56 protein-coding genes and 3 tRNA genes (1 of these 59 running past the window's edge) are annotated in these 57,671 nt (G+C 51.2%); 22 read left to right on the forward strand and 37 right to left on the reverse strand.

The window, feature by feature from the left end:
- Positions 1-192: 192 nt before the first annotated feature.
- Positions 193-759: a D-glycero-beta-D-manno-heptose 1,7-bisphosphate 7-phosphatase gene (gene gmhB / locus CWS43_RS21605; RefSeq protein ID WP_101079189.1), complete on the reverse strand. Its 567-nt coding sequence runs from the start codon at positions 757-759 to the stop codon at positions 193-195.
- 180 nt (positions 760-939) lie between these two features.
- Here gmhB and metN point away from each other — a divergent pair, with 180 nt between their 5' ends.
- From metN to proS, 6 genes are all read left to right on the forward strand, one after another.
- Positions 940-1,971, forward strand: a complete 1,032-nt coding sequence (metN, locus tag CWS43_RS21610; RefSeq protein WP_101079190.1) for a methionine ABC transporter ATP-binding protein MetN — start codon at positions 940-942, stop codon at positions 1,969-1,971.
- A complete protein-coding gene (locus tag CWS43_RS21615; protein WP_101079191.1) occupies positions 1,964-2,617 on the forward strand; it encodes a methionine ABC transporter permease MetI in 654 nt (217 codons plus the stop codon). The genes metN and CWS43_RS21615 overlap by 8 nt, the downstream gene beginning before the upstream one ends.
- Positions 2,618-2,680: 63 nt before the next feature.
- Positions 2,681-3,496 carry a MetQ/NlpA family lipoprotein gene (locus CWS43_RS21620; protein ID WP_101079192.1) on the forward strand — a complete coding sequence of 272 codons (816 nt, stop codon included), beginning with the start codon at positions 2,681-2,683 and terminating at the stop codon, positions 3,494-3,496.
- Between the two features lie 170 nt (positions 3,497-3,666).
- On the forward strand, positions 3,667-4,074 hold the full coding sequence (rcsF, locus tag CWS43_RS21625) for an Rcs stress response system protein RcsF (protein WP_101079193.1): 408 nt from the start codon (positions 3,667-3,669) through the stop codon (positions 4,072-4,074).
- Positions 4,071-4,778 (forward strand): tRNA (N6-threonylcarbamoyladenosine(37)-N6)-methyltransferase TrmO, encoded by a 708-nt coding sequence (tsaA, locus tag CWS43_RS21630; protein WP_101079194.1) that lies wholly within the window; start codon positions 4,071-4,073, stop codon positions 4,776-4,778. Before rcsF ends, tsaA begins: the two co-directional genes overlap by 4 nt.
- 118 nt (positions 4,779-4,896) lie before the next feature.
- Complete coding sequence (gene proS, locus CWS43_RS21635; RefSeq protein WP_101079195.1) at positions 4,897-6,615, forward strand: proline--tRNA ligase; 1,719 nt, start codon at positions 4,897-4,899, stop codon at positions 6,613-6,615.
- 83 nt (positions 6,616-6,698) lie between these two features.
- Here proS and nlpE read toward each other — a convergent pair whose 3' ends face one another.
- The 3 genes from nlpE to CWS43_RS21650 are packed head-to-tail and all read right to left on the reverse strand — an operon-like array spanning position 6,699 to position 8,416.
- The gene (gene nlpE, locus CWS43_RS21640; RefSeq protein WP_101079196.1) at positions 6,699-7,376 is read right to left on the reverse strand and encodes an envelope stress response activation lipoprotein NlpE; all 678 of its coding nucleotides are present in this window, start codon (positions 7,374-7,376) and stop codon (positions 6,699-6,701) included.
- A gap of 57 nt (positions 7,377-7,433) precedes the next feature.
- Entirely contained in the window at positions 7,434-7,889 is a 456-nt protein-coding gene (arfB, locus tag CWS43_RS21645) for an alternative ribosome rescue aminoacyl-tRNA hydrolase ArfB (RefSeq protein WP_369825916.1), read from the reverse strand.
- A complete protein-coding gene (locus tag CWS43_RS21650; RefSeq protein ID WP_101079198.1) occupies positions 7,856-8,416 on the reverse strand; it encodes a YaeQ family protein in 561 nt (186 codons plus the stop codon). Before CWS43_RS21650 ends, arfB begins: the two co-directional genes overlap by 34 nt.
- Before the next feature lie 215 nt (positions 8,417-8,631).
- On the opposite strand from CWS43_RS21650, the gene CWS43_RS21655 reads away from it, so the two are divergent.
- Both CWS43_RS21655 and rof read left to right on the forward strand, forming a co-directional pair.
- Positions 8,632-8,832 carry a YaeP family protein gene (locus tag CWS43_RS21655; RefSeq protein ID WP_101079199.1) on the forward strand — a complete coding sequence of 67 codons (201 nt, stop codon included), beginning with the start codon at positions 8,632-8,634 and terminating at the stop codon, positions 8,830-8,832.
- Positions 8,819-9,079, forward strand: a complete 261-nt coding sequence (rof, locus tag CWS43_RS21660; protein ID WP_101079200.1) for a Rho-binding antiterminator — start codon at positions 8,819-8,821, stop codon at positions 9,077-9,079. The genes CWS43_RS21655 and rof overlap by 14 nt, the downstream gene beginning before the upstream one ends.
- A 76-nt stretch (positions 9,080-9,155) precedes the next feature.
- Here the strand turns inward: rof and CWS43_RS21665 are convergent, their stop codons facing one another.
- From CWS43_RS21665 to rpsB, 21 genes are all read right to left on the reverse strand, one after another.
- A complete protein-coding gene (locus CWS43_RS21665) occupies positions 9,156-9,488 on the reverse strand; it encodes a cytochrome c (RefSeq protein ID WP_101079201.1) in 333 nt (110 codons plus the stop codon).
- Positions 9,489-9,519: 31 nt separating this feature from the next.
- Complete coding sequence (gene tilS, locus CWS43_RS21670) at positions 9,520-10,866, reverse strand: tRNA lysidine(34) synthetase TilS (RefSeq protein ID WP_101079202.1); 1,347 nt, start codon at positions 10,864-10,866, stop codon at positions 9,520-9,522.
- Positions 10,867-10,870: 4 nt separating this feature from the next.
- Positions 10,871-11,263 carry a VOC family protein gene (locus CWS43_RS21675; RefSeq protein ID WP_101079203.1) on the reverse strand — a complete coding sequence of 131 codons (393 nt, stop codon included), beginning with the start codon at positions 11,261-11,263 and terminating at the stop codon, positions 10,871-10,873.
- 86 nt (positions 11,264-11,349) lie between these two features.
- Positions 11,350-13,497 (reverse strand): lysine decarboxylase LdcC, encoded by a 2,148-nt coding sequence (locus tag CWS43_RS21680; protein ID WP_101079204.1) that lies wholly within the window; start codon positions 13,495-13,497, stop codon positions 11,350-11,352.
- A 189-nt stretch (positions 13,498-13,686) separates the two neighbouring features.
- Complete coding sequence (gene accA, locus CWS43_RS21685) at positions 13,687-14,646, reverse strand: acetyl-CoA carboxylase carboxyl transferase subunit alpha (protein WP_101079205.1); 960 nt, start codon at positions 14,644-14,646, stop codon at positions 13,687-13,689.
- A 12-nt stretch (positions 14,647-14,658) separates the two neighbouring features.
- A complete protein-coding gene (gene dnaE / locus CWS43_RS21690) occupies positions 14,659-18,141 on the reverse strand; it encodes a DNA polymerase III subunit alpha (RefSeq protein ID WP_101079206.1) in 3,483 nt (1,160 codons plus the stop codon).
- Between the two features lie 87 nt (positions 18,142-18,228).
- Positions 18,229-18,825 (reverse strand): ribonuclease HII, encoded by a 597-nt coding sequence (gene rnhB / locus CWS43_RS21695; RefSeq protein ID WP_101079207.1) that lies wholly within the window; start codon positions 18,823-18,825, stop codon positions 18,229-18,231.
- On the reverse strand, positions 18,822-19,970 hold the full coding sequence (gene lpxB, locus CWS43_RS21700; protein ID WP_101079208.1) for a lipid-A-disaccharide synthase: 1,149 nt from the start codon (positions 19,968-19,970) through the stop codon (positions 18,822-18,824). Before lpxB ends, rnhB begins: the two co-directional genes overlap by 4 nt.
- 18 nt (positions 19,971-19,988) lie before the next feature.
- Positions 19,989-20,777, reverse strand: a complete 789-nt coding sequence (gene lpxA / locus CWS43_RS21705) for an acyl-ACP--UDP-N-acetylglucosamine O-acyltransferase (RefSeq protein WP_101079209.1) — start codon at positions 20,775-20,777, stop codon at positions 19,989-19,991.
- Positions 20,778-20,780: 3 nt separating this feature from the next.
- Positions 20,781-21,236, reverse strand: coding sequence for a 3-hydroxyacyl-ACP dehydratase FabZ (gene fabZ, locus CWS43_RS21710; protein ID WP_095923207.1), 456 nt, complete (start codon positions 21,234-21,236; stop codon positions 20,781-20,783).
- Positions 21,237-21,384: 148 nt separating this feature from the next.
- Positions 21,385-22,407: a UDP-3-O-(3-hydroxymyristoyl)glucosamine N-acyltransferase gene (lpxD, locus tag CWS43_RS21715; RefSeq protein WP_101079210.1), complete on the reverse strand. Its 1,023-nt coding sequence runs from the start codon at positions 22,405-22,407 to the stop codon at positions 21,385-21,387.
- Positions 22,408-22,409: 2 nt separating this feature from the next.
- On the reverse strand, positions 22,410-22,907 hold the full coding sequence (skp, locus tag CWS43_RS21720; RefSeq protein ID WP_101079211.1) for a molecular chaperone Skp: 498 nt from the start codon (positions 22,905-22,907) through the stop codon (positions 22,410-22,412).
- Between the two features lie 152 nt (positions 22,908-23,059).
- The gene (bamA, locus tag CWS43_RS21725) at positions 23,060-25,480 is read right to left on the reverse strand and encodes an outer membrane protein assembly factor BamA (protein ID WP_101079212.1); all 2,421 of its coding nucleotides are present in this window, start codon (positions 25,478-25,480) and stop codon (positions 23,060-23,062) included.
- Positions 25,481-25,516: 36 nt separating this feature from the next.
- Entirely contained in the window at positions 25,517-26,872 is a 1,356-nt protein-coding gene (gene rseP, locus CWS43_RS21730; RefSeq protein ID WP_101079213.1) for a sigma E protease regulator RseP, read from the reverse strand.
- Between the two features lie 42 nt (positions 26,873-26,914).
- The gene (gene cdsA / locus CWS43_RS21735) at positions 26,915-27,763 is read right to left on the reverse strand and encodes a phosphatidate cytidylyltransferase (protein ID WP_101079214.1); all 849 of its coding nucleotides are present in this window, start codon (positions 27,761-27,763) and stop codon (positions 26,915-26,917) included.
- Between the two features lie 9 nt (positions 27,764-27,772).
- Positions 27,773-28,531, reverse strand: a complete 759-nt coding sequence (gene ispU, locus CWS43_RS21740; protein ID WP_101079215.1) for a (2E,6E)-farnesyl-diphosphate-specific ditrans,polycis-undecaprenyl-diphosphate synthase — start codon at positions 28,529-28,531, stop codon at positions 27,773-27,775.
- A gap of 284 nt (positions 28,532-28,815) precedes the next feature.
- Positions 28,816-30,012 (reverse strand): 1-deoxy-D-xylulose-5-phosphate reductoisomerase, encoded by a 1,197-nt coding sequence (gene ispC / locus CWS43_RS21745; RefSeq protein WP_101079216.1) that lies wholly within the window; start codon positions 30,010-30,012, stop codon positions 28,816-28,818.
- Positions 30,013-30,170: 158 nt separating this feature from the next.
- A complete protein-coding gene (gene frr, locus CWS43_RS21750; protein ID WP_101079217.1) occupies positions 30,171-30,728 on the reverse strand; it encodes a ribosome recycling factor in 558 nt (185 codons plus the stop codon).
- A gap of 108 nt (positions 30,729-30,836) precedes the next feature.
- Entirely contained in the window at positions 30,837-31,568 is a 732-nt protein-coding gene (gene pyrH / locus CWS43_RS21755) for a UMP kinase (protein WP_101079218.1), read from the reverse strand.
- Between the two features lie 158 nt (positions 31,569-31,726).
- Positions 31,727-32,578, reverse strand: coding sequence for a translation elongation factor Ts (tsf, locus tag CWS43_RS21760; RefSeq protein WP_101079219.1), 852 nt, complete (start codon positions 32,576-32,578; stop codon positions 31,727-31,729).
- A 147-nt stretch (positions 32,579-32,725) separates the two neighbouring features.
- The gene (rpsB, locus tag CWS43_RS21765; protein ID WP_013574193.1) at positions 32,726-33,451 is read right to left on the reverse strand and encodes a 30S ribosomal protein S2; all 726 of its coding nucleotides are present in this window, start codon (positions 33,449-33,451) and stop codon (positions 32,726-32,728) included.
- Between the two features lie 354 nt (positions 33,452-33,805).
- On the opposite strand from rpsB, the gene map reads away from it, so the two are divergent.
- The 4 genes from map to CWS43_RS21785 all read left to right on the forward strand — a co-directional run bounded on the left by map (position 33,806) and on the right by CWS43_RS21785 (position 38,807).
- The gene (gene map / locus CWS43_RS21770) at positions 33,806-34,597 is read left to right on the forward strand and encodes a type I methionyl aminopeptidase (protein WP_101079220.1); all 792 of its coding nucleotides are present in this window, start codon (positions 33,806-33,808) and stop codon (positions 34,595-34,597) included.
- Positions 34,598-34,709: 112 nt separating this feature from the next.
- On the forward strand, positions 34,710-37,400 hold the full coding sequence (gene glnD / locus CWS43_RS21775) for a bifunctional uridylyltransferase/uridylyl-removing protein GlnD (protein ID WP_101079221.1): 2,691 nt from the start codon (positions 34,710-34,712) through the stop codon (positions 37,398-37,400).
- A gap of 46 nt (positions 37,401-37,446) precedes the next feature.
- On the forward strand, positions 37,447-38,271 hold the full coding sequence (gene dapD, locus CWS43_RS21780; protein ID WP_101079222.1) for a 2,3,4,5-tetrahydropyridine-2,6-dicarboxylate N-succinyltransferase: 825 nt from the start codon (positions 37,447-37,449) through the stop codon (positions 38,269-38,271).
- Between the two features lie 146 nt (positions 38,272-38,417).
- Entirely contained in the window at positions 38,418-38,807 is a 390-nt protein-coding gene (locus CWS43_RS21785) for a DUF3461 family protein (protein ID WP_101079223.1), read from the forward strand.
- 90 nt (positions 38,808-38,897) lie between these two features.
- On the opposite strand, the gene CWS43_RS21790 is transcribed toward CWS43_RS21785, so the two are convergent.
- Genes CWS43_RS21790 through CWS43_RS21800 form a run of 3 tightly spaced genes read right to left on the reverse strand, consistent with a single transcriptional unit; the run spans position 38,898 to position 40,472 of the window.
- On the reverse strand, positions 38,898-39,347 hold the full coding sequence (locus CWS43_RS21790) for a flavodoxin (protein ID WP_101079224.1): 450 nt from the start codon (positions 39,345-39,347) through the stop codon (positions 38,898-38,900).
- Between the two features lie 29 nt (positions 39,348-39,376).
- A complete protein-coding gene (truC, locus tag CWS43_RS21795) occupies positions 39,377-40,156 on the reverse strand; it encodes a tRNA pseudouridine(65) synthase TruC (RefSeq protein WP_101079225.1) in 780 nt (259 codons plus the stop codon).
- Position 40,157: 1 nt separating this feature from the next.
- Positions 40,158-40,472 (reverse strand): YqcC family protein, encoded by a 315-nt coding sequence (locus CWS43_RS21800; protein ID WP_101079226.1) that lies wholly within the window; start codon positions 40,470-40,472, stop codon positions 40,158-40,160.
- A gap of 181 nt (positions 40,473-40,653) precedes the next feature.
- Between CWS43_RS21800 and CWS43_RS21805 the strand changes: the two genes are divergently transcribed.
- The gene (locus CWS43_RS21805) at positions 40,654-41,892 is read left to right on the forward strand and encodes an MFS transporter (RefSeq protein ID WP_101079227.1); all 1,239 of its coding nucleotides are present in this window, start codon (positions 40,654-40,656) and stop codon (positions 41,890-41,892) included.
- 679 nt (positions 41,893-42,571) lie between these two features.
- Here CWS43_RS21805 and syd read toward each other — a convergent pair.
- The gene (syd, locus tag CWS43_RS21810) at positions 42,572-43,123 is read right to left on the reverse strand and encodes a SecY-interacting protein (RefSeq protein WP_101079228.1); all 552 of its coding nucleotides are present in this window, start codon (positions 43,121-43,123) and stop codon (positions 42,572-42,574) included.
- Between the two features lie 79 nt (positions 43,124-43,202).
- On the opposite strand from syd, the gene queF reads away from it, so the two are divergent.
- The 3 genes from queF (at position 43,203) to xni (ending at position 46,484) form a co-directional block, all read left to right on the forward strand.
- Positions 43,203-44,048: an NADPH-dependent 7-cyano-7-deazaguanine reductase QueF gene (gene queF, locus CWS43_RS21815; RefSeq protein ID WP_101079229.1), complete on the forward strand. Its 846-nt coding sequence runs from the start codon at positions 43,203-43,205 to the stop codon at positions 44,046-44,048.
- Between the two features lie 240 nt (positions 44,049-44,288).
- Positions 44,289-45,653, forward strand: a complete 1,365-nt coding sequence (gene ppnN / locus CWS43_RS21820; protein ID WP_101079230.1) for a nucleotide 5'-monophosphate nucleosidase PpnN — start codon at positions 44,289-44,291, stop codon at positions 45,651-45,653.
- A gap of 78 nt (positions 45,654-45,731) precedes the next feature.
- Positions 45,732-46,484 (forward strand): flap endonuclease Xni, encoded by a 753-nt coding sequence (gene xni, locus CWS43_RS21825; protein WP_101079231.1) that lies wholly within the window; start codon positions 45,732-45,734, stop codon positions 46,482-46,484.
- 67 nt (positions 46,485-46,551) lie between these two features.
- Here the strand turns inward: xni and rlmM are convergent, their stop codons facing one another.
- The 4 genes from rlmM to CWS43_RS21845 form a co-directional block, all read right to left on the reverse strand.
- Positions 46,552-47,658 (reverse strand): 23S rRNA (cytidine(2498)-2'-O)-methyltransferase RlmM, encoded by a 1,107-nt coding sequence (gene rlmM / locus CWS43_RS21830; RefSeq protein WP_101079232.1) that lies wholly within the window; start codon positions 47,656-47,658, stop codon positions 46,552-46,554.
- The gene (locus tag CWS43_RS21835) at positions 47,651-48,046 is read right to left on the reverse strand and encodes a DUF423 domain-containing protein (protein ID WP_101079233.1); all 396 of its coding nucleotides are present in this window, start codon (positions 48,044-48,046) and stop codon (positions 47,651-47,653) included. Before CWS43_RS21835 ends, rlmM begins: the two co-directional genes overlap by 8 nt.
- Before the next feature lie 91 nt (positions 48,047-48,137).
- Positions 48,138-49,058: a transcriptional regulator GcvA gene (locus CWS43_RS21840; protein ID WP_101079234.1), complete on the reverse strand. Its 921-nt coding sequence runs from the start codon at positions 49,056-49,058 to the stop codon at positions 48,138-48,140.
- Between the two features lie 463 nt (positions 49,059-49,521).
- Positions 49,522-49,743 (reverse strand): YgdI/YgdR family lipoprotein, encoded by a 222-nt coding sequence (locus tag CWS43_RS21845; RefSeq protein ID WP_101079235.1) that lies wholly within the window; start codon positions 49,741-49,743, stop codon positions 49,522-49,524.
- A 188-nt stretch (positions 49,744-49,931) separates the two neighbouring features.
- Here CWS43_RS21845 and csdA point away from each other — a divergent pair, with 188 nt between their 5' ends.
- Both csdA and csdE read left to right on the forward strand, forming a co-directional pair.
- Positions 49,932-51,137 carry a cysteine desulfurase CsdA gene (csdA, locus tag CWS43_RS21850; RefSeq protein ID WP_101079236.1) on the forward strand — a complete coding sequence of 402 codons (1,206 nt, stop codon included), beginning with the start codon at positions 49,932-49,934 and terminating at the stop codon, positions 51,135-51,137.
- Between the two features lie 18 nt (positions 51,138-51,155).
- Positions 51,156-51,590 (forward strand): cysteine desulfurase sulfur acceptor subunit CsdE, encoded by a 435-nt coding sequence (csdE, locus tag CWS43_RS21855; protein WP_101079237.1) that lies wholly within the window; start codon positions 51,156-51,158, stop codon positions 51,588-51,590.
- On the opposite strand, the gene tcdA is transcribed toward csdE, so the two are convergent.
- Both tcdA and mltA read right to left on the reverse strand, forming a co-directional pair.
- On the reverse strand, positions 51,578-52,393 hold the full coding sequence (gene tcdA / locus CWS43_RS21860) for a tRNA cyclic N6-threonylcarbamoyladenosine(37) synthase TcdA (RefSeq protein ID WP_101079238.1): 816 nt from the start codon (positions 52,391-52,393) through the stop codon (positions 51,578-51,580). The two genes, csdE and tcdA, sit on opposite strands and share 13 nt — an antisense overlap.
- 29 nt (positions 52,394-52,422) lie before the next feature.
- Positions 52,423-53,535, reverse strand: a complete 1,113-nt coding sequence (mltA, locus tag CWS43_RS21865) for a murein transglycosylase A (RefSeq protein ID WP_101079239.1) — start codon at positions 53,533-53,535, stop codon at positions 52,423-52,425.
- Positions 53,536-53,755: 220 nt separating this feature from the next.
- Here mltA and CWS43_RS21870 point away from each other — a divergent pair.
- The 3 genes from CWS43_RS21870 to CWS43_RS21880 all read left to right on the forward strand — a co-directional run bounded on the left by CWS43_RS21870 (position 53,756) and on the right by CWS43_RS21880 (position 54,122).
- Positions 53,756-53,832, forward strand: a tRNA-Met gene (locus CWS43_RS21870).
- A 63-nt stretch (positions 53,833-53,895) separates the two neighbouring features.
- A tRNA-Met gene (locus tag CWS43_RS21875) sits at positions 53,896-53,972 on the forward strand.
- A 73-nt stretch (positions 53,973-54,045) separates the two neighbouring features.
- Positions 54,046-54,122 (forward strand) — tRNA-Met (locus CWS43_RS21880).
- Positions 54,123-54,236: 114 nt separating this feature from the next.
- On the opposite strand, the gene amiC is transcribed toward CWS43_RS21880, so the two are convergent.
- On the reverse strand, positions 54,237-55,487 hold the full coding sequence (gene amiC / locus CWS43_RS21885) for an N-acetylmuramoyl-L-alanine amidase AmiC (protein ID WP_101079240.1): 1,251 nt from the start codon (positions 55,485-55,487) through the stop codon (positions 54,237-54,239).
- Between the two features lie 228 nt (positions 55,488-55,715).
- Between amiC and argA the strand changes: the two genes are divergently transcribed.
- Positions 55,716-57,041: an amino-acid N-acetyltransferase gene (gene argA, locus CWS43_RS21890; protein WP_101079241.1), complete on the forward strand. Its 1,326-nt coding sequence runs from the start codon at positions 55,716-55,718 to the stop codon at positions 57,039-57,041.
- Between the two features lie 73 nt (positions 57,042-57,114).
- On the opposite strand, the gene ptrA is transcribed toward argA, so the two are convergent.
- On the reverse strand, positions 57,115-57,671 hold the final stretch of the coding sequence (gene ptrA, locus CWS43_RS21895) for a pitrilysin (protein WP_101079242.1). The gene runs 2,329 nt beyond the window's last position; 557 of the gene's 2,886 nt are visible here — the last part of the coding sequence; its start codon lies beyond the right edge, outside the window; the stop codon is at positions 57,115-57,117.

Genomic DNA, 57,671 nt, shown 5'->3' on the forward strand with positions numbered 1-57,671 from the left:
CGCTTTCCTCATTCAGTGTCAACCGTTTATTTCATCCGGTTGCCGCTGTTTTTAATCTTTCCGACCCGGTTACTTCGTGATGTTGTTCACGTTGTTCCCTGTCGATGGAGCGGCATTATAGGGAGTTGGATTTTAATGGCAAGCGAATAAATACAGTTTTATTCCGTTTGCCGTTTTTTTGCCCAAAGAACCTTATTTCAGCCCTTTTGCTATAAAGGAAGGCAAAGCAGCAAGGCTTTCCAATACGACATCCGCCGCAGTTTCGCTTTCAGCGGTTACCGGCTTGCCGGTGCGAACTAAAATCTTGGTCCCGACGCCAGCAGCAGCAGCAGCCTGCATATCTTCCAGCTTATCGCCCACCATATAAGAAGAAGCCATATCAATATTGAGCTCCTCTTTAGCCGTCATAAACATACCTGGCAGAGGCTTACGGCAATCGCAAACCTGAGTAAACTCTTTAACGGTACCTTCGGGATGATGCGGGCAGAAGTAGATGCCGTCGAGATCGACGCCTCTGTCAGCAAGCGACCAGTCCATCCACTCGGTCAGTGTCATAAACTGATCCTCGGTAAACTTACCGCGCGCGATACCGGACTGATTAGTGACTAATACCAATAAGAAGCCCATCTCTTTGAGTTTGAGGCAGGCATCAATAACACCATCGATAAACTGGAAATCATCGATTTCATGTACATAGCCGTGATCGACATTCAAGGTGCCATCACGGTCAAGAAAGATTGCTGAAACGGGTTGTGCCACGAATTTGCTCCTGATGACGGGTTAACGGCGTCAGTATCGCATGTTTTCACTGCTTGTGAGAACGCTAACCTGGTTGACTTAGACGTCTAGACGCCTTAGCATCCACGACATGCTTCGGGGAAGTGCTCCCGCAGAGTTAATTTCACCACGTCACGGCAAAAAGACAGAATAAAAAATAATATGATTAAACTTTCAAACATCACCAAGGTTTTCCAGCAGGGTTCGCGCCAGATCGTCGCGCTCTCTGACGTGAGTCTTCACGTCCCTGCCGGGCAAATTTATGGCGTAATCGGCTCATCTGGCGCGGGGAAAAGTACATTAATCCGCTGCGTTAATTTGCTGGAACGTCCGACCAAGGGCCAGGTACTGGTTGATGGTCAGGATTTGATGTCCTTCTCCGAGAAAGCGCTGACACGCGCACGCCGCCAGATTGGTATGATTTTTCAGCACTTTAATTTGCTGTCGTCACGTACTGTCTTTGGCAACGTCGCACTGCCGCTGGAACTGGATAATCTGTCTTCCACTGAGATCAAAAAGCGTGTTTCAGAGCTGCTGAGCCTCGTGGGCCTGGAAGATAAGCATGACGCCTACCCGGCCAATCTTTCCGGCGGTCAAAAACAGCGTGTCGCGATTGCCCGCGCTCTGGCCAGCAATCCTAAAGTCTTGCTGTGCGATGAAGCGACCAGTGCTCTTGACCCGGCGACAACCCGCGCAATTCTTGAATTGCTGAAAGATATCAACCGTCGCCTTGGATTAACTATTTTGTTAATCACCCACGAGATGGATGTCGTTAAGCGTATTTGCGATCAGGTTGCCGTGATCAGTGATGGCAAATTAATCGAGCAGGATAAAGTGAGCGAGATGTTCTCACATCCCAAAACTCCGCTGGCGCAGCAGTTTATTCAGTCAACGCTGCACCTGGATGTCCCGGAAGATTACGCCGTGCGTCTGGTCCCTGAGCCTGAAGCCGGTCGGGTACCTTTATTACGTCTGGAATTCACCGGTCAGTCCGTTGATGCGCCTCTGCTTTCAGAGGCCGTGCGCCGTTTCGACGTAAACAATAATATTATCAGCGCTCAGATGGATTATGCCGGCGGCGTGAAGTTCGGGATTATGCTGACAGAAATGCACGGTGCAGAAGAAAGCACTCAGGCAGCCATTCAGTTCCTGCATGAAAATCAGGTAAAAGTAGAGGTACTCGGTTATGTCTGAGCCAATGATGTGGTTAATGGGTAGGGGGATTTGGGAAACTGTCATCATGACACTGACCTCCGGCTTCTTCGGTTTCGTTTTGGGTCTGCCTTTTGGCGTGCTGCTTTACGTCACCCGTCCGGGCCAGATTGCTGAGAATAAAAACGTCTATCGCGTGATGTCTGCGCTGGTTAACATTTTCCGTTCTATTCCTTTTATTATCTTGCTGGTCTGGATGATCCCGTTCACACGAATGATCGTCGGGACATCTATCGGCTTGCAGGCGGCAATTGTTCCCCTGACCGTTGGCGCGGCGCCATTTATCGCGCGTATGGTTGAGAATGCGTTGCTGGAAATCCCAAGCGGCCTGGTTGAAGCCTCGCGGGCCATGGGCGCCACACCGATGCAAATCATTCGTAAAATCTTGTTGCCGGAAGCCTTACCGGGTCTGGTCAACGCAGCCACTATCACGCTGATCACTCTGGTGGGTTATTCCGCTATGGGCGGTGCTGTCGGTGCCGGTGGATTAGGGCAAATCGGTTATCAGTACGGTTACATCGGCTACGACGCAACTGTAATGAATACGGTATTAGTCCTGTTGGTCGTTTTGGTGTATTTAATTCAGTTTTGTGGCGACCGCATCGTAAAAGCGGTCACACATAAATAATGAAACAACAGCTGTAATAGCTAACCCTGCGAATAATTTTTATCCGCTTATTGAGGAAAGGATATGTCTACTAAATTTAAATCCATTGCAGTTGTCGGCGCGCTTCTGGGAACGCTGGCTTTAGTTGGTTGCGGGCCGAAAGAACAGGATCCTAACCATATTAAAGTAGGCGTGATTGTTGGTGCTGAACAGCAGGTTGCTGAAGTTGCACAGAAAGTCGCTAAAGAAAAATACGGTCTTGACGTAGAGCTGGTGACTTTCAACGACTACGTGCTGCCAAACGAAGCGCTGAGCAAAGGCGATATCGATGTTAACGCCTTCCAGCATAAACCTTACCTTGATCAGCAGATTAAAGATCGTGGTTATAAACTGGTTCCGGTCGGTAATACTTTCGTCTACCCAATCGCAGGCTACTCTAAAAAAATCAAATCTATCGATGAGCTGAAAGACGGCGATCAGGTTGCATTGCCAAACGACCCGACTAACCTGGGCCGCTCATTACTGCTGCTGCAAAAACAAGGTCTGATTAAACTTAAAGACGGTGTTGGCCTGCTGCCTACGGTTCTGGATGTGACTGAGAACCCTAAAAACCTGAAACTGGTTGAACTGGAAGCACCACAGCTGCCACGTTCACTGGACGACGCAAAAATCGCACTGGCTGTCATCAATACTACTTACGCCAGCCAGATCAATCTGACGCCTGAGAAAGACGGTATCTTCGTTGAAGATAAAGAATCTCCATACGTTAACCTGATCGTTGCGCGTGAAGACAACAAAGACGCTGAGAACGTGAAGAAATTCGTTCAGGCTTACCAGTCTGACGAAGTCAACGCGGCTGCAAACAAGATCTTCAACGGCGGTGCGGTGAAAGGCTGGTAATTCGCGAATGCCAGGAGATCAACGTTTCTCCTGATAATTGTTCTCGCAAATATTCCTTTCACAAATAAATTCAAGGCGGGCTTATGCCCGCCTTGTTATTTCTTCAATACCTTGGTTCAATAACGCCACATTCTTTCCTGTAAACATATTAAAAAAGCAGAGGACATACCATGCGTGCTTTACCTCTCTGTTTGTCGGCACTTTTGCTGGCGGGTTGTTCCCTGACTCAACACACACAGCCAACAATCACTGCACCTGTTGTTAAAGAAGAGCCAAAACCTGTCAAACCAAAACCGGCTCCGGTTCGCCCTGCCCCCGTCAAACTGTATAAAGATGCTGAAGCTCTGGTTGGAACACCTTTCCGCGACCTGGGGGAAGTTTCTGGTGAGTCTTGCCAGAGCGATCAAAACGATACGCCACCAAGCCTTGCGGCTGCGCGTAAAAGAATGCTCACACGTGCCTCTTATATGAAAGCGAACGCGGTGTTGCTGCATCAGTGCGAAATCGTCGGCGGTGTCCCTGGCTGCTACCAGCAGGCAATTTGTCAGGGTTCGGCTCTGAATGTCACCTTTAAATGACATCATTTTCTTTTGAGCAAATAGGGACCATTCATTCCCCCTATAAAGAGAAGTTTGCTGTTCCGCGCCAGCCGGGGTTAGTGCAGGATGGTGGCGGCGAATTACATCTGCATGCCCCGTATAACCAGCCCGAGGCCGTACGCGGGCTGGAAGATTTCAGCCATTTATGGGTGATGTTCATCTTTCATCAGACGATGGACGGAGGCTGGCGCCCGACTGTGCGTCCGCCGCGCCTTGGCGGCAACACACGTACCGGCGTATTTGCCACACGCTCGACCTTTCGCCCCAATCCGCTGGGCATGTCGCTGGTTGAACTGAAAGGCATTCGCTGTCAGGGGCAGAGTGTGATTCTGCAACTCGGCAGTCTCGACCTCGTCGATGGCACCCCCGTTGTTGATATCAAACCTTATCTGCCGTTTGCGGAAAGCCATCCTGAAGCCCGTGCGGGCTTTGCCCAACATGCGCCGCCAGCCGATATGCCCGTGGAGTTTCTCCCCCAGGCAGAATCGCAACTGGCAAAGCATGCAGGAAAATATCCGCATCTGCGCCGCTTTATTACACAGGTGTTAGGGCAGGATCCGCGCCCTGCTTACCGCAAAGGTGAATCTGCTGAACGGGATTACGCCGTTCGCCTGCTGGAATTTAATGTCCGCTGGCGGGTTGTGGGTTCCCTTAATCAGGTATTGTCCCTCGGCGAAGACTAAATTTCCTCTGCGTCTCTTTTGGCAACACCAACTCGCTGGTAAACTAAGCCACTTTTCACGTTTTGGCTGCCACTGGCAGCCCGATTGCAATTTGCAGTGCTAACGGAACCAACACATCATGCGTACTACTCAATATCTGCTCTCTACACTGAAAGAGACGCCAGCCGACGCAGAAGTCATCAGCCACCAGCTGATGCTTCGCGCTGGTATGATCCGCAAACTGGCCTCCGGCCTGTACACCTGGCTACCGACCGGCTTACGTGTTCTCAAAAAAGTTGAAAACATCGTACGCGAAGAAATGAACAACGCGAACGCCATTGAAGTGTCGATGCCGGTAGTTCAGCCCGCTGATTTGTGGCAGGAGAGCGGACGTTGGGAACAATACGGCCCGGAACTGCTGCGTTTCGTTGACCGTGGCGATCGTCCGTTCGTACTGGGTCCAACCCACGAAGAAGTCATTACGGATCTGATCCGCAACGAAGTCAGCTCTTACAAGCAGCTGCCGCTGAATTTCTTCCAGATCCAGACCAAATTCCGTGATGAAGTTCGCCCGCGTTTTGGTGTGATGCGTTCTCGTGAATTCCTGATGAAAGATGCCTACTCGTTCCACACGACGCAGGAATCCCTTCAGGAAACTTACGACGCGATGTATGCGGCTTACAGCCAAATCTTCAACCGCATGGGCCTGGATTTCCGTGCTGTGTTGGCAGATACCGGTTCTATCGGTGGCAGTGCGTCCCATGAATTCCAGGTACTGGCACAAAGCGGCGAAGATGACGTGGTGTTTTCTGACTCTTCAGATTTCGCTGCCAACATCGAATTCGCAGAGGCGCTGGCGCCGGCTACTCCACGCGCTGCTGCTACGCAGGAAATGCATGTGGTGGAAACACCAGATGCGAAAACCATCGCTGAACTGACAGAACAGTTCCAGGTTCCGGTTGAGAAAACCGTGAAAACCCTGATGGTACACGCGACTGCTGAAAGTGGTCATAAACTGGTTGCTCTGCTGGTTCGTGGTGATCATGAACTGAACGAAATCAAAGCTGAAAAACTGCCGCAAGTTGCTGCTCCACTGACTTTCGCAACAGAAGCTGAAATCCGTGAAATCGTTGCAGCAGGCCCGGGCTCACTCGGCCCGGTTAATCTGCCAATGCCAGTTGTTGCTGACCGCACCGTTGCCGCGATGAGCGATTTCAGCGCTGGCGCAAACATCGACGGTAAGCATTACTTTGGCATTAACTGGGATCGCGATGTTGCGCTGCCAGAAGTGGCAGACATCCGTAACGTGGTTGCCGGCGATCCAAGCCCGGACGGTCAGGGTTCTCTGGTCATCAAACGCGGTATCGAAGTTGGCCATATCTTCCAGCTGGGTACTAAATACTCAGAAGCAATGAATGCGACAGTTCAGGGTGAAGATGGCCGTAACCAGGTTATGACCATGGGCTGTTACGGCATTGGGGTGACCCGCGTGGTCGCTGCGGCTATCGAACAGAACCACGATGATCGCGGAATCATCTGGCCGGACGCTATTGCCCCGTTCCAGGTTGCGATTCTGCCAATGAACATGCACAAATCTTTCCGCGTGAAAGATGCGGCGGAAGCGTTGTACAAAGAACTGCGTTCACACGGTATCGATGTGATCCTCGACGATCGTAAAGAACGTCCGGGCGTCATGTTTGCAGACATGGAACTGATCGGTGTTCCACACCACGTTGTGATTGGCGATCGTAATCTGGACGCTGAAGAGCTGGAATATAAAAACCGTCGCAGCGGCGAAAAACAAATGATCAAGCAAGGCGATATTGTTGAATATCTGCTGAGCCAGATCCCGCGTTAATATTATAGCGACAAACGTTGCCCATAAAAATGCCCGCATCGCGCGGGCATTTTTGTTTGTGTAATCCGATAAAAGCTTAAAATCTAAGGGCAAACCTTATTGGCATCAAAGCTGATATTCTTATCCGCAACAACCGCCCGTTGCATCTGCCCCTCTTCCATTGACGGTTCTGTCATAAAATGACCGTCCATCGAGATGAAGACCAGCTGGTTCGGCGCGTTACGTGCTGCAAGATACCCTGCTTCCAGCGATTTACTGGCCGACATCGGGAAGACTTTACCCGTTGCACAATCTTTGAAAGACGCGGCATCTGCGCTGTACTGCATCATGCCGGTCAGAGCCATCGGCGTTTTCGGCAAGCTCTGCCGCACAGGCTTCAGCGTGTAATTGAACGAGGAAACGATCGGATCACCGCTGTGATCGAGCATTTCCAGATTTTCATCTTTCGGATGGAAATAGCGCTTCTCTCCTCGGCTGTCGGTCAGCACCAGTTTATCTGCGGTACGCGCCCAGCGGCCATAGCTGGCGAAGCTCTGATCGCCCTCTTTGCTACCCTGATACACTTCCTGCAAGATGTAAGTCCCGTCCTGTTGCAGGAACAATGAGGTTTTTAAGCCGCTGCAATCTGCACAAGGCAGAACACCGCTATAACTTTGCTGCATCGCCTGAAGCGGTTTTTCATGATTAAACGCAGCGGTGTGGCAGCCGAACAGCGACAGCGCCCCGAGCGCCAGCACTGCCGTGATAATGATTTTTTTCACAGTTTCTCCCCTACTGCTTTTCTCTGTGCTGCGATAAAGATTGTCCTGCAACACGGTTTAAGGCTGACGAATTTTGCCTCGCAATGCCTTTGTGGCGCCTTTGCGCACTTTACTTTCTACACGCCGGATTTTGGACCCTTTGGTCGGCTTCGTCGCGCGGCGAGGTTTTTCCACCACCATAGCCTGCGAAATCAACGCGCTCAGCCGGGCCACAGCGGCTTCGCGATTCAGCTCCTGGCTCCGGTATTCCTGGGCTTTAATGATCACCCAACCGTCGGCCGTAATAGAGTGGTGATTGAATGCCAGTAACCGCTCTTTGTAATATTCTGGCAAACTCGACGCTTTAATATCAAAGCGTAAATGGATCGCCGTTGATGTTTTATTGACGTTCTGACCACCATTTCCCTGAGCGCGGATCGCCGTTAATTCGATTTCGCTGTCAGGGATTTCCAGTTTTCCGGAAAGGATTAGCACACTGATTACCTTCCGTCGTTTCCGGCAAACTCTTTCCATTCAGAAAAATGAATTTCCAAATTACTCTGAGCGTCGGAAAGCCAAATAGTTCCGTCCTGTAAAGTTGCCTGTAAATCCATGGTCCGGCTGCCAAAAGCGGTCAGCTGATTCAGGAGTTCATCTTCCAAATAACGGATGCGAAGGTTGTTAAAACCTCTGACCTTCCCTTCAATTTGTGACCACCAGACTTTTGCCGCTCTCTCACCATAAGCGTAAAGCACGACTTCACGCGATTGGTTACAGGCCTTTTTCAGACGCTTCTCATCCGGCAATCCTAATTCAACCCATAACTCAATGCCGTTGTGATCGTTTTTACGCCAGATTTCGGGTTCGTCTTCCGCACTTAATCCGCGGGTAAAAGTCAGGCGCTCATCTGCATGATAAATCCATGCAAGCAGACGCAGCATCATTCGTTGTTCTGTTTCTGAGGGATGCTGGGCCAAAGTCAGGTTGGCGTCATGAAAGAAATTACGATCCATATCAGCAATATTGATTGCTGCTTTATAAATTTTTGCTTTTAGCGCCATGGGAAACCTCTTGATATCAGACGCACAGTGTACTTGAAAGCGTCCTGCCTAAACCAGTTTTCCCCTGATGGACCTTCTGAATAAAGGCTGTACTCAAACGATTTACCTTTACAGGCCTGCTAATAACTCACACTCTCCTGTGCTATAGTCGTTAAATACTGAGAGTTTATCTTTCTGCGCTTTCCTCAGAGGGATACGCTTTTTAGGGAGAAGTTATGCAACAATACTGTGAGTTGGTACGCCTTAAATATTCTGAAATCGCCAGCGGTGATCTCGGATATGTGCCCGATGCGTTGGGTTGTGTATTGAAAGCATTGGACGAAGTGGCAGCGAATGCTGAGCTTCCGTCCTCCGTTAGGGACCAGGCGGCCTACGCCGCCGCTAACTTATTGGTGAGCGATTATGTCGATGAATGATGAGTACCAACCCATCAATTGTGATGACTACGATAATCTCGAGCTCGCCTGCCAGCATCACCTGGTTTTGACGCTGAAGCTGCGTAGCGGAGAAGTCGTTGAGGCAAAAGCCAAAGATTTGTTAATGCGTAAGAAAGTAGAGTATCTGGTGGTCGAGGCCAGCGGAGAACAACGCGATCTGCGGCTTGATCATATTGAAAGCTTTAGCCATCCGGAAATTGGCACGGTGGTCGTGAGCGCCGAATAAGCGATACCCTCCGTCACTATGACTTAACGGGCAATCTCAGGGTTGCCCGTTTGCATTTCTGAAACCGACCCATTTACTATTTAAGCGGCGTCAGACTGGCATAATAGGCTGCCAGATCACTGATATCCTGCTCAGACAGTGATGAGGTAAATGCCTGCATGACACCCGCCTGCCCGCCGCTGCGTTCTCCTTTCTGATAAGCACGCAGCGCCAGTGCCAGGTAGTCTTCATTTTGCCCGGCCAGATTAGGGTAAATAGCATTAACCGCTTTTCCCTTTGCGCCGTGGCATGCCGCACAGCTTGCCGATTTAGACTGACCATCAGCACTGTTTCCCTGAGCCAGAACCGGTGAACTCAGCAATATCAACGGCAATAACCCTGCCATTGCCCGCAACAAAACTCTCAGCATTACAACTCCCCAAAATTAACTGCTTTCTATTTTATTGGGCAACGGACCATAACAGCCGCCATTGCTCTTCACTATTTTCAGCCAGTGCCTGACGGGTGATAAACCAGCCAGGCGCAGCAATAAGCTGTTCATTGTAATAAACCAGCGGAATGCGATCCCGTTGCCAGGGCGGCACACCTAACTCAGACCACAACTTTTTCGCCTGACGGGCACGATCGCGCCCAACCTTTTCGATCATCCCCGAAGCATGGAAGCGAACGGTGATCGTTTCCCCGGCGCGCGGCTGACGGATGACACAGTTTTCATCGCCATCATCCGGCACTGCAGAAACAGATAAAACGCCCAGCGCGTCCGGCAACAGAAGTTTGTCAGCAGGATCCCAGCTGATGATCAAATCTTTAAGGGATGAATATTGGGGCGACAGGTACAGCCGCTGGCGAAAACGTCGCACCACAAAGCTCCCAAGCTGAAGCTGCGCCTGTGCATCTTCACGGCTCAACGCAACTTCATCCCAAATTCTCTGGAGCTGTTCGCGGGAAGGCATTTTTGCTTCACGGCCAGCCAGCCAGCGGCGCAGTAGCGCGGAACGTCTTGCCACCGAGAAACTCTCAATCCCCTCAACGGATAAACTCCCCTGTTCATCCGTTAACGAAATAAGGGACTCACTGAGCAGTTCATCAAGCAGAGATTCCTGTTCCGCGCACAACGAAGCGCTGCGGGCGGTGGATTGTGCAAAGTGCGGCCATCGCGCATAGAGCGAAGGGAGAATATCGAGCCGCAAAAAATTACGATCAAAACGGGCGTCCCGATTGCTGTCATCCTCGATCCACGTCAGCTGGTGTTGATCGGCGTATTCCTCAAGCCGATCCCGGCGGAGCTCAAGCAACGGCCGCAACAGGCGATAACCCAGCCCCGTGCTGTCCGCACTCATCGCCGACAAACCCGCCGGACCGCTGCCGCGTTTAAGCGCCAGCAAAAACGTTTCACACTGATCGTTAAGATGTTGCGCCGTCAGCAAGACTTCCCCCTCTTCCAGCTGCGCGGAGAAAGCCTGATAGCGCGCAGCTCTTGCCGCCGCTTCAATCCCGCCATCCTGAGCGTTGACCTGAACCCTAATGACGGTCAGACCGATATTACGCTGCTGGCAGAAATCATGGCAGTGCGCTGCCCAGTCATCCGCAAACTGGCTTAATCCGTGATGCACGTGCAGCGCCCGCAGCCGTAAGTCCGGGATCTGGTTGTCCCTCAACTGTGCAAGACCAGCCAGCAAAACGGTTGAATCCAGACCGCCGCTAAATGCCACGCAAAGTTTTCGCGCAGACCCAATTTTGCTGCGCAAATGTTCAGTCAGAAACAGTGCTGACAGATGATGATTCATGAGATTACCGGGATTCGTAAAGCTCTAACGGCAGGCCGTCGGGATCGGTGAAAAAAGTAAACTGTTTGCCGGTATAAGGGTCTGTTCTCACCGGTTCGCAAAAGACACCGGCTGCGTTCAGCACACTGACGGACTGCCCGATATCTTCAACGCTGAACGCCAGATGGCGCAAACCGCAGGATTCAGGCCGGCTTGGACGGGCAGGTGGATTCGGGAAGCTAAATAACTCAATCGTATACTGGCCGTTCAGTGCCAGATCGGCTTTCCAGGAATCACGTTCTTCGCGGTAAAACTCGCCAAGTAAGGTAAACCCAAGAATATCGCAATAGAAATGTTTACTGGCCTGATAATCAGAACCAATGACCGCGATGTGATGAATCTGGCGAAGAGTAAGCATGATGATTTCCTGTTAATTCCTGCTGTGCACGTTACTCAGGGTGTTTGCAGACGTCAATAAAAAGCCCTCACGAAGAGGGCGGTTTGTTAACCCGCTTCCGGGAGTTTTAAAACTTTTACCAGATAGCGCCCGTCTTCTGTGAGACGGGTTCCATGAATATCCGTTTCAAATCCCGGATAACGCTCACCGATAGAACACAGCATGATCAGAAAATCGAGAACGGCGCGGCTTTCTTCCGTAATCATCTCACCGGGCATCACCACGGGTACACCCGGTGGATACGGCAGGATCATATTGGCGGATACTTTGCCAATCAGTTCGTCAATGTCGCACTCATCGATATGCCCGCGCACCTGATGCTGGAACATTTCATATGGCGTCATTTTCATTTCCGGCAATACATCAAAAGCCTCGATCATCAGACGTGGAAGATCATGGCGGACAATCAGTTTGTGGATCCCCTGAGCCAGATCCTGAATGCGCATATTACGGTAGAAATCCGGATCTTCCGCATAGAGGTCCGGGAGCATATTTTTGACCCGAAGATTAAGATCATAGCTGCGTTTGAAATCTGTCAGCCCGCGCATCAGGCTCATGGATTTGGTTTTATCAATGCCAATGCTGAACAGGAAAAGCAGATTATACGGGCCGGTTTTTTCCACTACCACGCCGCGCTCATCAAGGAATTTCGCCACCAACGCCGCCGGGATCCCCTCTTCTTCGAGTTTGCCCATTTCATTCATACCGGGCGTCAGGATCGTCACTTTGATCGGATCCAGATACATATGATCGGTATCCGCATCAGCAAAACCATGCCAGTTTTGATCAGGATTCAGCGGCCAGCACTCTGCTTCATCAATATGCTCAGGTTGCCAGATATCGAAGAACCAGCCGTCAGTTTCCTCACGCAGCCGTTGGATCTCTTTGCGGAAATGCAGCGCTCGTTCCACAGAACGGTTGATGAGCCGCCGTCCGGGATTTCCGCGCAACATAGCCGCCGCAGTTTCTGCCGACGCCACAATGCCGTAGTTCGGCGATGTGGTGGTGTGCATCATGTAGGCTTCATTAAAGGTGCTTTCGTTATAGTCGCCTTTAATGTGGATCATGGAAGCCTGTGAGAAAGCCGCCAGCAATTTATGCGTCGACTGCGTTTCATAAATCACTTTGCCGGGAACCCGCTCGCCACTCATTCCGCTTTTGCCATCGTAAATCGGATGGAAATTGGTGTAAGGCACCCACGCGGAATCAAAGTGAATCGACGGTACATCCAGCGTACTTTTGATGTAATCCGTATTGTAAAGCAGCCCGTCGTAGGTGGAATTGGTGATCACAGCATGCACGGGCCAGGTGGCATTTTCGGTCTGCGCGATCTTCTCTTCAATGCTTTCACGTGTAAATTCCCGTTGCGGGATCCCGCCCAGAATACCGTAGGCATTGCGGTTCGGACGCAAATACACCGGCACGATGTTGGTCATCATCATCAGATGCGCCAGTGATTTGTGGCAGTTTCGGTCAATCAGCACGGTGCTACCCGCAGGCGCGGCGTACATGCCGACAATTTTGTTTGCCGTGGATGTGCCATTGGTAACGATATAGCTTTGCTCCGCCCCAAACGTTCGCGCGATGTATTCCTCCGCCTCTAAATGCGGGCCGGTATGGTCGAGCAAGGAACCGAGTTCCGTCACAGAAATCGACACATCCGCTTTCAGGGTCTTAGCCCCGAAGAAATCATAAAAAAGCGTCCCGACAGGGCTTTTCAGAAAGGCCGTTCCGGCCATGTGACCCGGTGTGCAGAAGGTATATTTTCCTTCTTCCACATAGGTAAACAGCGCTTTGGTCAGCGGCGGCGTGATCGTATCGATATATTCATCGGTGTACTGGCGAATACGCCTGGCAATATCATCGGCAGCAGAAAGGGCATACTCGAAGAAATACAAGACCATACGCATCTCATTGACATCAACGTCCAGCGTGGAGTGCGTATTGATGAACGCGTAAAGCGGCAGGTATTCATTCAGTTCATTGATTTCCGTACACAGTTCTTCACTGTGCTGGTCCCAGTCGAAAATCGCCCCGCAGATACGGGCATTATTTTCGATGAGTTTCAGTAAGTCAGCGCGATCGCGCGGATAAATAATATGGAATCCGAGACTCGTCAGGGCGCTATCCAGTTCGCGGATCGGCTCATCTTTGTAGTAGGCCCCTTCCGGGCGCATGATAGCAATAATATTCATCTGACAAATCCTTCTGTTATATGTCTCTCAGGTATTTATAGAAACACGGTTAACGGACGCTGTGTACCCTTTACCACCGGGTTTCGACCAAAAAGAGGGAATTTAAGAATGCAGGAAAATCTGAGAGGGAAAAACGGGTAATAAAAAAGGCCATGCCGGAGCATAGCCTTTCGCAATACATTGCTGATATCAGCAGTAACCGTAAGTCATCAGACGCTGATAACGACGGTTGCGCAGTTCTTCAGTGCTCAGAACATCCAGATCGCTCAGGTCCGCTTCCAGTTGTGCACGCAGAGAAGCTGCCATCGCTTCAACGTTACGATGCGCGCCACCCAGAGGTTCCGGGATCACGGAGTCGATCAGTTTCAGCTCTTTCAGCCGCGGGGCAACAATCCCCATCGCTTCCGCAGCCAGAGGCGCTTTATCTGCGCTTTTCCACAGAATCGACGCACAGCCTTCCGGTGAAATTACCGAGTAGGTGCTGTATTGCAGCATGTTAACTTTGTCACCCACGCCGATTGCCAGAGCACCACCGGAACCCCCTTCACCAATAACGGTGCAGATAACCGGGACGTTCAGGCGCGACATTTCGCGCAGGTTGCGGGCGATCGCTTCAGACTGGCCACGTTCTTCCGCACCCACACCAGGGTATGCACCCGGGGTGTCGATGAAGGTGATGATTGGCAGTTTGAAACGTTCGGCCATTTCCATCAGGCGTAACGCTTTGCGATACCCTTCTGGTGCAGGCATACCAAAGTTACGACGAATTTTCTCTTTGGTTTCACGGCCTTTCTGATGACCAATGATCATCACAGCACGTTCGCCCAGACGAGCAATACCACCAACGATAGCTTTATCGTCCGCGAATGCACGGTCACCCGCCAGTTCATCAAAATCGGTAAAGATATGTTTGATGTAATCCAGGGTATAAGGGCGACGAGGATGGCGCGCCAGTTGGGCAATCTGCCAGGCGCCCAGATCAGAGAAAATCTTACGTGTCAGTTCAACGCTTTTCTCGCGCAAGCGTGCAACTTCTTCGTCCAGATTAATATCTAATTTTTCGTCTTGACGGCTGACTGCAGTCAGCGAGTCAATTTTCGCTTCCAGTTCCGCAATCGGCTGTTCAAAATCAAGAAAATTCAGACTCATAGCATTCCTATTTTAGTCAAATTCCAGTTCCACCTGCTCACTACCGACCAGGCCTCGCAAATCCAGCAACAGTTTGTCCGTTGGCGTAACACGCCATGACGCCCCGAATCGCAGCCGGGCTCTTGCATTTTCTCGTTGGTAATACAGATGCACTGGTATCGTCCCCGATCGGTGAGGTTCCAACGATTGGCGGAGACGGTTCAAAAGCTGGTCATCAATTTGCCTGTCAGTCAGCGAGATAGCAAGACCGCGAGCATATTTTTCCCGTGCTTCACTGATGTCCATTACATCGCGGGCCATCATTTTAAGCCCGCCACTGAAGTCATCAAAGCTGACCTGTCCTGTGGCGATAAGGATACGGTCTTTTTCCAATAAATGCTGGAATTTTTCCAACGCTTCGGTGAACAACATCACTTCGAGACGACCGGAACGATCGTCAAGCGTACAGATCCCAATGCGATTCCCGCGTTTGGTGACCATGACGCGAGCAGCGAGAACCAGCCCCACTGCAACGGTCATTTTGCCCCGATCCGTCGGGTGCATATCTTTCAAACGCTGGCCGCCGCCATAACGTTCAATCTCTTTCAGATACTGCGTGATCGGATGCCCGGTCAGATACAAACCGAGCGTTTCACGCTCGCCGTCGAGCACCGTTTGTTCCGGCCACGGCATCACGTTTGAGTAAGATTTCTCAACCTGTTCAGGCGCTTCGGCCAGAACACCAAACATGTCTACCTGGCCAATAGCCTCAGCTTTCGCATGCTGATCGGCCGCTTTCAGCGCGTCACTAAGAGAACTCATCAGAGCGGCGCGATGCGGCCCAAGCCGGTCAAAAGCGCCGGACATGATCAGTTTTTCAAGAATGCGCTTATTCAGCTTTTTGACGTCGGCACGCGCGCACAAATCAAACAGCTCTTTGAAATAGCCGCCCTCGTTACGCGCTTCAATGATCGCTTCAATCGGGCCTTCACCCACGCCTTTTATCGCCCCGATACCGTAAACGATTTCACCTTCGTCGTTGACGTGGAAGTGATATAGCCCGCTGTTGATGTCCGGCGGCAGAATCTTGAGGCCCATACGCCAGCATTCGTCCACCAGACCAACGACCTTCTCGGTGTTATCCATATCAGCAGTCATTACCGCCGCCATAAATTCAGCCGGATAATGCGCTTTCAGCCACAACGTCTGGTACGACACCAAAGCGTAGGCGGCGGAGTGCGATTTGTTAAAGCCGTAACCGGCAAACTTCTCAACCAGGTCAAAGATTTTAATGGCCAGTTCGCCGTCAACGCCGCGTGATTTGGCGCCATCTTCAAAGCCGCCGCGCTGTTTAGCCATTTCGACCGGGTTTTTCTTACCCATTGCGCGACGTAACATGTCTGCGCCGCCCAGCGAATAACCCGCCAGAACCTGCGCAATCTGCATAACCTGTTCCTGGTACAAAATGATGCCGTAAGTCGGTTCCAGTACCGGTTTCAGGGACTCATGCTGCCACTGGATGTCGGGGTAAGAAATCTCTTCACGCCCGTGTTTACGGTCGATGAAGTTATCTACCATCCCTGACTGCAAAGGCCCCGGGCGGAACAACGCCACCAGTGCGATCATATCTTCGAAGCTGTCGGGTTTGAGGCGTTTGATCAAATCTTTCATGCCGCGGGATTCAAGCTGGAAAACCGCTGTGGTTTCCGAGCGTTGCAGCATGTCGAAACTTTTCTTGTCATCAAGCGGGATCGCAGCGATATCCAGCGGTGCTTCACCCGCTTTTGCACGGCGCGCGTTGATCATTTCCAGCGCCCAGTCGATGATCGTCAGCGTGCGCAGCCCCAGGAAGTCGAACTTCACCAGCCCGGCGTATTCCACGTCGTTTTTATCGAACTGTGTAACTGGGTGATTACCTTCCGCATCGCAGTAGAGCGGCGCAAAATCGGTAATTTTCGTCGGCGCGATGACCACACCACCGGCGTGCTTACCGGCATTTCGTGTAACACCTTCCAGCTGACGCGCCATGTCGATCAGTGACTTAACTTCTTCATCTGCTTCATAAATCTCAGGCAACTGCGGTTCAGCCGCAAACGCTTTTTCCAGCGTCATGCCCGGATCCGGCGGAACTAATTTGGAAATACGATCGACGAAACCGTAGGGGTGCCCCAGCACGCGACCAACGTCACGGATAACCGCTTTTGCCGCCATCGTACCAAAAGTAATGATCTGCGAAACCGCTTCACGACCGTACATTTCCGCGACGTGATCGATAACCCTGTCGCGTTTTTCCATGCAAAAGTCGACGTCAAAGTCGGGCATGGAAACACGTTCAGGGTTAAGGAAACGTTCGAACAGAAGATCGAATTCAAGGGGATCCAGATCCGTGATTTTCAGCGCATAGGCCACCAGTGAACCCGCACCGGAACCACGTCCCGGCCCGACTGGCACGCTGTTATCTTTCGACCACTGGATGAACTCCATAACGATCAGGAAGTAGCCCGGGAAGCCCATCTGGTTGATAACTTTGAGTTCGATATCCAGACGTTCGTCATATTCAGGGCGACGTTGCGCGCGGACTTCAGGGTCCGGGAATAAAAACTCCAGGCGCTCCTCCAGTCCGATTTTTGATTTTTCGACCAGAAAATCTGCCGTGGTCATTTCGCCCGTCGGGAACTGAGGCAGGAAATACTCGCCCAGACGGATCGTGACATTACAGCGCTTGGCGATTTCCACGCTGTTTTGCAGCGCTTCCGGGATATCTTCAAACAGCTCGCACATTTCATCTTCACTGCGCATGTACTGCTGCGCGGTGTAGTTTCTCGGGCGTTTCGGGTCATCAAGCGTAAAACCATCGTGGATTGCTACGCGGATCTCATGGGCATCAAAGTCCGTCGGAACCATAAAACGCACGTCGTTGGTGGCCACAACGGGCAAACCGCGCTCCGTCGCCAGCGCCACGGCGGCATGCAGGTAGTTTTCTTCCTCTGCTCGGCCAGTGCGGATCAGTTCGAGATAATAACGGTCGGGGAAATATTGCTGATAGAACTCCAAGCATTGCTCAACCTGCAGATCGTTACCGCGTATCATGAACTTACCGACATCCCCCATTTTCGCGCCGGAAAGCAGGATCAGCCCCTCGTTCAGCTCCGCCAGCCACTCGCGATCAACAATCGGGCCCGCCGCGCCATAGCCGCGCTGATAAGCACGGGAGATCAGCAATGTCAGGTTCTGATACCCCTGATTGTTCATCGCCAGAACGGTCAGTTGCGCGAGTTCATCGCCGAGGATTTCACTTTGTACATTCAGGTCTGCACCGATAATCGGCTTGACGCCCGCACCGTGCGCCGCACCGTAAAATTTGACCAACCCGCACAGGTTGGTGAAATCTGTGATAGCCAGAGCAGGCATACCCAGTGAGGCCGCGCATTTCACCAGCGGACCCACTTTCGCGAGGCCATCCACCATGGAATAGTCGCTATGTACGCGCAGATGAATAAAACGAGGTTCGGCCATATCCAGAGTCCAGAAATATGTGAATTAAGAGTGTATGTGCCCCGCCATTTTATAAATAAAAGTCAGGGGCAGAAACAAAGTGAGGTACTAGGCCAGCCCGAGTGCGCGTTTCACCGGCGCAAAACTGCGGCGGTGATGTGCGGTCGCACCAAGCCGGGCGAGGCTTTCAAGGTGTACCGGCGTCGGATAGCCTTTGTGTTTCGCAAAACCATATTCAGGGAACTGCAGATCCAGTTCAACCATTTCGCGATCGCGGGTCACTTTGGCAAGAATAGATGCCGCACTGATTTCAGCCACCTTACTGTCGCCTTTCACCACGGCCTGTGAGGCCATCGGCAGTTTCGGGCAACGGTTACCGTCAATCAACACCATATCCGGCGTCAGTGCCAGACCGGCGACGGCTCTTTGCATGGCCAGCATTGTGGCATACAGAATGTTCAGTTCATCAATTTCATGCGGCTCTGCCCGTCCGAGACTCCAGGCCAGCGCCTTTTCTTTGATTTCGATGTATAACGCTTCGCGACGTTTTTCGGTGAGCTTCTTTGAATCCGCCAGCCCCATAATCGGGTTGGCAGGATCGAGTATCACCGCAGCCGTCACCACCGCGCCAACCAGCGGACCGCGGCCAACTTCATCCACACCGGCAATACACACGGCCTGCGGATAAACAAATAATTCACTCATCGGTTTGCCAGCTCCATTACGGCCTGAGCGGCCTGCTCATCAGCATTACGGCGAATGCTTTCATGCAATTCCAGGAAAATTGTACGCAATTCCTCACTTTTTTCACCGCCTGCCAGTAAAGGCAGAAGTGCGGCTGAAAGCTTTTCCGGTATGCATTCGGTTTGCAGTAATTCGGTGACAATTTCCCGTCTTGCCAGCAGATTTGGCAAGGAAACATAAGGGGTTTTCACCAGACGTTCCGCCAGCCAATAGGTAACAGGCTTCATGCGATACCCTACGACCATCGGGCATTTCGCCAGCATGCACTCGAGCGCAGCAGTGCCAGATGCCAGAAGAGCAGCATCGCTGGCAATCATCGCTTCACGCCCTTTGCCATCAAGCAAATGCGCAGGCAGATCAGGCGCAATCTCAGCCTTGATACGCTCGAATTGCTCGCGACGCCTGGCGTTAACCAGCGGCACCACGATGTGCAAATCAGGGTAAGTCTGTCGCAGCTGTAACGCTGTCTTAAGGAAATCCGCGCTGAGCATTTCGACTTCGGCATGACGACTTCCCGGCAATAATGCCAGGCAATGCACATCGTCAGGGATCCCAAGCGTTGCGCGGGCCGCCAGCTTATCCGGATGCAAAGGCATTGCATCCGCCATCGTGTGACCGATGAAACGGCAGGGAACGTTAAATTTGTCGTAAAACGCTTTTTCGAAAGGCAGGAATGCCAGTACTAAGTCAGTTGCTTTCCCGATTTTGAAAACACGTTTTTGTCGCCAGGCCCATACGGAAGGGCTGACATAATGAATCGTGCGGATACCACGCTGTTTCAGGCGGCCTTCCAGTGTGATATTGAAGTCGGGAGCATCAATGCCCACGAAAACATCAGGCTGAAGTTCGCTGAAACGTCGGGTGAGGTCTTTGCGGATTTTCAACAGGCGTGGCAGCCGTTCTAACACTTCTACCACGCCCATCACAGCCAGCTCTTCCATTTCGTACCAGGCTTCACATCCTTCCGCCTGCATCAGCGGACCTGCAACCCCTACAAAACGGGCATCAGGATGATGTTTTTTCAGGGCTCGAATCAGCCCGGCGCCAAGAATGTCACCGGACGTTTCACCGGCCACCAGGCCAATTGTCAGAACAGGCTTTTGCATTGTTTTCCGTAGCGCAAATCAGCGAATAATGCCGCGCGTTGAGCGGGCAAAGAAATCACTGAATGGTTTAGCTTTCGGGAATTCAGCCGTAATAGCCGCGATTTCCGGTTGTGCTTCTTCCAGCGTTTTACCGCTGCGATACAGTAGCTTGTAAGCATTACGGATAGCGTGCAAATCGGCTTTTTCGAAGCCACGACGCTTAAGCCCCTCAATATTGATACCGAAAGGTGTGGCATGGTTGCCCTGCGCAATGACAAACGGAGGGACATCCTGGGCAACGCCAGAACAACCGCCGACCATCACGTGTGCGCCGATAATGCAGAACTGGTGCACGGCTGTCATGCCGCCGATGATAGCAAAATCATCCACTTCGACATGGCCACCGAGGGTCGCGTTGTTGGCCAGAATACAACGATTTCCAATGACACAATCGTGGGCAATGTGCGCGTTAACCATCAACAAGTTATCGCTGCCCACTTTTGTCAGACCACCGCCCTGAACGGTACCACGATGAATGGTAACGCTTTCACGAATATTGTTGCGATCGCCGACCTCAACGCGTGTTGGTTCACCGGCATATTTCAGATCCTGGTTAATTTCACCAATAGAGACGAACTGGAAGATGCGGTTATCGCGACCAATCTTGGTCACGCCATTAAGAACTACGTGTGATTTAAGCTCAGTACCTTCTCCGATTTCTACCTGGGAACCCACGTAGCAGAAAGGACCGATATGCACTCCGGCACCGATAACGGCACCGTCTTCAACAATAGCGCTTGGATGAATAAAGGCGGTTTTGTCTATCATGTATTAGGACTCCCGGCGACGGGCGCACATCATTGATGCCTCGCAAGCTATCTCACCATCAACTTTCGCGACACCTTTAAAACGAGCAACGCCACGACGCTCTTTAATGAATTCAACTTCCAGAACCATCTGGTCACCTGGCAGGACCGGACGTTTAAAGCGTGCATCGTCGATTGCTGCAAAATAATACAATTCGCCCGGTTCCAGTTTTCCTACGCTTTTAAACGCCAGAATGCCGGTGGCCTGAGCCATCGCTTCCAGAATCAAAACGCCAGGGAAAATTGGCTTGCCCGGGAAGTGCCCCTGGAAGAACGGTTCGTTAAAAGAAACGTTTTTCACAGCACGTAAAAATTTCCCTTTCTCAAAATCCAGCACGCGATCAACCAGTAAAAACGGGTAACGGTGTGGCAGTAAATCCAGTATCTCTTCAATACGCAGAGTATGAGTGTCAGTAGTCAAAATACTCTTCCTGTCTATAAAAAACTGATGGCATCAATAACACGGCCTGCCAGACCCCAAAAAAAGGTCATCAGGCAGGCCGCAAATAGGAACGTATGTCGCAGGTTCACTCAACAAAGGGAACACAAAGCGCCACCGTAAATGGTAATTAATCTTTTTCGATTTTACGCTCGACAGCTTTCAAGCGCTTATTCATCTCATCAATATTCATTACCAACGCAGCCGTCTTACGCCAAACTTTATTCGGTTGTAACGGAATACCGGAGGAGTATACCCCAGGTTCGGTGATTGGTCGCATCACCATTCCCATTCCTGTTACGACAGCCTGGTCACAAATCTCCATGTGACCGTTGATAACACTGGCTCCACCGATTTGGCAGTAGCGTCCAATTTTCAGACTACCGGCCATGATAACACCGCCAGCCACCGCCGTATTGTCTCCAATCACGACGTTGTGTGCAATCTGGCATTGGTTATCAATGATAACGCCGTTGCTGATAATGGTGTCATCCAGCGCGCCACGGTCGATGGTCGTGCAAGCACCAATCTCAACGCGATCGCCAATGATGACGGTGCCAAGCTGAGGAATTTTGATCCAGTTGCCGCGATCGTTGGCATAACCGAAACCATCAGAACCGATCACCGTACCTGACTGGATCAGGCATTGCTCACCAATTTCAACGCGATGATAAATAGAAACATTGGCCCACAGACGTGTGCCCGCTCCTATTTTTGCCTCTTTACCGATAAAGCAGCCAGCGCCGATGACAACGTTGTCACCCAGCACGACGCCTGATTCGATGACTGCATTTGCGCCAACCGAGACATTCTTACCTAACGAAGCACTGTCTGAAATCACTGCACTTGCAGCAATATCCTGTGCCGGTGCTGGAGTGGTATCCAACAGTTGCGCCATGCGTGCATAGGTCAGGTAAGGGTTTTTAACCACTAATGCCGCTGTCGGGCAAAATGGCAGATCCGCTTCCGTCAACACTACGGCACCTGCGGTACAGGAGGCCAACTGTTCACGGTAACGGCTGTTTGATAAAAACGTGATTTGCTCAGAGTGTGCGGAATGCATTGAAGCAACGCCGGTGATGGCAATTTCGCCATCACCGTGCAATTGTGCATCCAACTGCTGTGCGAGATCAGCCAGTCGAATTGAAGACATGTTTATTTAACCTGTTTCAGCACATCAGCAGTAATATCTTTGTCATTGCTTGCGTACGCAACAGCGTTAGCATCGATAACAACATCATAACCTTCTTTGCTGGCAACAGCTTTCACAGCATCCTGAATACGGCTCAGGATTTTGTTACGTTCTTCACCCTGACGGCGACGGTTATCTTGATCGAATTGCTGCGCTTTAGCAGAGAACGCTTCACGCTGAGCCATTACATCCTTCTCAAGTTTAGCGCGATCGCTGGCTTTCATTGTTGAGCCATCACGTTGCAGACGCTGCATTTTGGTTTGCAGATCACGTTCCTGAGCTTGCAGGTCTGTCGCACGGCTTTTGAACTCGTTTTCCAGCTGTTTTGCCACAGCATCACGAGCAGGCATTTGTTGGAAAATGCTAGCAACGTTAACGATAGCAATTTTATCAGCAGCCTGAACGCTAGCTGAAGAAGCCATAACTAAACCGAGGCCTGCGGCATATAACCACTTTTTCACTATAAACTCCTTCCATCACCCGTTGTGCCATATGGCACAGTAAATTACACAAAACACCTGAAATCAAAACAATACACGGGCCGAAACCCGTGTATCAGATCCAGCATCAGGCCATTGCGATTCTGCTGAATAAACTCTTTGCAAACAAAACGTTACCAAGTTTTACCAATGTTAAACTGGAACTGTTCCGCTTTGTCGCCTTCGTATTTCTTAACGGGCTGTGCGTAAGAGAACACCAGCGGCCCCAGAGGAGACTGCCACTGCAACGCCAGACCAGAAGACACACGAATGTTGCCAGGCTTACTATAATCAGGCACACCCGCTGCAAGAGTTTGCGGCGTGTTTTCCCAACCCGTATCCCAGACTGTACCGCTATCCACGAACAGAGACGTACGCAATGAGTTAGCATATTTTTCGCTAACAAACGGAGTTGGAACAATCAGTTCCGCACTCAGAATGGCCATTGCGTTACCGCCTACTGCATCGCTCGAGTTATCAATCGGGCAGGTGCTGTACGAGGTATTAGCCGTAGTACATTTGTAATAAGCTGCTTTCGGACCGATGGTGTTCGACTGGAAACCACGAACACTGCTTGAACCGCCGGCATAGAAGTTGTCATAGAACGGCACTTCTTTGCCACCCAGACCATCCGCATAACCTGCGCGCGCGCGTCCCATCAGTACCCAATCACGATCCTGATTCAATGGCATATAGCTGGTTGAATCGAAAGTGATTTTGTAATATTCGTTATCGGAACCCGGCACGGTAACTTTACCGTTCAGGCTGGCTTTGGTCCCTGAAGTCGGGAAGTAACCACGGTCAAGGTTGTTATAACCCCAACCCAGATTCACGAAGAAGTCGTTAGCACTGAAATCCGCATCCGCATTATCACTGGTCGTGACCGCAGGGTTAAGCCCTACAGAATTCAGATAACGGAACATCGCGATCTGAGGTTCCATATTGGACAGATCGTTGTGTACGTAATCTAGGCCCAAGCGCAATGAGTTGTTTTCATTGATTGGGAAGCCAAGATTACCACCGACGCCATAACTTCTGTTGGTGTAACTAGACAGGTCCGCATTATCTGCTTTGAAGTCGTTATAGAAAATACGACCACCCAGACTCACACCGTCAACGGTAAAGTACGGGTCAGTAATGGTAAACTCTGCATAGGTCTGGTAGTCATTTTTCGTACCGCTGATGCCTACGGAATTACCCGTACCCAGCCAGTTGTCCTGCTGGACACCGACCTGGAAGCTGACACCACTTTCAGTACCGTAGCCGACACCAAAGTTGAAAGTACCGGTATTGCGTTCTTTCACTTTGTAGACTACATCAACCTGATCCGGTGTACCTGGAACACGCTGCGTATCCACATCAACAGTTTCGAAGTAACCCAGACGGTTCAGACGCTCTTTGCCTTTGTCGACCAGATCATTACCTAACCAGGCACCTTCCATCTGGCGCATCTCACGGCGCAGGACGCTGTCTTTGCTGGTATCGTTACCTTCAAAACGGATATGGCGCACGTAGAAACGGTTCCCTGCATCAACATTGATATGCAGCTTAACCGTTTTGTCAGCATCGTTAATTTCTGGCTGAGTGACCACGCGTGGATAGGCATAACCATAGCGCCCCAACATCTGTTTGATGTCGTTTTCCATTTTGGTGACTTTAGCGCCGTTATACAGCTCGCCCTTATTAATTTTAGTCAGGCTCTGAACTTCTGCTGAATGGCCAGCCATATTGCCGGCAACTTCAACACCAGAAAGCTTGTACTGCTCACCTTCTGTAATGTTCAGCGTAATGTAGATGCCTTTTTTATCCGGCGTCAGGCTTACCTGAGTCGAATCAATGTTGAAACGGGCATAACCGCGATCCAGATAAAAACTACGCAAGGTTTCAAGGTCACCCGCCAGCTTTTGTTTCTGGTATTTACGGTCACCGACCACGTTCCACCATGGCACTTCATCACGCAGTTGGAAACGTGAAATCAGGTCATCAGTCGTGAATGCATGGTTACCAACGATGTTTATCTGCTGAATTTTTGCAGAAACACCTTCGGTGAAGACCAGTTTCAGGTCAACACGGTTGCGCGGTAAAGGCGTGACAACCGCTTTTACCGATGCACTGTATTTGCCGACGCTGTAATAGAAGTCTTCCAGGCCTTTTTCGATACTACCGATGGTTGTACGGTCAAGCGCTTCGCCAACACGGACGCCAGAGGCTTCCAGGTTTTGTTTCAGCATATCGTCTTTCACCGACTTGTTACCGGAGAAAGTAATGCTGGCAATAGTTGGACGTTCTTTAACCTGAACAATCAGAGAATCACCATCGCGCAGGACGCGGACGTCCTCAAAGTTGCCAGTGGCAAACAATGCACGAATGGTATTACTGATATCATCGTCAGTTACCGTATCACCGACGCGAACCGGCATATTGAGTAACGCCGCACCGACGGCAACTCGCTGAAGGCCTTCGAAATGAATATCTTTCACGACGAAACCGTCTGCACCGTATACGGTGGCGCTGCCAAACAGCAGCGACGCTATGAGCAACTTTTTGATCGCCATCGTTGTTATGCGTTCTTCCTAACCTAATCTCCGGTCTTAAAGACGGGAGAAATCATTGAAAAGTGCAAGCCCCATTACCATGAACAGCAGAACTGCGCCTATCCGGTAACTGAAGTTTTGAACTCGCTCGGAAACTGGCCCACCTTTAAGCTTCTCTATTGCCAGAAAAACCAGGTGTCCGCCATCTAATATCGGTAATGGGAACAGGTTGACGATACCGAGATTGACACTAATCAGTGCCAAAAACGTCAGGTATGACACTAACCCATATTCTGCTGACACTCCGGCACCCTGTGCGATGGATATTGGGCCACTCAGATTGTTCAGCTTCACATCACCCGTAATCAACTTGCCCAGCATCTTGACCGTAAGCTTCATCAACTGCCAGGTTTTATCACCTGCCTCGTAAAAAGCGACAAACGGACCATACTGGCGGGTCGTTTTATACTCATCAGGCAATGGTATTACTTTAGGAACCACCCCAGCAAAACCTTGCTCTGCACCTTTACCTGCCGACCGTGTTTCCGGCGTGAGCATCAGGCTAAGTACAGAACCATTGCGCTCAATGTCCAGTGCAATTGGCTTGCCCGGATTATCACGCACCTGCATGGCAAAAGAACGCCAGTTTGCCAAAACCTGACCATCAACTTTAACGATCCGGTCTCCTGCTTGCAAACCCGCTTTTTGCGCTGCAGAACCTGCCTGTACTTCCGCTAACACGGACTCAACCTGCGGGCCGCGAGGAATAATACCCAGCGCAACCACTGGATCCTGAGTTTCAGGATCAAACTTCCAGTCCCGCAAATCCAGAGTCTTTTCAACCACCGCTGAAGAGCCAAACTGTGCTACACCCACAGTCATTTGACCGTTCCCAATTTCACCCATTAACGACAGGCGAATTGAATCCCAATCAGGCGTTTCGATACCACCGACAGACTTTAGTTCCATCCCGGGTAAAATATTGGATTGTGCTGCAATCGACTGCGGCGTGATTTCAGCAACAACCGGTCGTACGGTTGGAACACCGATAATGAAAATCAGCCAGTACGCAAAAACGGCGAAAATGAAATTGGCTACTGGCCCCGCAGCAATGATAGCCGCACGTTGCCATACCGTTTTGCTATTGAAAGTAAGATGGCGCAATTCGGCCGGAACGGTCTCCAGGCGTTCGTCGAGCATTTTGACGTAACCACCCAGAGGAATAATAGCCAGGACATATTCGGTTCCATGGCGATCTGTGCGGCGCCAAAGTGCACGGCCAAAACCGACCGAGAAGCGCTCAACACGTACGCCACAGCGACGAGCAACCCAGAAATGGCCAAACTCGTGCACGGTGATAAGCACCCCCAATGCAACGATAAAGGCGGCCAGACTCCAAAGTATGTTCATCATATGCCCAACTATTCCTTAGAAAACTTCACTGTCTGCAACGGATTAATACACTAACAGCATCAGACAAGCGAATACAGGAACCGCAGCCGTCAGACTGTCAATACGATCCAGTATTCCACCATGACCTGGGATCATATGGCCGCTGTCTTTGATTCCTGCCTCACGTTTGAACATGCTCTCAGTCAAATCCCCGAGCACAGAAGCCAGTGCCGCAGCAACGGAGCAAATCAATAAGATTGCAGGCTGTACACTAAGCGGTGCATAACGACCAAACAGCCACGCTATCAGGGCGGACGTTAAAAGCCCACCGATAAACCCTTCCCAGGTTTTGCCCGGAGAGACTTTGGGTGCGAGTTTATGCTTGCCAAATAATTTACCAAACAGGTAAGCGCCGGAATCTGCTCCCCACACGAGTAGCATCACATATAACAACCACCATGCGCCAGTATGATGGTTTTCCGCGTAACCATACTGACGCAATGCGACCATGCCCCAGAAGAACGGCACGATCGTGAGCACACCAAATAAGACCCGCAGCACGCGGGAGTGACGCCAGAAACTGGCTGTCGCCGGGTAGCCAATGACTAACACCAAAGCCATACACCACCAGACAAGTGCTGCCCACAAAGAGCCACCGACCTGCAATAGATGCACACTTTGCTGGTAAGCCGGAATACTCAGCATCATCGCGGCCAGCAGGAAACCACACAGTATAGCCAGCCAGATACGCTGGTTACGTGTTGCCAGTCCGGCTAATTGCCCCCATTCCCACGCAGCCAGCATACACACAACCAGTGTCACGATGGCAAAACCTACAGGTGGCAGTAAAAAGAGCGCTGCGATAACAATCGGTATTAAAATCAGAGCTGTGATAATGCGATACTTCAGCAAATGTTCTCCCTAGGGCGCATCAGCGCCGATAGGTGTAGTCCCCCCGAAACGGCGCTCACGTTGTGCAAAAGCAGTAAGTGCGCCTTCAAAGGTATTTTCATCAAAATCAGGCCAGAGGACATCGGTAAAATAGAGTTCCGCATAGGCAATTTGCCACAACAAAAAGTTACTAATCCTATGTTCCCCACCGGTTCTGATCACCAAATCGACAGGTGCCAGTTCGCTCATACAGACTGCTGTATTTAGCAACTCCTCTGTAATCTGCTCTGCCCGTAGTGTACCTGCTTCCACCTGCCCGGCCAGTGCCTTAACGCCTTGAATAATATCCCATCGGCCACCGTAATTTGCAGCGATGTTCAGCGTCAGACCGTCATTATTTTGAGTCAGTGTTTCTGAACGACGGATTCGTTCCTGAAGGCGAGAGCTAAAACGACTGACATCGCCAATGATCCGCAGCCTGACATTATGCTTGTGCAAGCTTTTGACTTCACTGTCTAATGCGCGCACAAACAGTTCCATCAATGCAGAAACTTCCTGAGCCGGTCGGTTCCAGTTCTCACTACTAAAGGCATAAAGCGTGAGCGCATCGAGATGATGGCTGGCCGCGAAGCTAACCGCTTTGCGTACTGATTTCACTCCCGCTTTATGACCAAATACCCTCATTTTTCCCTGACGTTTTGCCCAGCGCCCGTTCCCGTCCATGATGATGGCAACATGACGAGGTTGAGAGCAACACATATCAGACATCTGTTGATTATCGAGGGACATAACGCGTACTCATTTCCTTTTATCAGAACACAACGGCTTTCCAACTGGCATAACACTTTTCTGGTTTACACCACAACGGTTAGCTGGCTCTGCACCTTTTAACGCTGGTGCGGCAACACGCGCAAAAAAGCCGTGTCTCCCTTTCAGGCACGGCTTCCACTGACAGATTGCCGATTCCACCTGTGACTTCCAGGCTCTGAAAAGCCAAATCGACTATCAGCATGGCGCAGACTATACCATTTCAATGTGATGCTAACAAACTGCTGCATAAGCACTAAAATGACCTACAGCGCAAATGCGCGAAGTTTCTCTCTTGCAACCGAGCGCGCCTGTGCATCAATCGCCAACACTTCCTCTACAGAATCAGGTTCAGCATTCACTAACTGCTCCATAACCTGACGGTTGAGGGCGGAAATATCCGTAAAACGAATTTCGCCATTCAGGAATGCCGCGACAGAAACTTCATTTGCCGCATTAAGTGCCGTTGTTGCCGCCTGTCCTGTATTACTGGCCTCGATAGCAAGTTGCAGGCAAGGATAGCGTGCGTAATCCGGGGATCCAAAGGTCATCGCACCCATTTTACAAAAATCCAGCGCTTCAACTTCCGTTGCCACTCGTTGCGGGTAAGCCATTGCGTGCGCAATTGGAGTACGCATATCGGGTGAGCCCAACTGAGCCAGCACACTCCCATCACAATAGCGAACCATTGAATGGATCACCGATTGTGGATGGATGATCACCTCCATTTCAGCTGCGGATGCGTTGAACAACCATCGGGCCTCAATATATTCAAGGCCTTTGTTCATCATGGTTGCCGAATCGACTGAGATTTTACGCCCCATCGACCAGTTAGGGTGAGCACAAGCTTGATCCGGTGTGACATCGCGGAACTGGCTCAACGGCCTCTCCCTGAATGGGCCGCCGGATCCCGTCAGGACGATGCGTGAAATCCCGTGTTCGCGCAGGGAAGCATACCCCAGCTGTTTTTGAACAGATTCAGGCAAACTCTGGAAAATAGCATTGTGTTCACTGTCGATTGGCAGCAATTGAGACTGACTATGGCGGACAGCTTCCATAAAAATGCGTCCACAGGTCACCAGGGACTCTTTGTTCGCCAAAAGCACCTGCTTGCCGGCCCGGACAGCCGCCAGAGTAGGAAGCAGACCGGCAGCACCGACAATGGCAGACATCACTTGATCGACATCATCAAGCGCAGCCAGCTCAATGGCTGCATCCGGGCCGGAGAGAACTTCGGTACGGCTCCCGTGTTCAGCCAGAATCGTACGCAACGCACGGGCAGAAGCTTCATCGGCCATCGAGGCATAATCAGGATGGAACTCAAGGCATTGCTGCGCCATAACGTCAACATTGCGCCCGGCAACCAGAGCTTTAACAGAAAAATAGTCAGGATTAGATCTGACAACGGAAAGCGTGCTGGTGCCGACAGATCCTGTCGAACCAAGAATAGTCATTTGTTTCATGAAAATGCCCGGGGTAGCGCTCGTAAATTCGGAAAGTGCACAGTCTGAAACCTCTTATCTGGCTTGTCTATGAGATTGTGCAAACAGATAAAAGAATTAAAAGCCCGTTAAAAACAAAGCGCCGCAATTGCGGCGCTTTGGCAGAGATGAAAGCCGGATTAGAACTCCATCAACTCGGCTTCTTTTTCAGCTAACGCAACGTCGATTTTCTTGATGAAAATGTCGGTCAGTTTCTGAATATCGTCCTGAGAACGGCGATCTTCATCTTCGCTGATTTCTTTATCTTTCAGCAGTGCTTTAGTTTTGTCGTTAGCATCGCGGCGGACATTACGCACAGAAACACGGCCCTGCTCTGCTTCGCCACGAACAACTTTAATGAGGTCTTTACGACGCTCTTCAGTCAGTGCTGGCAATGGAACGCGGATGGTCGCGCCCGCAGAAGATGGGTTCAGACCCAAATCAGATGTCATGATCGCTTTTTCCACAGCCGCGCTGATAGAGCGGTCAAATACGGAAATAGCCAAAGTACGGGAATCTTCAACCGTTACCTGAGCCAGCTGGCGCAGTGGTGTAGATGAACCATAGTAATCGACCATGATGCCATCCAGGATGCCTGGAGAAGCGCGGCCGGTACGGATTTTGCTGATATGCGTTTTGAATGCTTCAACGCATTTATCCATACGGATTTCAGCGTCTTTTTTGATTTCGTTAATCACGTTGTGAACCCTTGAAAGCTGGTTACCTGGCAGACCATAACATCAGTATAGTCCGTGAATACTTATGCCAGCACAGGCTGGCTGAACGGTATGTTCAATTGTGAAGGATCACTCCGCGTTAGAAATCAGCGTCCCTTCATTTTCACCCATCACCACACGGCGCAGTGCGCCCGGTTTGTTCATGTTGAAAACACGAATTGGCAGATTGTGATCGCGGGCCAGTGTAAACGCCGCCAGATCCATCACTTTCAATTCCTGTTCCAACACTTCCTGATAGGTCAATTTTTCGTACAGTGTCGCTTCCGGATTTTTCACCGGGTCGGCGGAATAAACACCGTCGACTTTGGTGGCTTTTAATACCACATCGGCTTCGATTTCGATACCACGCAGGCAGGCTGCTGAGTCAGTGGTAAAGAAAGGATTGCCGGTACCGGCGGAGAAAATCACCACGCGGTTATGACGCAACAGGCTGATCGCTTCAGCCCAGCTGTAATTATCACAAACACCGTTCAAAGGGATTGCGGACATCAAACGTGCGTTAACATAAGCACGGTGTAACGCGTCACGCATCGCCAGACCATTCATGACAGTCGCCAGCATACCCATATGGTCGCCTACAACACGATTCATGCCAGCCTGCGCCAGACCCGCACCGCGGAACAAGTTACCGCCGCCGATCACAACGCCTACCTGAATGCCGAGTTCGACCAGCTCTTTCACTTCCTGAGCCATACGATCTAATACACTCGCGTCGATACCAAAACCTTCACTGCCCTGCAGGGCTTCGCCACTGAGTTTGAGCAGGATACGCTGATAAACGGGTTTCGCATTGGTAGCCATGGTGTCTGTCCTAGAAGCAATGTGTCTTAATGGATAGTCGGTCTTTACATCATAGCGCTGTCTGGATGACCACACGCACAATGCAATGGGAATTTGGGGCTGGATAAAACGGAACCGCCCTTTCGCAGCGGTTCCATTTTAGGTGTATCAGATACTGATTAAGACTGTTTAGTCATTGCTGCAACTTCAGCAGCAAAGTCAGTCTCAACTTTCACGATACCTTCGCCCACTTCGAAGCGGATGAAGTTAACAACCTCAGCGTTGTGCTCTTTCAGAACCTGGCCCACAGTTTTGCTTGGGTCGATAACGAAAGGCTGACCAGTCAGAGAAACTTCGCCGGTGAATTTCTTCATGCGGCCTTCAACCATTTTCTCTGCGATTTCTTTAGGCTTGCCAGACTGCATAGCGATGTCCAACTGTACCTGGTACTCTTTTTCAACAACTTCAGCAGACACGTCTTCTGGTTTAACAAATTCAGGCTTGCTTGCAGCAACGTGCATAGCGATTTGTTTAACCAGATCTTCGTCAGCGCCTTTAGCTGCGATCAGAACACCGATACGTGCGCCGTGCAGGTAGCTACCCAACACTTCGCCTTCCAAGGAAGAAACGCGACGAATGTTGATGTTTTCACCGATTTTTGCGACCAGAGCAACACGCTCTTCTTCGAATTGTGCTTTCAGCACTTCAACGTCGGTGATTTTGCCTGCAACCGCAGCGTCCAATACTTTATCAGCGAAAGCCTGGAAACCACCGTCTTTAGCAACGAAGTCAGTCTGGCAGTTAACTTCCAGAATCACACCGTAGTTGCCTTCGATTTTGGTTTTGATCACGCCGTCAGCAGCTACATTGCCTGCTTTTTTCGCCGCTTTGATCGCGCCAGATTTGCGCATGTTTTCAATTGCCAGCTCGATGTCGCCGTTAGCTTCAACCAGAGCTTTCTTACAATCCATCATGCCCGCGCCAGTACGTTCGCGCAGTTCTTTTACCAGAGCAGCGGTAATATCAGCCATTGTGTTTTCCTCGATTATCTCAGTGCAAAACGGGGTTTTGCGGTGAGATATTTCTCGCATTTAAGATAAGCAAAGGGGGCCAATAAAGGCCCCCTAACCAACATATTTCAATACCTGGTTAATAAGGGCTCAGCTGAGCTTGCCTTATTATTCAGCTTCTACGAAGCTTTCTTCTGCCTGAACAGCCAGATCTTGCGAACGGCCTTCACGGACAGTGGCAGCAACAGCGCTCAGGTACAGATTTACTGCACGGATTGCGTCATCGTTACCTGGGATAACAAAGTCAACGCCATCCGGATCGGAGTTGGTATCAACAATGGAGAATACCGGGATACCCAGGTTGTTAGCTTCTTTGATTGCAATGTGTTCATGATCGGCGTCGATGACGAACAGAGCATCAGGAAGACCACCCATATCCTTGATACCACCCAGGCTGTTTTCCAGCTTAGCCAGTTCACGAGTACGCATCAGCGCCTCTTTCTTGGTCAGCTTTTCGAAAGTACCGTCCTGAGACTGAATTTCCAGATCTTTCAAACGTTTGATGGACTGACGAACGGTTTTCCAGTTAGTCAGCATGCCGCCCAACCAACGATGGTTCACGAAGAACTGGTCGCAGTTGTGTGCAGCTTCTTTTACCGCTTCGCTTGCTGCGCGTTTAGTACCAACGAACAGGATCTTACCTTTACGGGAAGAAATCTTCTGCAACTCAGCCAGAGCTTCGTTGAACATTGGAACAGTTTTCTCAAGGTTAATGATGTGAACCTTGTTACGAGCGCCGAAGATGAAAGGCTTCATTTTCGGGTTCCAGTAACGGGTTTGGTGACCGAAGTGAACACCGGCCTTGAGCATATCGCGCATGGAAACAGTTGCCATGATAAAACCTCTATTAAGTAGTTGGGGTTATGCCTCCACGTATCCCATACAACCGACCCAGCAGAACGAATCCCCAAGGCACCCCGGCGTATGTGTCGATACGTGTGTGTTATGTACACATATGAGTGAGTTTTGGCTTTAATCCCTCAGCGCCATAAGACACAGAGCGGATTGCCGGCGCGCTTTATATCATAAATAACGCCCAGGCAGCAACTTTTGTTCACCGGGTAGCTTCCCGGAAAATGATAGTTTGGCAGCAAATATCAGGGCTGATACCATAAGCCACAGCTAATTATTGACGACATCGGTGTAGAAATAAAGCACGCCCGATGCACAGAACCTGCAGGAAAACTCATGGCAATTTCAATCAAAACCCCTGAAGACATCGAAAAAATGCGCGTCGCTGGCCGTCTGGCTGCGGAAGTGCTGGAAATCATTGAGCCTTACGTCAAACCTGGCGTCAGCACTGGCGAACTGGATCGCATTTGTGCCGATCACATCGTGAACAAACAAAAAGCAGTTTCAGCATGTCTGGATTACCACGGTTTTCCTAAATCGGTGTGCATTTCGATTAACGAAGTGGTGTGTCACGGTATCCCGAGCGAAGACAAAATCCTTAAAGATGGCGACATCGTCAATATCGACGTCACCGTCATTAAAGACGGTTTCCACGGCGATACCTCTAAAATGTTCATCGCAGGCAAACCGACCATCCTTGGCGAGCGTCTTTGCCGTATCACGCAGGAAAGCCTTTATGTCGCTCTGCGTATGATCAAACCGGGCATCCGTTTGCGCACGCTGGGTAAAGAAATTCAGAAATTCGTTGAAGCAGAGAAATTCTCCGTTGTTCGCGAATATTGTGGCCACGGCATCGGCGAAGGTTTCCATGAAGAACCTCAGGTTCTGCATTACGATGCAGATGACGGTGGCGTTGTGCTGCAGGCTGGTATGGCATTCACCGTTGAGCCGATGGTTAACGCCGGTGATTTCCGTATCCGTACGATGAAAGACGGCTGGACAGTAAAAACTAAAGATCGCAGCTTGTCGGCTCAGTACGAGCATACTATTGTGGTGACTGATAACGGTTGTGAAATTATGACGCTGCGTAAGGATGACACAATCCCGGCTATCCTGACGCACGATTAACAGTCACCGTTCGGCAAGGGCGGTATAAATCTGTGAATCAAACCGGCGAAAGCCGGTTTTTTTATCGTTCATGTTTCCTGGTCACTTACGTGTAGGAATAGGCTGCATATATATGATTGAAAACTTCTCTGCTGAAAAGAGCCTGCCATCGCAAACCACGCAGGATCTCACCCGCGTTTTCCCGCCACAGCCAGCCTCGCCTTCAGCCTATCCGGATGACGATTTAAACCGTCAAAGCCTCAAACAACATATGGAGCAATTCCAGGCCTGGCTTGCAGAAGCTTTCAATGCAGGGCAGCGCGCCGAAGAGCTGGTGGAAGCCCGGACGCATTACATTGATCAATTGCTGCAGCGTCTGTGGACATTCTACGGCTTCGATAATATCCCCGAAACGGCGATGGTGGCCGTCGGTGGCTACGGCCGCGGTGAGTTGCACCCATTATCTGATATCGATGTGCTGGTGCTCAGCCAGAAGCGCCTCAACGATGAGCAGGCGCTGCGTATTGGTGAACTGATCACCCTGTTGTGGGACGTCAAGCTGGAAGTGGGTCATAGCGTCCGGACACTGGAAGAGTGCCTGCTCGAGGGGCTGGCAGATTTAACCGTCGCCACCAATATGATTGAATCCCGTCTTATTTGCGGTGATGTGGCGCTGTTTCTTAGCATGCAGAAACATATTTTCAGCGACGGTTTTTGGCCTTCACCAAACTTCTTTCGTGCAAAAATTGCAGAGCAAAATGAACGCCATCAGCGCTACCACGGCACCAGCTATAACCTTGAACCCGACATCAAAAGCAGCCCCGGCGGGCTGCGCGATATTCACACCATCTTGTGGGTAGCGCGTCGCCATTTTGGTGCGACCTCACTTGATGAAATGGTGGCATTTGGCTTCCTGACCAAAGCTGAGCGTAACGAGTTGCTGGAATGCCAGAGCTTCCTCTGGCGTATCCGTTTTGCCCTGCATTTGCTGTTGCCACGATACGACAACCGCCTGCTGTTCGACCGACAGCAAAGCGTGGCACAACTCCTGCAATATCAGGGGGAAGGCAACCAGCCCGTTGAACGCATGATGAAAGATTTCTACCGTATGACCCGGCGGGTCGGCGAACTGAATCAGATGTTATTGCAATTGTTTGACGAAGCCATACTGGCGATCGGTCCGAATGAAAAGCCACGGCCATTGGACGAGCATTTTCAGTTGCGGGGCGACCTGATCGATCTGCGCGACGAAACCCTCTTTAGCCGCCGTCCGGAAACCATTATCAGCATGTTTCATCTGATGGTTCGCCATCGTGAAATCAAAGGGATTTATTCCACGACTGTGCGGGTGCTGCGTCATGCCCGCCGTCATCTCAAAGAGCCGCTATGCATGATCCCGCAGGCGCGTGAGATGTTTATGTCCATTCTGCGCCATCCGGGCGCAGTGTCACGCGCGCTGGTACCGATGCACCGCCACAGCGTGCTGTGGGCATATATGCCACAGTGGGGGAAAATCGTCGGTCAGATGCAGTTTGATCTGTTCCACGCCTACACGGTTGATGAACATACCATTCGTGTTCTGCAAAAATTAGAAAGTTTCGCCCACGAAGAAACCCGGCCCAAACACCCGTTGTGCGTAGAATTGTACCCACGCCTGCCACAGCCCGAACTGCTGCTGATGGCTGCGCTATTCCACGATATCGCCAAAGGCCGCGGGGGCGATCATTCCATTCTCGGCGCACAGGATGTGCTCGAATTTGCCGAGTTACACGGATTAAATTCCCGTGAAACGCAGTTGGTCGCATGGCTGGTGCGTTGCCACCTGCTGATGTCCGTGACAGCACAGCGCCGCGATATTCAAGATCCCAATGAAATACAACAATTTGCCGCCGAAATGCAGAGCGAAGTTCGTCTGCGTTATCTGGTCAGCCTGACCGTGGCAGATATTTGCGCCACCAATGAAACACTCTGGAACAGCTGGAAGCAGAGCCTGATACGCGAATTGTATTTCGCCACCGAAAAACAGCTGCGCCGTGGCATGCAAAATACACCCGACCTGCGCGAGCGTGTGCGCCATCACCGTCTGCAGGCGCTGGCGTTACTTCGCATGGATAATATTGACGAAGAAGCACTGCACCGGATATGGAGCCGCTGTCGCGCGGATTACTTCCTGCGGCATTCGCCTAGCCAGCTGGCATGGCATGCAAGGCATCTGCTGGCCCACGATTCCACTGAACCGCTGGTGCTGCTCAGCAGTCAGGCAACGCGCGGCGGTACGGAGATCTTTATCTGGAGCCCTGACCGTCCGTATCTGTTTGCCACGGTCGCCGGTGAACTGGACCGACGTAATCTGAGCATTCACGACGCACAGATTTTCACTAACCGTGACGGAATGGCGATGGACACGTTTATCGTGCTCGAACCGGACGGTAGCCCGCTGGCACAAGATCGCCATGAAACTATCCGTTTCGCTCTGGAACAGTCGATGACACAGGCTTACCAGCCACCGCGCGCACGACGCCCTTCACCGAAATTACGCCATTTCAGCGTGCAGACCGAAGTCAGTTTCCTGCCGACGCATACCGATCGTCGCACCTACATGGAACTGGTGGCGCTCGATCAACCGGGCCTGCTGGCACGTGTTGGGGAAGTTTTCTCTGATCTGGGCTTGTCATTGCACGGTGCGCGAATTTCGACCATAGGCGAACGCGTAGAGGACCTATTTATTTTGGCCAACAGCGAGCGCCGGGCGCTGGACAAGCAAACTCGTAAGGAAATCACACGCCGATTAACCGAGGCACTCAACCCTGGCGATAAAATGTGATACAAGTACCATTATCTTTTTAAACCCATTCAGGAAAGAGAACAGGATGCAGCAACTACAAACCGTTATTGAACAAGCCTTCGAGCGCCGTGCAGACATTACTCCGGCTAACGTGGACAGCGTAACGCGCGACGCTATCACTCAGGTTATCAACAAAATTGACAGCGGCGAATTGCGCGTTGCTGAGAAGATTGATGGCGAATGGGTAACGCATCAGTGGCTGAAGAAAGCGGTGCTGCTGTCCTTCAGAATCAATGACAACCAGGTCATGGAAGGCGGTGAAAGCCGTTACTTCGACAAAGTCCCGATGAAATTCGCTGACTACGATGAAGCGCGTTTCCAGCGTGAAGGTTTCCGCGTGGTTCCCCCTGCGGCAGTCCGTAAAGGGGCATTCATCGCACGTAACACGGTACTGATGCCTTCTTACGTCAACATCGGTGCTTACGTTGATGAAGGCACTATGGTAGATACCTGGGCGACGGTAGGCTCTTGTGCTCAGATCGGTAAAAACGTTCACCTGTCAGGCGGCGTGGGCATCGGTGGCGTTCTGGAGCCACTGCAGGCAAACCCGACCATCATTGAAGACAACTGCTTCATCGGCGCACGTTCAGAAATCGTTGAAGGCGTGATCGTCGAAGAAGGCTCTGTGATTTCCATGGGCGTTTACATCGGCCAGAGCACCAAGATTTATGACCGCGAAACCGGCGAAGTCCATTACGGCCGCGTACCTGCGGGTTCCGTCGTGGTTTCCGGCAACCTGCCGTCTAAAGACGGTAAATACAGCCTGTACTGCGCGGTTATCGTGAAGAAAGTGGATGCGAAAACCTTGGGCAAAACTGGCCTGAATGAGTTATTGCGCACCATCGACTAAACTGAAGACTAGCGGGTATTGTTTTGAAAAAAATCACCCGCTATTTTTTTATCTTCCAAACGGCAAACTGTGCAATTAATCAATGATTAAAGCCGCCGTTCAGTTCATCATGACAGTCTGATTTTCTCCTAAACGAAGGTAGCGCTATGTATGACAATCTGAAAAGCCTGGGCATTAATAATCCCGACGATATTGATCGTTACAGCCTGCGTCAGGAGGCCAATAACGATATTCTGAAGATCTATTTCCGCAGAGATAAAGGCGAGTTTTTTGCTAAAAGTGTGAAGTTTAAATATCCACGCCAGCGTAAAACGATCGTCGCTGATAATGCGGGACAAGGTTATAAAGAGATTCATGAAATCAGCCCGAATTTGCGTTATGTGATTGATGAGCTGGATCAAATCTGTCAGCGCGATCAGGTTGAAGTGGATCTGAAACGTAAAATTCTTGATGACCTTCGTCATCTGGAATCCGTTGTAGCGAATAAAATTTCTGAGATTGAATCTGATCTGGAAAAACTCACCAGCGGGCGCTGATAAATTTTTGTCAGAATATTTTGAATACAAAAAAGGTCAGGTTTTTACCTGACCTTTTTTATTACAATGTCCGATGAGCCTGGTGCGGATTTATTTCAGCAACTGACCCCATTTTTCTACCCACGGAATCGCGACAGTTTCTGGTTCAGCCGTTTCCATCGCATCAATTTCCAGTAATTCACCGATACGTGAAGCGCCCTGCTCCTGTAATAAATCGTCCAGCTTATGGCCGCCGCCACAGAAATGATCGTAACTAATATCACCCAGCGCTATTATCCCGTAACGCAGTTCCGGCTGGTAACCGACAGTGTCGCGGATTGCCGCATACAGCGGCGCAATGCTGTCAGGCAAATCGCCCTGACCGGTGGTTGACGTTACTATCAGCACGAAGTGGTTACGATAATACTGCCAGGCTTCCAGCGTACCTTCTTCAAACAGTTTGACCTCATGCCCCTGGCCCTTGAGCACGGTTTCTGCTTCTTCTGCTACCAGTAACGCATTGCCGTACACCGTACCGACAAAAATTCCGACTTCTGCCATGGGCTTCACTCCTGTGTGATCTTAACGTCTTAAACTTGTGCACTATCCTGACCGCAAGCAGGGTCAAACTCAACCCTTTCAAGCCCGGGGGCTTTTCCCTGCCAGCCAAACTGCGTCACAGCTTTTTGCCAGCGGTGATCCCAGCGCGCCTGCAGGCTAAGCAACTCGCCCGTCACCGGATGCGGCAACTGCATATGGCTGGCGTGCAGCATCAGACCTGAACACCCAAAATGTTCCGTCATGCCACGATTTTGCTTCAAATCACCGTGAGCGCTGTCGCCGATAATCGGATGGCGCAGGTGTGACATGTGCCTGCGCAACTGATGTTTACGGCCTGTTTCCGGTTTCAATTCCACCAGGCTGTAACGGGCCGTCTGATAGCGGCCAATGGCGACCGGCATTTCTACCTGAGCGACCACGTGGTAATGGCTGACTGCGGGTTGTGGCGCTTTATCCGGATTAGCAAATTTATCGGCGATTTTATCCAGTTCTTCCGTCAGCGCATAATTGACCGTTCCATCTTCAGGAACAAATCCGCGAACGATTGCATGATATACCTTGTGCATCTGATTGTTTTCAAACTGCTGCGACAATAGGCGCGCCACGTCGCTGGAGAGCGCCAGCAGCAAAACCCCGGACGTCGGCTTATCCAGCCGGTGAACCGTAAACACATGCTGACCAATCTGATCTCGCAATGTTTGCATCACAAACACCGTTTCATGCCGGTCCAGCCAGCTACGATGAACCAGCATACCCGCAGGTTTATTCACTGCGATCAGATGTTCGTCCTGATACAAAATTTCCAGCATGTCAGTCTTCTATGTTCAGTAAATCGTCGAGACGTTGCAACTGAGCCAACAACCGGACGGCGTCAGGCATCGCCATTTCAAAATAAGGTGTGATGGCAAATCGGGTCGGCATCGGCGCTTCCGCCGCAAGCAGGGCGTACATCCGCGGAACCAGCACCCATTGCAACCACTGTTCGGCAGACATCGTATCCACAGAAAAGGGCTCTTTACTCTCAAAAGCCTCCGGTTCAGGCGGCGTGGCATGCCAAAGCTTGTCATCGCGCATTGCCTGCTCGATATCTTCTAAAATCTGGTGCACCTGTTTCTCAATATTCATCAATGACTCTCTTCGTTCATGGACTCCGCCAGGAGCGCGCAAAGCATAACATTGAAGGACTGATGCCCCAACTTTCTGCATCGTATCCGGTTTATCAATTCAACTATAAGTTTTTCAGAGTGGCAGTAAACGCCCGATACGGGCAAACTACCGCCACTTTTTTCTTCACAGATGTGTAAAAATGTCCGCACAACATACTCAAAAAGCACATGCAACACCGGCGAAAGCGATGCTGGCTTCCGTCACAGGCTACGCTATGGATGGTTTCGACTTACTGATCCTTGGCTTCATGCTCCCGGCCATCAGCAGCGAATTCGGCCTGTCGTCATCACAAAGCGGCTCTCTGGTGACCTGGACACTGATTGGTGCCGTGCTTGGGGGTGTAATTTTCGGGCCGATAAGCGATCGCTTTGGCCGTATCCGCGTACTCACTTTCACCATTCTGATGTTTTCCCTGTTCACCGGTTTATGCGCTTTCGCACAGGGCTATTGGGACTTACTGATTTACCGCACACTTGCGGGTGTAGGGTTGGGCGGCGAATTTGGTATTGGTATGGCACTGATTGCTGAGGCATGGCCCGCTGAAAAACGCAACCGCGCATCGGCCTATGTCGGCATGGGCTGGCAGCTGGGTGTTTTACTGGCGGCCTTCCTGACGCCAATGCTGCTCGGCATTATCGGCTGGCGTGGGATGTTCCTGGTTGGGCTGCTCCCGGCACTGGCCTCTTTCCTCATCCGACGTACCATGGGGGAACCGGAAGCCTTCGTCAAAAGCACGGCCAGTAATAATGATGGCTCATTGTTCAGCCGCATCAAATTACTGTTTCGGGATAAAGCGACCAGCAAAGCCAGCATAGGTATTTTTATTCTGTGTTCGGTACAAAATTTTGGCTACTACGGGCTGATGATCTGGATGCCCAGCTACCTGTCAAAAAACTTCGGCTTTTCACTGACAAAGTCCGGGCTGTGGACCGCCGTTACTGTTGTCGGTATGACTTTTGGGATCTGGCTGTTCGGTATGCTGTCCGACCGCTTCCCACGCTGGAAAATTTTCCTGATTTACCAGATCGGCGCCGTCGTCATGGTGGTGTGTTATGCACAACTGTCTGATCCGACGCTGATGCTGTTCGCAGGCGCACTCATGGGAATGTTTGTCAACGGCATGATTGGTGGCTATGGCGGTTTGATTTCCGATCTGTACCCGGTACGCGTCAGGGCAACAGCGCAGAATTTATTGTTCAATCTGGGGCGCGGCGTAGGCGGATTTGGCCCGCTGGTGATAGGGTTGCTGGTTGCACAGGTATCTTTTACTGCGGCAATTACGCTGCTGGCCGCTATTTACCTGCTGGATATCTTTGCCACACTTTTCCTGCTGCCTAAAAAACAAGGGCAGGACGACGTGCTTGGCGCGATTGGCTGACGACAACGGATGCTCCTGTTCAATCAGGAGCGCCTTTTAAGGCGGGGATTTACAGCGCGTGTACTTATAGCGAAAAAACAAAAAAGTTGGGGGCACTGTTTTCACAGTGCCCCCGGTTCGTTTTATAGCAATCCAGCTACCTAAGTGCTCCCTGCTCAATCCCTGAAAACTTTTCCTGTGGTTATCCTAACCTGCTGTCCTTTGCATCGTCCTACTTTCATCCTGACGGGCTATCCTAAGTCGTCCTGACTAAAATCCCTTGGTCATCTGTGACCCGCTCAGCTTCCTTTGTGAGCTCTCTTCTCCGTCCTGGAGGTGTCCCTGGTTTCGTCCTGAAACATCCTGGCATAATCCGATGCCGTCCTGACTCTTCCTGAGTCGTCCCTTTCTTTATGACCCAGCCATCATCCTGATGTTCTGTTTCATGCTTCCTTGGTGCACATCTAGAATCGTTGATTTTGACCTTTGGAACAAGACAGGGTGTAAGCCAAAATCAGGGAGCGTGAGCCGTCTCACAGGCAATAAAAACATTATCTTTTTGATATAAAAGGATTTACTAAATAACGAGAGAGGGTGATTAAGTCAAATTAGCGAGATCTCTTACAGCCTTTGTGAGAGATCTCTCACACGCTTGTGAGCAATTTGTGCTCTGCGGGAAGGGGCTTACATATGATGGCTGTCAGGCAGGATGTACAGCGGCCAGCATTGTAAGGAATTCTGATAACGATGGCGAGAGTATAGTTCGTTTTTTACTGCCGAACTGTTCGAGCACAACATTACCGGTCACATTGCACAGCGATACCATGTCCATTTCTGAATCCGTCGTCGCCAGAAACACCGTTGGCGTCAGTTTCAGTCTCTTTTGCGTGACCAGATGGCCAATCAGATTTTCCTGCAAACGGGTAAAATCCTCCGGGCTCCAGACCTGAAGCAGCGTCATCGCATTGCCCTGCCAGCTGGCCGTCATATCACCGGCAAACTGCGTCGTGTAAAACGCATGCGCTTCCGGGCGCAACTGCAACTCCATCGCACGCTCCACATTTTCCAGCGTGGCCGCCGGGCTGAAAACCTGAGTCAGCCAGTAAACAACGTCATCGTCGGTTTTCACCACACAAGGAGAATCGACGCCATACAGCGCTTCGCTGGACGGCGGCATACCGGTCTCCTGCTGCCAGATATCGACATAACGCTGAGTAAATTCACGCAATGCTACAGAAACTTCAGACTCCATAATTCTCTCATCTTCCGGTAAGGCTGGGGTAAACTGGTGGCTATTCCCTATTGTACCTATCTCTAAGCAAGGTGACAGCATGTCCTCTTATCAGGATAACCCCGCACTGGCGCAACTGACGCTGGGCAAAAGCACGGCTTACGTCGATCACTACGACGCTTCTTTATTACAGGCGGTTCCGCGCAGCATGAACCGCGAACCGCTGGGCCTGTTCCCTGACAACCTGCCGTTCCAGGGCGCCGATATCTGGACGCTGTACGAACTGTCGTGGCTCAACGCCAAAGGGTTACCACAGGTGGCCGTCGGTGAAATCAGCCTGAAAGCCGACAGCCAGAATCTGATCGAATCCAAAAGCTTCAAGCTCTACCTCAACAGCTTCAACCAGACCGTATTCCCTGACTGGCAGGCGGTACAGGAAACGTTAACACGGGATTTAAGCGCCTGCGCTCAGGGCGACGTCACGGTCACCGTCAGCCGTTTGTCCGACATCGAAGGCTCGCCGGTCGGGCACTTTGCAGGCACCTGCATTGACGACCAGGATATTGAAATCGACAGCTATGAATTCAGCACGGACTACCTTGCTGACGCCGCCGGTGAAGAAATTGTCGAAGAATCGCTGGTCAGCCACCTGCTGAAATCTAACTGCCTGATCACCCATCAGCCAGACTGGGGTTCCGTGCAAATCCAGTATCGCGGCCCGAAAATTGATCGTGAAGCGCTGCTGCGTTATCTGGTTTCATTTCGCCATCACAATGAATTCCACGAACAATGTGTCGAACGCATCTTTAATGACATCCTGCGTTTTTGTCAGCCAGAAAAGCTGGCCGTCTACGCCCGCTATACACGACGCGGCGGTCTGGATATCAATCCGTGGAGATCTAACTTCCCGTTTGAACCTGCAACGGCGAGGCTTGTCAGACAATAATGCGGGGCGTTGCTCAAGAACTGAGCTAACGCTCTGTCAGCATTGGTAAAAGCCTGATGACAAGGTTACTGTTAATTCAGAGAGAGATCCCCGGTACACCATTACCGCGTTCTCTCTGCTATCAGGCTAGTGTTTTTGTTTGCCTTTCGCGATACGACGCAAAAAACGTGATCCGAAAAATCATGCGCAGCGGAGCTCAGCAGAAACATTCACTGCACCAGTTGGTGTCAAGGAGCAACTTTGATTACACATATCAGCCCGTTAGGCTCAATGGATTTGTTGTCGCAGTTGGAAGTAGACATGCTCAAACGCACCGCGAGCAGCGACTTATACCGTCTTTTCCGCAACTGTTCACTGGCCGTGCTTAACAGCGGTAGCCAAACTGACAGCAGTAAAGAACTCCTCGAACGTTACGAAAGTTTTGATATCAACGTGCTGCGCAGAGAGCGCGGCGTGAAGCTTGAGCTGGTGAATCCACCGGAAGATGCTTTCGTGGATGGCCGGATAATCCGTTCATTGCAGGCTAACCTGTTCGCCGTCCTGCGCGACATCCTGTTCGTGAATGCCCAGATTTCCAGCAATTCGCGCTTTGAGAATTTCAACAGCGGAAATTCAGCCCATCTCACTAACATGGTGTTCTCGATTTTACGCAACGCCCGCGCGCTTCATCTGGATGAAGATCCAAACATGGTGGTGTGCTGGGGCGGTCATTCCATTAATGAAAACGAATACCAGTATGCCCGCAACGTCGGCAGCCAGCTGGGTTTGCGTGAACTGAATATTTGCACCGGCTGCGGTCCGGGTGCGATGGAAGCACCGATGAAAGGTGCCGCAGTCGGCCACGCGCAGCAGCGTTATAAAGCCGGCCGTTTTATCGGGATGACCGAGCCGTCTATCATCGCGGCAGAGCCACCGAATCCGCTGGTCAATGAGCTGATCATTATGCCGGATATCGAAAAACGGCTGGAAGCCTTCGTACGTATCGCTCACGGGATCATTATCTTCCCGGGCGGCGTAGGCACGGCGGAAGAGCTGTTGTATCTGCTGGGTATTTTGATGGATCCGGAAAACAGTGCACAGGTTCTGCCGCTGATCCTGACCGGGCCAAAAGAAAGCGCAGATTACTTCCTCGTTCTGGATGCCTTTATCAAAGACACGCTGGGCGAAGAAGCCGCTAAATTCTACACCATCATCGTTGACGATCCGACCGAAGTCGCTCGTCAGATGAAACGCGCGATGCCGCTGGTGAAAGAAAACCGCCGAAACAGTGGTGACGCTTACAGCTTCAACTGGTCAATCCGTATTGCGCCGGACCTGCAACATCCGTTTGAGCCAAATCACGAAAACATGGCGAACCTGAATCTGTATCCGAACCAGCCACCACAGGAACTGGCCGCCGCACTGCGTCGCGCCTTCTCCGGGATTGTGGCCGGTAACGTGAAAGAATTTGGTATTCACGCAATCGAAAAGCACGGGCGTTTCAAGCTACACGGCGACCCGGCATTGATGAAAAAAATGGACAGTCTGCTGCAGGGCTTTGTCGCACAGCACCGCATGAAATTGCCGGGCAGCGCGTACATTCCTTGTTATGAAATCTGCGCCTGACATCTTTCAGGCTGCATTTCTAAAACAGTTCCCGGAGCGACGTAAGTCGCTCTGATTTTATGGATTGATGACCTGCTTATGGCAATACATCTGCTGATTATTGATGCTCTCAACCTGATCCGCCGCATTCACGCGGTCCAGGGTTCTCCTTGCCTTCTCACCTGCCAGAATGCCGCCAGACAACTCGTTCAGCACACGCAGGCAACTCACGCCGTCGCAGTTTTTGATGAAGACGACCGCGCCGACAGCTGGCGGCATCAGTGCCTGCCGGATTACAAAGCCGGACGCTCACCCATGCCGGACAACCTGTTTGCGGAGATGCCCGAGCTGAAAGCGGGTTTTGCCGAGATGGGCATCACCTGCTGGCATTCCGCCGGGAATGAGGCGGACGATCTGGCGGCCACGCTGGCGGCAAAAGTGTCATCCGGCGGGCATCAGGTCACGATTGTGTCGACGGACAAAGGTTACTGCCAGTTGCTGGCTCCGAACGTGCAAATCCGCGATTACTTCCAGAAACGCTGGCTGGATATGCCTTTTGTACGCGAAACTTTTGGTGTTTTGCCGCAGCAGCTTACGGATTACTGGGGGCTGGCGGGGATCAGCAGCAGTAAAATTCCGGGCGTGCCGGGGATTGGGCCAAAAACGGCGGTGACATTGCTGACGCAGACTGGCTCGCTGGATGAGCTTTACCACAATCTGGAAGGCGTTCCGGAAAAATGGCGCAAGAAGCTGGAAGAACACCGCGAGCTGGCTTATGCCTGTAAACGGGTTTCCACGCTACAAACCGATCTCGCACTGGATGGCAATTTACAGCAACTACGGCTGCCCTGAGTTTTGGATTAAAAAAGGCGCTCTCCGAAGAGAAGCGCCTCATTAACAGGCTGAATGATCGAAAGTATCAGCGGTCGCGTTCGTCGCGACGCCCACCAATTGCTGACCAGAAACGGCGGATGTGAACGGTCACTTCTTCGCGGTCATGATAAAGCTGCTTGGCGAAGATCTCCGCGTTCACGCCGTTTTCTTTCAGGCGCTCATCGATACGCTCAAGAATGTTAGACACTTCCTCATAACGCTTTTTCATCGGTAACTTCAGGTTGAAAATCGCCTCGCGACACCAGCCGTTCACCAGCCAGTCGCACATCAGCGCGGCCACTTTCGCCGGTTTTTCTACCATGTCACAAACCAGCCAGTAGTTCTTGGTGCTGGTGGATTTGTAACGGAAACCATCTTCACGCAAATGGATCACCTGACCGGTCTCCATCAGGCTCGGTGCCATCGGGCCGTTATCAATCGCCGTCACCATCATGCTGCGCTGAGTCAGCTGATACGTCCAGCCGCCCGGGCACGCGCCCAGATCGACCGCATACATCCCGCTCGCCAGACGCTCATCCCACTCGTCGGCCGGAATAAATACGTGAAACGCTTCTTCCAGTTTCAGCGTTGAACGGCTCGGCGCTTCGGACGGGAACTTCAGACGCGGAATACCCATGTAGAACGGGGAATTATTATTGCTGTAGGAATAGCCCACGTAGCAGCAACCCGGGGCGATAAAGAACACGTGAACGACCGGGCGCAGGGCGTTTTCTTTCTTACCCAACACGCGGCACTCGCGCATCGCAGAACGCAGCGGAACGGTGAGCTTACGGCAGAACTTGGTCAGCTCTTTGCTTTCGTTGGTGTCCGGCACTTCAACGCGCAGTTCACCGCCGTTGGTAATGACGTTCTGCACCATACCGACGATCGGCGAAACACGATCTTCCGGTGGTAAATCTTTCAACAGTTCGCCAACGACGATCAACTGACGGGCAAAAATCAGCTCGCGGAAAGGCAGATTTTTTGCAATACGATCAGCATCATCCGGCTGATAACATTCAAACAGCACATAACCGCTGTTTTCTTTTACGCGGGCAAAACCGAAGATTTCCATCTTCGCGGCTTTGTCGGTAATTTCTGCTGCGCATTCTTTTTCAAAACCCTGACGGCAGTAGAGAGCAACTTTATTCATGGCGTTCGGCCTTTTTCTTCAGGCGCAGGGCGCCGATCAACAACAAAATCCAACCGACCAGAAATAAGGTACCGCCAATCGGAGTTACAAAAGCAAATAAGCGGAGATGAGACAGCGCCAGGCAATAAAGGCTGCCGCTGAATAAAACGGTTCCCAGCGCTAAAAAGGCGCTGCTCCAGTAGAACCACACATTACGCTGGCGCTGCATCGCAACACCTAAAATCATCACCGCCAGCGTGTGAATACTTTGATATGTCAGGCCGGTATGGATCCATGACATTTCCGCCTCGCCGAGCGACTGGCTCAGAACGTGTGCGCCGAAAGCCCCAAAAGCGACATAAACAAAACCGCTGATCGCGGCAAAGATCAACATTGAACGACTGGTCATTATGCGTTACCTGTTATCGCTGTTTACTGATAAAGCCGTGAGATATCAGCTTTGTCAGCCTGTTCAGGAAAACCTTCCCCAGACTCAGACATCACGCCTGATCGAAACGAAAACGCAGTTTTTCCTGCTCGCTGGCTGCGCGGGCGAGGATCCACTGACGAAAGGCGGCTATTTTACCCAGTTCTGCCTGACTGTCATGACAAACCAGATAAAAAGCATTTTTACTGATTAAAACTTCACTAAACGGACAGACCAGACGTCCGGCCTCGATTTCCGTCTGCGCCATCACATTATTCACCAGCGCAATTCCCTGCCCGTGGACCGCCGCCTGAACCACCATCGCACTGTGGCTGAAAATTGGCCCCTGCTGCACATTTACCTGCTGCAACCCCAGTTGTTTGGTGTAAGCCAGCCAGTCACGGCGGGAGGCATCGTGCAATAGCGTGTGATGACTTAAATCAGCCGGTTCTTTCAGCGGATTATCGCCCATCAGCAAAGACGGAGAGCAAACCGGGAGTAAATATTCGGCATATAAACGTTCCGCTCGCAGGCCCGGCCAGTTACCACGACCGTGGAAAATCGCCACATCAACGTCGTCGGACAATTTGTCCTCTTCACGGTCCACAGCCTGGATGCGCACATCAATGCCCGGATAAGCTGAGTTAAAGCCAGACAATCTTGGCACCAGCCATTGAATCGCAAAGCTTGGCGGTAAACTGACGGTCAGTGCGCCTTTCGCGCTCCGCGCCTGAAGTTTGCGCGTCGCCTCATTCAGGGCCGAAAATATCTCTTTGATATCCAGGTAATAGCTCTGCCCCTCTTCGGTCAGTAACAAAGAACGATTACGCCGGCGAAACAGTTTTAGCCCTAAAAAGTCCTCAAGTGACTTAATCTGGTGGCTAACGGCAGCCTGTGTGACGAACAATTCCTCCGCCGCTTTAGTAAAACTAAGGTGGCGCGCTGCGGCATCAAACACGCGCAGAGAGTTCAGAGGTGGTAAACGTTTTGACATAGAATGAATACTTATTATTCGCCGGTAAGCGGAACGCCTGTCCGTGGGTTTAGGTATTAGTTTTTTTAATCCGAGACATTATAATTTGTCCGTTGAGGATGTACAGGCAAAAACCTATAGTGGCGCCACTTCCTGAGCCGGAACGAAAAGTAGATTGGTATGAGGATGCTGAAATACTTTTGGCTTGTGGTTGTGATGTTGTGTTTGCAATTGTCCGGCAATCCGGACTCGTAGCTTAAGTGCTACAAATTTTTCACTTCCTGTACATTACCCTGTCTGTCCAAAGTGATTTTTTAGCACCGCAATTTGCGGTGCTTTTTTTTGCCCATTTTTTGCGGTATCCGGGGCAATGAGGCCGCATAATGTGACAAAACCGGCCTCATCGCAAGAGGAGCCGGTTTTGTCACAAAGCAAAGCATGAAAGTCCCGTGAGCCACCAGACTAAAGGTGCTCACTTAAGGGATTATTTCCCTTCTGCCATTTCTTTGATTTCAGATTTATTGATCTGCTGCTTGTTGCCATACGCATCGGTATAACTGATCATACCGGTATCACTGTCGGTGCTTGGTTTGCCTTCAGCAACAATGGTCCGGCCATCGTTGGTGTGCATCACATAATTGCTTGAACAGGCGGCAAGTGTTGTTGTCAGCAGTGCAGCTGAAATTACGGCGGCGATCTTCTTCATCATAGACTCCTTGCAGTTTAAAATGCTTTAAAATCCTGGGAAAACCCCAGGCTAATGCTTCTAGTCATCGTAATTCAGCATAACAAACCTCTGATAAATTTCCAGGTAACCATTCCTAAAATGAATAAGTGGCTTGTGTAACAGATAAATCTGTACTTTTTCACTCAGGCCGAAGGATCTGATTTCGTATGAAAGACTTTAAACCTGCTGATTTTCGTCAACAATTTCCCGCGATGTCACAAGGGCAATGCTATCTCGACAGCGCTGCGACGGCTCTCCGGCCTCAGGCGGTGATTGACGCAACCCTGAATTTTTATACGCAGGAAGGCGCGACGGTTCACCGCAGCCAGCACAGCGCAGCGCAAACGCTGACAGAAGAATATGAGCAGGCCAGAAAAAGGGTTGCGCAGTGGATTAACGCGCCCCGCTCAGAAGATATTGTCTGGACGCGCGGCACGACGGAGTCCGTCAATTTGGTTTCGCAAGGCTGGCTGCGCCCGCAATTACAACCGGGCGATGAGATTATTGTCAGCCAGGCGGAGCATCATGCAAACCTGATCCCGTGGCTGATTGTGGCGGAACAATGCCAGGCGCGCGTCGTCACCCTGCCCATTGATGAGCAGGGTTTGCCGGATATCTCCGCCCTTCCGGCTATTTTGAATTCCAAAAGCCGCCTGCTGGCATTGGGGCAGATGTCGAATGTCACAGGGGGCGCGCCGGACCTGGCCCGCGCTGTTGAACTCGCCCATGCCAACGGAACACAGGTCTTTATTGATGGCGCGCAGGGCGCAGTACATTGCCCGGCAGACATGCAGGCTATGGACATTGATTTCTATGCCTTCTCGGGCCATAAACTCTACGGCCCAACCGGCATTGGCGTGCTCTATGGCAAAACGGCGCTGCTGGAGGATATGCAGCCGTGGCAAGGTGGCGGAAAAATGCTGACGCAGGCGTCGATGACCGGTTTTACGCCTCAGACCGTTCCGCATCGTTTTGAAGCAGGCACGCCGAACATTGCAGGCGTTATCGGCCTGTCAGCGGCGCTGAAATGGCTGGACACTGTCGATATGCAGGCCGCAGAAACCTATGCCCAGCACCTCGCGACGCTCGCAGAAAACCAATTGGCCGAACTTGCCGGTTTCCGCTGCTTCCGTTTACAAAACGCATCTATTTTATCGTTTGATATCGCCGGTGTGCATCACAGCGATCTGGTGACACTTCTGGCCGAACAGGGCATCGCACTTCGCGCGGGCCAGCATTGCGCGCAGCCGTTAATGGAGGCGCTGGGCATCAGCGGAACATTGCGTGCCTCATTTGCACCGTATAATAACGAAAATGACGTATCGCGGCTGGTCGCGGCGGTAAAATACGCCCTGACGCTGTTAGCGGATTAATTCACACCGAGGAAAGCCATGTTAGCCCCACACCCTTTCGGGCATGAAATCACTGAAACGTCCCTGACTGAAAAATTTGCTTCATTCCGTCAGTGGGAAGATCGCTACCGCCAGTTAATCCTGCTCGCGAAATCCCTGCCGCCGCTCAATGTTTCGCTCAAAACACCTGAAAATGAATTATCAGGCTGCGAAAACCGGGTCTGGCTGGGTGCCGAAAAGGCAGAAAACGGAACCATGCATTTCTATGGCGACAGCGAAGGACGGATCGTGAAAGGATTGCTGGCCGTATTACTGACGGCCGTCGAAGGCAAAACGCCAGTGGAAATCCTGGAGCGGGATCCGCTGGCGCTGTTTGACGTATTAGGTTTGCGCGAACAACTGAGCACCAGCCGTTCCAGCGGGCTGAATGCGCTGGCAGAAGGCGTAATCGCCCTCGCCCGTCAGGCCGCCTGAGCCTGACGCTGAGCTTTCGCCATCATCTTTTTAAGGACATGGGAAACCGCGACAAAACCGAATGTGGCGGTAACCATGGTCGCAGCACCAAATCCGGAAGCACAATCCATACGTTTCGGCCCTTCCGCCGTCGCGCGTGACGTACATACCGATCCATCCGCCTGCGGATACATCAGCGGTTCGCTGGAAAATACACAATCAATGCCCAGCTTCCCTTTGCTATTTTTCATGACATTAAAATCATTTTTCAGACGTTCGCGCAGTTTCGCAGCCAGCGGATCCTGAATGGTTTTTGCCAGATCGACGACGGCAATTTGCGTCGGATCAATCTGCCCACCGGCACCGCCCGTAGTGACGACAGGGATTTTAAAGCGGCGACAGTACGCCAGCAAAGCCGCTTTCGGACGCACGCTGTCGATAGCATCAATGACGTAGCTGAAACCTCTGTCGAGCATTTCAGCGACATTATCGGGCGTAATGAAATCGTCGATGCAGGTCACGTTGCACTCCGGATTAATCGCCAGAATACGCTGCGCCATAATTTCTGTTTTCGCCTGCCCGACGTTTTCCCGCAATGCATGAACCTGCCGGTTGGTATTGGTGACGCACACATCATCCATATCAATCAGCGTGATAGCGCCAATGCCGGTTCTCGCCAGCGCTTCCGCCGCCCAGGAACCCACCCCGCCAATACCAATCACACAGACGTGGGCCTGCGAGAAAAGCTCCAGCGCCTGCTGACCATAAAGGCGAGCAGTACCGCCAAAGCGTTGCTGATAAGCGTCGGAGTATGTTGCTGTCATGAACGAAAAACCTCAGTGCGTCTGAAAACTTAATTTGATTGTGAATAAGCGGTGAACAGCGGTTTGCCGTTCTGCGCTGATTTTAACACCCAGACGCGCCCGTAGTGATTATAAAATCCTGCTGCATGCCCGGCATCTGTACCAATCCCCTGATACATATCGAAATGTTGTCCTTTAATCGCGCCACCAACGTCCAGCGCAACCATCAGACGCATATGATATTTACCGGTAAACTTACCTTTATCATTGAGTTCAGGCACTTCTGCCAGCAGCGTGGTGCCTGCCGGAATAAGCGAACGGTCGGATGCTACTGACGCCTTAGCGACCAGCGGAACGCCGCTCGCGCCACGAACAGGGGCAAAAGGTTCCGGTTTAAAGAAGACGAATGACGGATTTTGCTCAAGCAGTTCCCGTACTTCTGCCGGGCTATGCGTATCAGCCCACTGACGAATAGCCTGCATCGACATATTCTCGCGAGCCACTTCACCGCGGTCGATCAACACCTTACCGATACTGCGGTAAGCGTGGCCGTTTTTGCCAGCATAGCCAAAGAACATAAACGGACGCCCGTCGCCATAATCCACATAACCGCTGCCCTGCACTTCCATCATGAAGTTATCCATCAGGGAATTGGTCCAGGCGACCACGTAGTTGTCGCTCAGCGCACCGGAGTAAATAGAGGCGCGATCCGGCAGACGACCACGTTTTGGCGGCATACGGTATAGCGGATACTGGAATTCGCCCTGACGGGTATAGCGCGCCTGCACAACCGGCGTGTAATAGCCGGTCAGTTGCACGTTACCGAAGTTGTCAGCCCCTTCCATCTGATAAGCACTGATGCCGTATTGACTCAGGTTGCGAGTGTCAGCGCCGGAACGCAGCCACTGCTCAACGGCCTGGAAAGTCGTGTTGTTACGACCATATAAAGAAGAGGAAGCGGTTTGTACTGCGGCTACCTGATTTGAATAATCCAGCGCGTTGACCGGTTTCCCTGTGGCGTTCGGCTCATTCACGTATTCCAGCGCGTTGTCCAGACGGCCATCTTTATACTGCTGGCCCCGGTCAGTCGGCCGCGAGGAACAGCCCGCCAACACTGCAATCACCAGACCACTCAGCAGATACTTACTCCAACGTCCTTTCATTGTTGCCGCGCTCTCTTACATTCAGGGAAATGACTGGCGAAACGATAACAAACGGGATATCAGAAAGGAATTGCCACAGTATAAAAAAGTGTACTGAGCCAAATTGCACCCCAAACGACGATTTTGTGGACAAAAACCCAGCAACTTGGTGCTTTATTTGAATAAATTCAAAAAAGGGTTGCACGAAATCTCATGGGGAGTATAGTTCGCCTCCATCGGACGCGGGGTGGAGCAGCCTGGTAGCTCGTCGGGCTCATAACCCGAAGGTCGTCGGTTCAAATCCGGCCCCCGCAACCAATTCGATTTCGATGTATGAAATGCTCAGTTGAATTGTTCGATGTAATAAAGCAGTATCACGGACGCGGGGTGGAGCAGCCTGGTAGCTCGTCGGGCTCATAACCCGAAGGTCGTCGGTTCAAATCCGGCCCCCGCAACCAATTCGAGACTGATGCATAACGATGTTCAGTTCGTATTCTGTGATGATGTAAAGCAGTACCAAGTAGTGACGGACGCGGGGTGGAGCAGCCTGGTAGCTCGTCGGGCTCATAACCCGAAGGTCGTCGGTTCAAATCCGGCCCCCGCAACCAACTACTTAAACAGTGAATCAAGTTAAAACAACAAGCACCCTAACGGGTGTTTTTTTGTATCCAAATTTCGGGTACAGCCTGGAATGGCTTCATATTCTCCCACCATTCCCCTGCTTATTTAGCCCTTGCCGCTCCGCCTTCTGAAAACCAAACCTTGATTCCTGCCATGATTGATTCCGCGACCTGCTGCTGAAAATGGGACGTCTTCAATTTTTTCTCTTCATTGATATTACTGATGAAAGCCGTCTCCACCAGAATGGACGGAATGTCCGGCGCTTTCAGCACGGCAAAACCGGCCTGATCGACTTTGTTTTTATGCAGATGATTAATTTTGCCCATGCGCGTCAGCACTTCTTTGCCAAATTTAAGGCTGTCGCCGATGGTTGCCGTCTGAACCAGATCAAACATTGTATGATCCAGATAACGATCGCCGCTTTTGCTGACACCGCCAATCAGGTCTGACTCGTTTTGGGTTTGTGCCAAAAAGCGTGCTGCGGAACTGGTGGCTCCCTTCGTCGATAAAGCAAAAACGGACGAGCCTTTAGCCGCTCGATTTGTAAACGCATCGGCATGAATAGAAATGAACAGATCTGCCCGCAGTTTTCGCGCTTTCGCCACACGGACTTTCAGAGGAATAAAGACATCTTCATTACGGGTCATATGCGCTTTCATATTAGGTTCACGCGTAATCAGTTTTTGCAGACGGCGCGCGATTTGCAAAACCACATCCTTTTCACGCGTTTTGTATTTACCAATCGCACCTGGATCTTCACCGCCATGGCCCGGATCCAGCATAATCACCAGCGGCCTGCTTCGCCCGGCCTGACCGTCTTTGGCCGTTTCAGGTGGCAGCGTTCTCGCCACATCGCCGCGGTTGTAATCTTCCAGTAATGCCAGCAGCGGATCATCTTCCGCACTCACGGCACCGTCTTCCGGATACAAATCGACGACCAGACGGTTGTGGAATTCGGCGACCGGCTTGAGAGTAAACACATGAGGATTGATGGCCCGCTTGAGCTCAAGCACCATGCGCACCGTTTTAGTATCAAACTGCCCCACCCGCGCCTGACGGATATAGGGGTCACTTTGCTGAACCTTTTCTCCTAGCCCTTTCAGGATGCTGTTGAGGTGAACACCTTCAATATCGACGACCACACGCGGCGGGTCGCTCAGCAGAAATTGCTTATATTTTAGAGGCGTACTGGATTCGAGCGTAATGCGGGTGTACGTAGAAGAAGGCCAGATGCGTACTGCAATAACCTGTGAGTTGGCGGCGAACCCCACCTTGCTCACACTCAGCATCCAGGAAGCCGCTACAGTTTGAAGAAGCCGTCGTCGCCCGGGATTGTGGTTATCGTCAGTCATGCAGTCTCAAAAGTGTCTAAAAGTAAAAAATAGCTGATAAAAAACTCAGTTTACGGATTCTAACGAATCGTATCCTGCATGTCATTCCTAAACATTTATTCGATTAATCAATTTGTTGTATGTTTGTAATGAGTGCTAAAACAAAAACAGAGATTTCCTACTTGCCACACGACGACAAAAGAATAAAAATACAAAAATTACGAATAAAAATTCATACGAGGTTTTGCCGTGAAGGAACGTAGTACAGAACTGGTTCAGGGATTTCGCCACACAGTTCCCTATATTAATGCGCACCGTGGCAAAACGTTCGTGGTCATGCTCGGTGGGGAAGCCATAGAACATGAGAATTTTAGCAATATCGTCAATGATATCGGGCTGTTACACAGTTTAGGCATCCGTCTGGTGGTGGTGTATGGCGCACGCCCGCAGATTGATGAGAACCTTTCTGAGCACAATTATGAGCCGATTTATCACAAAAATATCCGTGTGACAGATGCCAGAGCCCTTGAGCTGGTGAAGCAGGCCGCAGGCTTGTTGCAGCTGGATATCACCGCGCGACTTTCCATGAGCCTGAATAATACGCCACTGCAGGGCGCACATATCAATGTAGTCAGCGGGAATTTTATCATTGCTCAGCCGCTGGGCGTCGATGATGGCATTGATTACTGCCACAGTGGCCGTATCCGCCGTATCGATGAAGAAGCGATTCACCGCCAGCTCGACAGCAATGCGATTGTGCTGCTTGGCCCGGTAGCAGTTTCCGTCACCGGGGAAAGCTTCAATCTGACATCAGAAGAAGTTGCGACACAGCTGGCTATAAAACTGAAAGCCGAGAAAATGATTGGTTTCTGCTCTTCGCAGGGCGTCATCAACGATGAAGGGAATATTATCTCCGAGTTATTCCCAAACGAAGCCCAGGAACGTATCGACCTGATGGAATCGAGCGGAGACTATCTTTCCGGTACTGTACGGTTCCTGCGTGGCGCGGTGAAAGCCTGTCGCAGCGGCGTACGTCGCAGTCACCTGATCAGTTATCAGGAAGATGGCGCGCTGGTTCAGGAACTGTTCTCACGTGACGGTATTGGTACGCAAATCGTCATGGAAAGCGCTGAGCAGGTTCGCCGCGCCACCATCAACGATATCGGCGGTATTCTCGAGCTGATCCGTCCGCTGGAACAACAGGGCATTCTGGTTCGCCGCTCCCGCGAACAGTTGGAAATGGAAATCGACAAATTCACCATTATCGAACGCGATAATCTGACCATTGCCTGTGCCGCACTTTATCCGTTCCACGATGAAGGGATTGGCGAAATGGCGTGCGTGGCGGTTCATCCTGATTATCGCAGCTCTTCACGCGGCGAAATGTTGCTACAACGCGTCGCCAGTCAGGCCAAACAGATGGGCCTGAACCGGTTATTTGTGCTGACGACACGCAGCATCCACTGGTTCCAGGAGCGTGGTTTTAAACCAGCGGAAGTCGACGTCCTGCCGATTCAGAAACAGGAAATGTACAACTATCAGCGCCGGTCTAAGATCCTGATTTCAGATCTCTGAAAATCAGAACCCGTTATTCCGAACATCAAAAAGGACGCTTTCGCGTCCTTTTGCTTTTACTAAAACCTGATATCTATTTACTGGTTTGCGATTTCAGAGCTTGCTGCAGGGTCGAGGTATCCGGCCAGGTTTTAAAACCTTCCGGCGCAGCATACTGAGGCGTTTTACTGTCGTTGCCAGAAACCTGTGACAGCATCGCCAGACCATCTTGCACAATCACAGCCTGATGGAAATAATCGGCCAACTGAGTCTGCGTCAACTCGGCAATCACGCGGATCACATTTGCCCGGGTATCAAACTGAGCATTTCCGCGACTGAAATCATTCCCCAGACGATCGGCTTCCTCATCCAGAGTCTGCGGACGTTGCTGCATCTCATTCACTAATCCCTGCTTATATTGCAGGAATTCAGTATCTTTCATCTCACGCAAACGCTTTTCAGCCTGCGGGTAAAATGCCAGATAACGCTGATAGAGATAGTCAGGCTGTTTACTGTTACTTTGCAGCAGGAACCCGATCCCCCACTGCTTCCCTACCGGGATCGGGAAAGCAAATACTGCATATCCCAGCTGCTCCTGAGTACGTAACTGACTGTAGAACCACGGTTGAATAATTTGCCCCAGCAGAGCGC

Origin of the sequence: Rahnella sp. AA, assembly GCF_002834385.1 — a bacterium.
Taxonomy (GTDB): Bacteria; Pseudomonadota; Gammaproteobacteria; order Enterobacterales; family Enterobacteriaceae; genus Rahnella.

Coding starts and splice junctions, on each gene's coding strand:
- metN (WP_101079190.1), top strand. CDS start 940: ATGATTAAACTTTCAAACATCACCAAGGTTTTCCAGCAGGGTTCGCGC.
- CWS43_RS21615 (WP_101079191.1), top strand. CDS start 1,964: ATGTCTGAGCCAATGATGTGGTTAATGGGTAGGGGGATTTGGGAAACT.
- CWS43_RS21620 (WP_101079192.1), top strand. CDS start 2,681: ATGTCTACTAAATTTAAATCCATTGCAGTTGTCGGCGCGCTTCTGGGA.
- rcsF (WP_101079193.1), top strand. CDS start 3,667: ATGCGTGCTTTACCTCTCTGTTTGTCGGCACTTTTGCTGGCGGGTTGT.
- tsaA (WP_101079194.1), top strand. CDS start 4,071: ATGACATCATTTTCTTTTGAGCAAATAGGGACCATTCATTCCCCCTAT.
- proS (WP_101079195.1), top strand. CDS start 4,897: ATGCGTACTACTCAATATCTGCTCTCTACACTGAAAGAGACGCCAGCC.
- arfB (WP_369825916.1), bottom strand. CDS start 7,889: ATGGAAAGAGTTTGCCGGAAACGACGGAAGGTAATCAGTGTGCTAATC.
- CWS43_RS21650 (WP_101079198.1), bottom strand. CDS start 8,416: ATGGCGCTAAAAGCAAAAATTTATAAAGCAGCAATCAATATTGCTGAT.
- CWS43_RS21655 (WP_101079199.1), top strand. CDS start 8,632: ATGCAACAATACTGTGAGTTGGTACGCCTTAAATATTCTGAAATCGCC.
- rof (WP_101079200.1), top strand. CDS start 8,819: ATGTCGATGAATGATGAGTACCAACCCATCAATTGTGATGACTACGAT.
- CWS43_RS21665 (WP_101079201.1), bottom strand. CDS start 9,488: ATGCTGAGAGTTTTGTTGCGGGCAATGGCAGGGTTATTGCCGTTGATA.
- tilS (WP_101079202.1), bottom strand. CDS start 10,866: ATGAATCATCATCTGTCAGCACTGTTTCTGACTGAACATTTGCGCAGC.
- CWS43_RS21675 (WP_101079203.1), bottom strand. CDS start 11,263: ATGCTTACTCTTCGCCAGATTCATCACATCGCGGTCATTGGTTCTGAT.
- CWS43_RS21680 (WP_101079204.1), bottom strand. CDS start 13,497: ATGAATATTATTGCTATCATGCGCCCGGAAGGGGCCTACTACAAAGAT.
- accA (WP_101079205.1), bottom strand. CDS start 14,646: ATGAGTCTGAATTTTCTTGATTTTGAACAGCCGATTGCGGAACTGGAA.
- dnaE (WP_101079206.1), bottom strand. CDS start 18,141: ATGGCCGAACCTCGTTTTATTCATCTGCGCGTACATAGCGACTATTCC.
- rnhB (WP_101079207.1), bottom strand. CDS start 18,825: ATGAGTGAATTATTTGTTTATCCGCAGGCCGTGTGTATTGCCGGTGTG.
- lpxB (WP_101079208.1), bottom strand. CDS start 19,970: ATGCAAAAGCCTGTTCTGACAATTGGCCTGGTGGCCGGTGAAACGTCC.
- lpxA (WP_101079209.1), bottom strand. CDS start 20,777: ATGATAGACAAAACCGCCTTTATTCATCCAAGCGCTATTGTTGAAGAC.
- lpxD (WP_101079210.1), bottom strand. CDS start 22,407: ATGTCTTCAATTCGACTGGCTGATCTCGCACAGCAGTTGGATGCACAA.
- bamA (WP_101079212.1), bottom strand. CDS start 25,480: ATGGCGATCAAAAAGTTGCTCATAGCGTCGCTGCTGTTTGGCAGCGCC.
- rseP (WP_101079213.1), bottom strand. CDS start 26,872: ATGATGAACATACTTTGGAGTCTGGCCGCCTTTATCGTTGCATTGGGG.
- ispU (WP_101079215.1), bottom strand. CDS start 28,531: ATGTCCCTCGATAATCAACAGATGTCTGATATGTGTTGCTCTCAACCT.
- ispC (WP_101079216.1), bottom strand. CDS start 30,012: ATGAAACAAATGACTATTCTTGGTTCGACAGGATCTGTCGGCACCAGC.
- pyrH (WP_101079218.1), bottom strand. CDS start 31,568: ATGGCTACCAATGCGAAACCCGTTTATCAGCGTATCCTGCTCAAACTC.
- tsf (WP_101079219.1), bottom strand. CDS start 32,578: ATGGCTGATATTACCGCTGCTCTGGTAAAAGAACTGCGCGAACGTACT.
- rpsB (WP_013574193.1), bottom strand. CDS start 33,451: ATGGCAACTGTTTCCATGCGCGATATGCTCAAGGCCGGTGTTCACTTC.
- map (WP_101079220.1), top strand. CDS start 33,806: ATGGCAATTTCAATCAAAACCCCTGAAGACATCGAAAAAATGCGCGTC.
- glnD (WP_101079221.1), top strand. CDS start 34,710: ATGATTGAAAACTTCTCTGCTGAAAAGAGCCTGCCATCGCAAACCACG.
- dapD (WP_101079222.1), top strand. CDS start 37,447: ATGCAGCAACTACAAACCGTTATTGAACAAGCCTTCGAGCGCCGTGCA.
- CWS43_RS21785 (WP_101079223.1), top strand. CDS start 38,418: ATGTATGACAATCTGAAAAGCCTGGGCATTAATAATCCCGACGATATT.
- CWS43_RS21790 (WP_101079224.1), bottom strand. CDS start 39,347: ATGGCAGAAGTCGGAATTTTTGTCGGTACGGTGTACGGCAATGCGTTA.
- truC (WP_101079225.1), bottom strand. CDS start 40,156: ATGCTGGAAATTTTGTATCAGGACGAACATCTGATCGCAGTGAATAAA.
- CWS43_RS21800 (WP_101079226.1), bottom strand. CDS start 40,472: ATGAATATTGAGAAACAGGTGCACCAGATTTTAGAAGATATCGAGCAG.
- CWS43_RS21805 (WP_101079227.1), top strand. CDS start 40,654: ATGTCCGCACAACATACTCAAAAAGCACATGCAACACCGGCGAAAGCG.
- syd (WP_101079228.1), bottom strand. CDS start 43,123: ATGGAGTCTGAAGTTTCTGTAGCATTGCGTGAATTTACTCAGCGTTAT.
- queF (WP_101079229.1), top strand. CDS start 43,203: ATGTCCTCTTATCAGGATAACCCCGCACTGGCGCAACTGACGCTGGGC.
- xni (WP_101079231.1), top strand. CDS start 45,732: ATGGCAATACATCTGCTGATTATTGATGCTCTCAACCTGATCCGCCGC.
- rlmM (WP_101079232.1), bottom strand. CDS start 47,658: ATGAATAAAGTTGCTCTCTACTGCCGTCAGGGTTTTGAAAAAGAATGC.
- CWS43_RS21835 (WP_101079233.1), bottom strand. CDS start 48,046: ATGACCAGTCGTTCAATGTTGATCTTTGCCGCGATCAGCGGTTTTGTT.
- CWS43_RS21840 (WP_101079234.1), bottom strand. CDS start 49,058: ATGTCAAAACGTTTACCACCTCTGAACTCTCTGCGCGTGTTTGATGCC.
- CWS43_RS21845 (WP_101079235.1), bottom strand. CDS start 49,743: ATGAAGAAGATCGCCGCCGTAATTTCAGCTGCACTGCTGACAACAACA.
- csdA (WP_101079236.1), top strand. CDS start 49,932: ATGAAAGACTTTAAACCTGCTGATTTTCGTCAACAATTTCCCGCGATG.
- csdE (WP_101079237.1), top strand. CDS start 51,156: ATGTTAGCCCCACACCCTTTCGGGCATGAAATCACTGAAACGTCCCTG.
- tcdA (WP_101079238.1), bottom strand. CDS start 52,393: ATGACAGCAACATACTCCGACGCTTATCAGCAACGCTTTGGCGGTACT.
- mltA (WP_101079239.1), bottom strand. CDS start 53,535: ATGAAAGGACGTTGGAGTAAGTATCTGCTGAGTGGTCTGGTGATTGCA.
- amiC (WP_101079240.1), bottom strand. CDS start 55,487: ATGACTGACGATAACCACAATCCCGGGCGACGACGGCTTCTTCAAACT.